At 72.2% G+C, this 56299-nt stretch carries 48 protein-coding genes and 2 pseudogenes (2 of these 50 cut by a window edge); 18 read left to right on the forward strand and 32 right to left on the reverse strand.

Translation table 11 applies throughout. The features are described 5' to 3' along the window. Positions 1-731 carry the 5' portion of a 1-aminocyclopropane-1-carboxylate deaminase gene (locus ACIA5C_RS21865; protein ID WP_396057269.1) on the reverse strand. The gene continues 283 nt to the left of window position 1, outside the view, so 731 of the gene's 1014 nt are visible here — the first part of the coding sequence; the start codon lies at positions 729-731; its stop codon lies beyond the left edge, outside the window. 7 nt (positions 732-738) lie between these two features. After that, positions 739-1389 (reverse strand): GntR family transcriptional regulator, encoded by a 651-nt coding sequence (locus ACIA5C_RS21870; RefSeq protein ID WP_396057271.1) that lies wholly within the window; start codon positions 1387-1389, stop codon positions 739-741. 212 nt (positions 1390-1601) lie between these two features. On the opposite strand from ACIA5C_RS21870, the gene ACIA5C_RS21875 reads away from it, so the two are divergent. From ACIA5C_RS21875 to ACIA5C_RS21895, 5 genes are all read left to right on the forward strand, one after another. Then, positions 1602-2564 (forward strand): winged helix-turn-helix domain-containing protein, encoded by a 963-nt coding sequence (locus ACIA5C_RS21875; RefSeq protein ID WP_396057274.1) that lies wholly within the window; start codon positions 1602-1604, stop codon positions 2562-2564. A 204-nt stretch (positions 2565-2768) separates the two neighbouring features. Then, positions 2769-4331: a diguanylate cyclase domain-containing protein gene (locus ACIA5C_RS21880; protein WP_396057276.1), complete on the forward strand. Its 1563-nt coding sequence runs from the start codon at positions 2769-2771 to the stop codon at positions 4329-4331. Between the two features lie 29 nt (positions 4332-4360). Further along, complete coding sequence (locus ACIA5C_RS21885; protein WP_396057278.1) at positions 4361-5587, forward strand: PP2C family protein-serine/threonine phosphatase; 1227 nt, start codon at positions 4361-4363, stop codon at positions 5585-5587. Further along, positions 5584-5913, forward strand: a complete 330-nt coding sequence (locus tag ACIA5C_RS21890; RefSeq protein ID WP_396057280.1) for an STAS domain-containing protein — start codon at positions 5584-5586, stop codon at positions 5911-5913. The genes ACIA5C_RS21885 and ACIA5C_RS21890 overlap by 4 nt, the downstream gene beginning before the upstream one ends. Positions 5914-5945: 32 nt before the next feature. Next, entirely contained in the window at positions 5946-7910 is a 1965-nt protein-coding gene (locus tag ACIA5C_RS21895; RefSeq protein ID WP_396057282.1) for an ABC1 kinase family protein, read from the forward strand. Here the strand turns inward: ACIA5C_RS21895 and ACIA5C_RS21900 are convergent. Then, complete coding sequence (locus tag ACIA5C_RS21900; RefSeq protein WP_396057284.1) at positions 7907-9481, reverse strand: MFS transporter; 1575 nt, start codon at positions 9479-9481, stop codon at positions 7907-7909. The genes ACIA5C_RS21895 and ACIA5C_RS21900 overlap by 4 nt on opposite strands. Before the next feature lie 115 nt (positions 9482-9596). On the opposite strand from ACIA5C_RS21900, the gene ACIA5C_RS21905 reads away from it, so the two are divergent. Next, positions 9597-11717, forward strand: a complete 2121-nt coding sequence (locus tag ACIA5C_RS21905; protein ID WP_396057286.1) for an acyltransferase family protein — start codon at positions 9597-9599, stop codon at positions 11715-11717. Here the strand turns inward: ACIA5C_RS21905 and ACIA5C_RS21910 are convergent. The 9 genes and pseudogenes from ACIA5C_RS21910 to ACIA5C_RS21950 all read right to left on the reverse strand — a co-directional run bounded on the left by ACIA5C_RS21910 (position 11686) and on the right by ACIA5C_RS21950 (position 21697). Further along, positions 11686-12774, reverse strand: coding sequence for a glutamate--cysteine ligase (locus ACIA5C_RS21910; protein ID WP_396057288.1), 1089 nt, complete (start codon positions 12772-12774; stop codon positions 11686-11688). The genes ACIA5C_RS21905 and ACIA5C_RS21910 overlap by 32 nt on opposite strands. Continuing rightward, positions 12771-14117 carry a M20/M25/M40 family metallo-hydrolase gene (locus ACIA5C_RS21915; RefSeq protein ID WP_396057290.1) on the reverse strand — a complete coding sequence of 449 codons (1347 nt, stop codon included), beginning with the start codon at positions 14115-14117 and terminating at the stop codon, positions 12771-12773. The genes ACIA5C_RS21910 and ACIA5C_RS21915 overlap by 4 nt, the downstream gene beginning before the upstream one ends. A gap of 164 nt (positions 14118-14281) precedes the next feature. Then, the gene (locus tag ACIA5C_RS21920; RefSeq protein WP_396057701.1) at positions 14282-15100 is read right to left on the reverse strand and encodes an NAD-dependent epimerase/dehydratase family protein; all 819 of its coding nucleotides are present in this window, start codon (positions 15098-15100) and stop codon (positions 14282-14284) included. Beyond that, the gene (locus ACIA5C_RS21925; RefSeq protein ID WP_396057292.1) at positions 15100-15486 is read right to left on the reverse strand and encodes a cupin domain-containing protein; all 387 of its coding nucleotides are present in this window, start codon (positions 15484-15486) and stop codon (positions 15100-15102) included. The genes ACIA5C_RS21920 and ACIA5C_RS21925 overlap by 1 nt, the downstream gene beginning before the upstream one ends. Then, complete coding sequence (locus ACIA5C_RS21930) at positions 15483-16655, reverse strand: PLP-dependent aminotransferase family protein (RefSeq protein WP_396057703.1); 1173 nt, start codon at positions 16653-16655, stop codon at positions 15483-15485. The genes ACIA5C_RS21925 and ACIA5C_RS21930 overlap by 4 nt, the downstream gene beginning before the upstream one ends. A gap of 639 nt (positions 16656-17294) precedes the next feature. After that, positions 17295-17525 (reverse strand): annotated as a pseudogene (locus ACIA5C_RS21935) (GntR family transcriptional regulator); the annotation flags it as partial. Positions 17526-17978: 453 nt separating this feature from the next. Further along, positions 17979-19541 (reverse strand): annotated as a pseudogene (locus ACIA5C_RS21940) (cytochrome bc complex cytochrome b subunit); the annotation flags it as partial. Between the two features lie 66 nt (positions 19542-19607). Beyond that, on the reverse strand, positions 19608-20783 hold the full coding sequence (locus ACIA5C_RS21945) for an ABC transporter permease (protein WP_396057294.1): 1176 nt from the start codon (positions 20781-20783) through the stop codon (positions 19608-19610). Continuing rightward, a complete protein-coding gene (locus tag ACIA5C_RS21950) occupies positions 20780-21697 on the reverse strand; it encodes an ABC transporter ATP-binding protein (protein WP_396057296.1) in 918 nt (305 codons plus the stop codon). The genes ACIA5C_RS21945 and ACIA5C_RS21950 overlap by 4 nt, the downstream gene beginning before the upstream one ends. An 84-nt stretch (positions 21698-21781) precedes the next feature. On the opposite strand from ACIA5C_RS21950, the gene ACIA5C_RS21955 reads away from it, so the two are divergent. Continuing rightward, positions 21782-22654: an SPFH domain-containing protein gene (locus ACIA5C_RS21955; protein WP_396057298.1), complete on the forward strand. Its 873-nt coding sequence runs from the start codon at positions 21782-21784 to the stop codon at positions 22652-22654. A gap of 11 nt (positions 22655-22665) precedes the next feature. Continuing rightward, the gene (locus ACIA5C_RS21960; RefSeq protein ID WP_396057300.1) at positions 22666-22872 is read left to right on the forward strand and encodes a hypothetical protein; all 207 of its coding nucleotides are present in this window, start codon (positions 22666-22668) and stop codon (positions 22870-22872) included. Here ACIA5C_RS21960 and ACIA5C_RS21965 read toward each other — a convergent pair. From ACIA5C_RS21965 to ACIA5C_RS21975, 3 genes are all read right to left on the reverse strand, one after another. Next, positions 22869-23102 carry a hypothetical protein gene (locus tag ACIA5C_RS21965; RefSeq protein ID WP_396057302.1) on the reverse strand — a complete coding sequence of 78 codons (234 nt, stop codon included), beginning with the start codon at positions 23100-23102 and terminating at the stop codon, positions 22869-22871. The genes ACIA5C_RS21960 and ACIA5C_RS21965 overlap by 4 nt on opposite strands. An 83-nt stretch (positions 23103-23185) precedes the next feature. Then, a complete protein-coding gene (locus ACIA5C_RS21970; RefSeq protein ID WP_396057304.1) occupies positions 23186-23443 on the reverse strand; it encodes a type B 50S ribosomal protein L31 in 258 nt (85 codons plus the stop codon). A 67-nt stretch (positions 23444-23510) separates the two neighbouring features. After that, positions 23511-25523 (reverse strand): prolyl oligopeptidase family serine peptidase, encoded by a 2013-nt coding sequence (locus tag ACIA5C_RS21975; RefSeq protein ID WP_396057306.1) that lies wholly within the window; start codon positions 25521-25523, stop codon positions 23511-23513. 106 nt (positions 25524-25629) lie between these two features. On the opposite strand from ACIA5C_RS21975, the gene ACIA5C_RS21980 reads away from it, so the two are divergent. Further along, entirely contained in the window at positions 25630-26379 is a 750-nt protein-coding gene (locus ACIA5C_RS21980; RefSeq protein ID WP_396057308.1) for an aminoglycoside adenylyltransferase domain-containing protein, read from the forward strand. On the opposite strand, the gene ACIA5C_RS21985 is transcribed toward ACIA5C_RS21980, so the two are convergent. Continuing rightward, positions 26335-28887, reverse strand: coding sequence for a LuxR C-terminal-related transcriptional regulator (locus ACIA5C_RS21985; protein ID WP_396057310.1), 2553 nt, complete (start codon positions 28885-28887; stop codon positions 26335-26337). The two genes, ACIA5C_RS21980 and ACIA5C_RS21985, sit on opposite strands and share 45 nt — an antisense overlap. Positions 28888-28974: 87 nt before the next feature. Here ACIA5C_RS21985 and ACIA5C_RS21990 point away from each other — a divergent pair, with 87 nt between their 5' ends. Beyond that, a complete protein-coding gene (locus tag ACIA5C_RS21990; protein ID WP_396057312.1) occupies positions 28975-29970 on the forward strand; it encodes a DUF4331 family protein in 996 nt (331 codons plus the stop codon). Here ACIA5C_RS21990 and ACIA5C_RS21995 read toward each other — a convergent pair. Together ACIA5C_RS21995 and ACIA5C_RS22000 are read right to left on the reverse strand one after the other, a co-directional pair. After that, a complete protein-coding gene (locus ACIA5C_RS21995) occupies positions 29957-30694 on the reverse strand; it encodes a universal stress protein (protein WP_396057314.1) in 738 nt (245 codons plus the stop codon). The genes ACIA5C_RS21990 and ACIA5C_RS21995 overlap by 14 nt on opposite strands. 182 nt (positions 30695-30876) lie before the next feature. Beyond that, positions 30877-32577: a metallophosphoesterase gene (locus tag ACIA5C_RS22000; protein ID WP_396057317.1), complete on the reverse strand. Its 1701-nt coding sequence runs from the start codon at positions 32575-32577 to the stop codon at positions 30877-30879. Positions 32578-32714: 137 nt separating this feature from the next. Between ACIA5C_RS22000 and ACIA5C_RS22005 the strand changes: the two genes are divergently transcribed. Continuing rightward, positions 32715-33698, forward strand: coding sequence for a radical SAM protein (locus ACIA5C_RS22005; protein WP_396057319.1), 984 nt, complete (start codon positions 32715-32717; stop codon positions 33696-33698). A gap of 6 nt (positions 33699-33704) precedes the next feature. On the opposite strand, the gene ACIA5C_RS22010 is transcribed toward ACIA5C_RS22005, so the two are convergent. Then, positions 33705-33884, reverse strand: a complete 180-nt coding sequence (locus ACIA5C_RS22010; protein WP_396057321.1) for an antitoxin — start codon at positions 33882-33884, stop codon at positions 33705-33707. A gap of 92 nt (positions 33885-33976) precedes the next feature. Between ACIA5C_RS22010 and ACIA5C_RS22015 the strand changes: the two genes are divergently transcribed. Further along, complete coding sequence (locus tag ACIA5C_RS22015) at positions 33977-34531, forward strand: hemerythrin domain-containing protein (protein WP_396057323.1); 555 nt, start codon at positions 33977-33979, stop codon at positions 34529-34531. On the opposite strand, the gene ACIA5C_RS22020 is transcribed toward ACIA5C_RS22015, so the two are convergent. After that, positions 34532-34891 carry a hypothetical protein gene (locus ACIA5C_RS22020; protein ID WP_396057325.1) on the reverse strand — a complete coding sequence of 120 codons (360 nt, stop codon included), beginning with the start codon at positions 34889-34891 and terminating at the stop codon, positions 34532-34534. A gap of 65 nt (positions 34892-34956) precedes the next feature. Here ACIA5C_RS22020 and ACIA5C_RS22025 point away from each other — a divergent pair, with 65 nt between their 5' ends. Next, positions 34957-37983: an ATP-binding protein gene (locus tag ACIA5C_RS22025; RefSeq protein WP_396057327.1), complete on the forward strand. Its 3027-nt coding sequence runs from the start codon at positions 34957-34959 to the stop codon at positions 37981-37983. Here the strand turns inward: ACIA5C_RS22025 and ACIA5C_RS22030 are convergent. Further along, complete coding sequence (locus tag ACIA5C_RS22030; RefSeq protein ID WP_396057329.1) at positions 37898-38662, reverse strand: ABC transporter permease; 765 nt, start codon at positions 38660-38662, stop codon at positions 37898-37900. The two genes, ACIA5C_RS22025 and ACIA5C_RS22030, sit on opposite strands and share 86 nt — an antisense overlap. Further along, a complete protein-coding gene (locus ACIA5C_RS22035) occupies positions 38659-39591 on the reverse strand; it encodes an ATP-binding cassette domain-containing protein (RefSeq protein ID WP_396057332.1) in 933 nt (310 codons plus the stop codon). Before ACIA5C_RS22035 ends, ACIA5C_RS22030 begins: the two co-directional genes overlap by 4 nt. A gap of 228 nt (positions 39592-39819) precedes the next feature. Between ACIA5C_RS22035 and ACIA5C_RS22040 the strand changes: the two genes are divergently transcribed. After that, complete coding sequence (locus ACIA5C_RS22040) at positions 39820-42141, forward strand: protein kinase (protein ID WP_396057334.1); 2322 nt, start codon at positions 39820-39822, stop codon at positions 42139-42141. A gap of 139 nt (positions 42142-42280) precedes the next feature. Here the strand turns inward: ACIA5C_RS22040 and map are convergent, their stop codons facing one another. Next, on the reverse strand, positions 42281-43099 hold the full coding sequence (gene map / locus ACIA5C_RS22045; RefSeq protein ID WP_396057336.1) for a type I methionyl aminopeptidase: 819 nt from the start codon (positions 43097-43099) through the stop codon (positions 42281-42283). A 76-nt stretch (positions 43100-43175) separates the two neighbouring features. Here map and ACIA5C_RS22050 point away from each other — a divergent pair, with 76 nt between their 5' ends. Beyond that, entirely contained in the window at positions 43176-43442 is a 267-nt protein-coding gene (locus ACIA5C_RS22050) for a helix-turn-helix domain-containing protein (RefSeq protein WP_396057338.1), read from the forward strand. On the opposite strand, the gene ACIA5C_RS22055 is transcribed toward ACIA5C_RS22050, so the two are convergent. From ACIA5C_RS22055 to ACIA5C_RS22065, 3 genes are all read right to left on the reverse strand, one after another. After that, the gene (locus tag ACIA5C_RS22055) at positions 43439-43807 is read right to left on the reverse strand and encodes an ATP-binding protein (protein WP_396057340.1); all 369 of its coding nucleotides are present in this window, start codon (positions 43805-43807) and stop codon (positions 43439-43441) included. The two genes, ACIA5C_RS22050 and ACIA5C_RS22055, sit on opposite strands and share 4 nt — an antisense overlap. Positions 43808-43837: 30 nt before the next feature. Further along, positions 43838-45091 carry a PP2C family protein-serine/threonine phosphatase gene (locus ACIA5C_RS22060; protein ID WP_396057342.1) on the reverse strand — a complete coding sequence of 418 codons (1254 nt, stop codon included), beginning with the start codon at positions 45089-45091 and terminating at the stop codon, positions 43838-43840. Between the two features lie 145 nt (positions 45092-45236). Next, the gene (locus tag ACIA5C_RS22065) at positions 45237-46118 is read right to left on the reverse strand and encodes an SDR family oxidoreductase (RefSeq protein ID WP_396057344.1); all 882 of its coding nucleotides are present in this window, start codon (positions 46116-46118) and stop codon (positions 45237-45239) included. An 86-nt stretch (positions 46119-46204) separates the two neighbouring features. Between ACIA5C_RS22065 and ACIA5C_RS22070 the strand changes: the two genes are divergently transcribed. Next, positions 46205-46783, forward strand: a complete 579-nt coding sequence (locus ACIA5C_RS22070; protein WP_396057346.1) for a TetR/AcrR family transcriptional regulator — start codon at positions 46205-46207, stop codon at positions 46781-46783. Between the two features lie 100 nt (positions 46784-46883). Continuing rightward, positions 46884-48704, forward strand: coding sequence for an RICIN domain-containing protein (locus tag ACIA5C_RS22075; protein ID WP_396057348.1), 1821 nt, complete (start codon positions 46884-46886; stop codon positions 48702-48704). A 39-nt stretch (positions 48705-48743) separates the two neighbouring features. Here ACIA5C_RS22075 and ACIA5C_RS22080 read toward each other — a convergent pair whose 3' ends face one another. The 3 genes from ACIA5C_RS22080 to ACIA5C_RS22090 all read right to left on the reverse strand — a co-directional run bounded on the left by ACIA5C_RS22080 (position 48744) and on the right by ACIA5C_RS22090 (position 51171). Continuing rightward, positions 48744-49859, reverse strand: coding sequence for a hypothetical protein (locus ACIA5C_RS22080; RefSeq protein ID WP_396057350.1), 1116 nt, complete (start codon positions 49857-49859; stop codon positions 48744-48746). Then, positions 49789-50373 (reverse strand): SigE family RNA polymerase sigma factor, encoded by a 585-nt coding sequence (locus ACIA5C_RS22085; RefSeq protein WP_396057352.1) that lies wholly within the window; start codon positions 50371-50373, stop codon positions 49789-49791. The genes ACIA5C_RS22080 and ACIA5C_RS22085 overlap by 71 nt, the downstream gene beginning before the upstream one ends. Positions 50374-50496: 123 nt before the next feature. Then, a complete protein-coding gene (locus ACIA5C_RS22090; protein WP_396057354.1) occupies positions 50497-51171 on the reverse strand; it encodes a haloacid dehalogenase type II in 675 nt (224 codons plus the stop codon). A 270-nt stretch (positions 51172-51441) separates the two neighbouring features. Here ACIA5C_RS22090 and ACIA5C_RS22095 point away from each other — a divergent pair, with 270 nt between their 5' ends. Continuing rightward, the gene (locus ACIA5C_RS22095) at positions 51442-52488 is read left to right on the forward strand and encodes a M15 family metallopeptidase (protein ID WP_396057356.1); all 1047 of its coding nucleotides are present in this window, start codon (positions 51442-51444) and stop codon (positions 52486-52488) included. 13 nt (positions 52489-52501) lie between these two features. Here ACIA5C_RS22095 and ACIA5C_RS22100 read toward each other — a convergent pair whose 3' ends face one another. The 3 genes from ACIA5C_RS22100 to ACIA5C_RS22110 form a co-directional block, all read right to left on the reverse strand. Then, complete coding sequence (locus ACIA5C_RS22100; protein WP_396057358.1) at positions 52502-52912, reverse strand: PPOX class F420-dependent oxidoreductase; 411 nt, start codon at positions 52910-52912, stop codon at positions 52502-52504. A gap of 65 nt (positions 52913-52977) precedes the next feature. Next, a complete protein-coding gene (locus ACIA5C_RS22105) occupies positions 52978-55701 on the reverse strand; it encodes a phosphoesterase (protein WP_396057360.1) in 2724 nt (907 codons plus the stop codon). 4 nt (positions 55702-55705) lie between these two features. After that, positions 55706-56299, reverse strand: partial view of an ABC transporter permease gene (locus ACIA5C_RS22110; RefSeq protein WP_396057362.1) — the end only. Its footprint extends 759 nt past the window's final position; the window shows 594 of its 1353 coding nt (coding positions 760-1353); the start codon falls outside the window, past its right edge — the gene reads right to left on this strand; the stop codon is at positions 55706-55708.

Consider the following 56299-nt stretch of genomic DNA (forward strand, 5'->3'; position numbering starts at 1 on the left):
AGCGAAGCGGTGTGCCGGGCGATGCGGGCGACCTGGGCGCGGGTTTTCTGCAGGGTGGCCGAGGCGTCGATGCCGATGACCCGCCGGGGGCGTTTCTGGCCCGCGAAGCCGGCGATCATGCCGGCGTGGGTGGAGCCGGTCACCGTGCAGACCACGATCGTGTCGAAGAAGACGCCGAGTTGGGCCTCCTGCGCCTCGACCTCGCGGGCCCACTGGGCAAAACCCAGGCCACCCAGGCGGTGTTCGGAGGCGCCGGCCGGGATTCCGTACGGCGTGCCGCCGGCCGCCCGCACCTCGTCGAGAGCTCTCTCCCACGAGTCGCGCAGACCGATGTCGAAGCCGGCCGGGTCGAGGCGTACGTCGGCGCCCATGATCCGGGAGAGCAGGATGTTGCCGACCTTGTCGTTGACCACGTCCGGCCAGTCGACCCACTTCTCCTGCACCAGCCGGGCCTTCAGGCCGAGCTTGGCCGCCACCGCGGCGACCTGGCGGGTGTGGTTGGACTGGTAGCCGCCGATCGACACCAGCGTGTCGGCGCCGCTGGCCAGGATGTCCGGCACGATGTATTCGAGTTTGCGGGTCTTGTTGCCTCCGTAGGCGAGGCCGGAGTTGCAGTCCTCCCGCTTGGCCCAGATCTGGGCGCCGCCGAGGTGGGCCGTCAGCCGGTCGAGCCGGTGCACCGGGCTGGGCCCGAACAGCAGCGGGTAGCGGTCGAAGTCGTCGAGTGACATGGCGTCCTCATTCCAGTACTGGTCGCAGCGTGAGCCAGTTGGCGCGGACGACGGCGGCCGCGCCCTCGGCGTCCCCGGCCCGGGCCAGGTTCACGATCGAACGGTGCTGGGCGACCGAGGACCGCCCGGCGAGCGCGCCGAAGCGGACCCGCTCCATGCGCCGCAGCAGCGGGGTGACGTCGTCGAGGATCGCGGCGGCCATGCGGTTGCCGGCCAGTTCGACGAACACCCGGTGGAACGTGTCGTCGGCGGCGATCGCGGCGTCGACGTCACCGGCCGTCAGCGCGCTTTCGAAGGCTTCGTTCGCCGCCGACATCGCGGCGGCATGTGAGTCCATCAGCAGCGGGACGGCCGCCCGGGCCGCCAGTTCGTGCATGCTTGCCGCCACCGCCTGCGCCTCGACGGCCGCGCGGGCGTCGAGCGGGGCCACGACCGTGCGGCGGCCGGGTTTGATCTGCACCAGGCCGGTCTTCTCGAGGTGGGCCAGCGCCTCGCGGACGGGCGTGCGGCTGACGCCGAGCCAGGCGCACAGCTCGGTGTCGACCAGCTTTTCGCCGGGGGTCAGCGTGCCGTCGACGATCGCGGCGCGCAGCGCGTGGAAGGCGTGCTCCCGGAGCAGCGTGCGGTTCGGGGGTGCGCTGGAAACGGGAACCGGCATGCCGCATACAGTATGCGATATATTGCAGGATGCAAGGCCCCTGATGGCCGGTCAGCCTCGCGGCCGACCGGCCATCCCCCCGTACGTCCGTGCGCGTGCCCGGCCCGCAAGGGCTGTGGGCACACGAACGACGTTAGGGAGCTTCACCGGGCCCCGGAAGAGACTTCGGTTGAGGCCGAATTGCTTGACAGACATCGATAGGCTGTCGTCCTATGTGGCGTCTCGAACTACAGCCACCAGACCTCTTGACGGCCCGCTTCGAGACCCGGCCCGGGCCGATGGACGACATCATGGCGGCCGGCCGGGCGCTACGACGCCGGGGCATTCCCTGGCTCGCCGACTGGCACCGCGCCGTCGTTCCCCGGCTGCCCGCCTCGAGCGGCGTCGTTCTCGCGCTCTCGCCCCCGACCGGGCCGGCGTTCGACTTCGAGGTGCCGCCGGCCCACTCGCTCGACGACGCCATGGAGTGGATCCTGACCCGGCCCCGGTCGGTCCTCGCCACGTACGCCGAAGACTTCGTGGACACCCGGTCGGTGCCGGTCCCGGTCCGGGCGATCGCCGACGGACACGTGGACGCCCTCCAGGAGGTCAGCGCCGGCATGCGGTCGCTGCACGCGGTCGCGATCGAGCCCTACCGGCATCAGATCGACCTGGTGCGCGACGCCGATGTGGCCGCGCGCTCGCAGCAGAGCGCCGCGCGGGGACTGGCCGCCGCGATCAACGACCTGCACCCGTCGCTGCGGCTGCGCGGCATGACGCTCGAGCTGGACCGGCCGTACGACTACACGGCCCGGTCGGGCGGCCGCGGCCTGATCTTCGTCCCGTCGCCGTGGCTGCTCGACGAGGTACGCGTGCAGTGGACCGACGATCAGCCGACGCTGATCGCCTATCCGGCGCTGGTCCCGCTCGTGACCGGCCGGCCGCCGGGCGGCCCGTCCTCGCTGGGGCGGCTGCTGGGCGAGACGCGGGCCCGTCTGATGGCCGCGCTCGCCGGCGACCGGGCCCCCGGCACGATGGCCCTGGCCGCCGAGATCCGGATCAGCCCGGCCACCGCGTCCGAGCATCTCGCGGTGCTGCGGGCCGCCCGCCTGGTCGTCACCGACCGCAGCCGCGGGCTAGCGACCCACCGGCTCACCGCGGCCGGCCGCCAGTTGCTGGCCCTCAACGTGTGGTGAGGGTCGCGCGCCGGCCGGCACCCACCGGGGCCGGTCGCGGTCCGGCGAGGTCGCGCAGCTCCAGGTGCCGGTGCAGCCGGCTGCGGAACCGCTCGATGCCCGGCACCGGGTCGAAACGGCGGGGACGGCCCTCGATGGGGTGAACGGTGCCCCCGCGTACGAAAAAGGCTCAGCCCGACGCTTGGGCGACCGATGCAGTTAGCCATGGCCGATGAACCGAAGCTCGACCCCGCCGGCCGTGAGGCCGTGCTCGCAGCGACCCTGGCGCAGCACCCGGGCACTTTCATCGCGGCGATCGCACCGACCGGGTTGTTCACCGACCTGCCGGAGGAACTCACCCGCACCGGTCACCGGCCGATCGAGGGGCCGCCCTCGGCGCTCGGCCTGGTCATCGCGGACGACCAGCGGACCGTGATCGACGCCTGGCACCGGGCGCTCAACGAGGGCGTCGCCAACTGCCTGGTACATCCGATCGCCGCACCGGAACGGCAGGTGCGGCTGCACATCATCGACCTCACCCACCGTCTCGGGATCTTCGTCGGGCTGCTGACCGGCATGGAGGAGCACGAGGCGACGCTGATCCCGCACCAGGAGGTGCGGCCGCGGCTGGTCGTCGTGCACAAGGACCAGACGGCGGTGATCACCGGCGCCGGGTCCGAGGTCGGGCCGCTTCTGGGGTACGCGCCGGACGAGCTGATCGGCAGGCGCAGCCTCGACCTGGTGCACCCGGACGACCACGAGCGGGCGATCGCCAGCTGGATGGACATGCTCTCGACCCCGGCCGGTGCGGCCCGCCGGGTGCGTCTGCGGCACCTGCACCGCGACGGGCACGCGGTCTGGTTCGAGATCACCAACCACAACCACCTGGCCGACCCGCAGCACCCGGGCGTGGTGGCCGAGATGCTCGACATCTCCGACGAGATGGCGGCCCAGGAGGCGGTGCGTGCGGCCGAGCAGCTGATGCGGCGGCTCACCGAGACGCTGCCGATGGGCATCCTGCAGGTCGGGGCCGACCGCCGGGTCAGCTTCGTCAACGACCGGGCCGCCCGGCTCGCCGGCGCCCGGGTCGGCGACCCGCTCCGGCTCGACGCGATCGCGGCCGCCGTCACCGAGGTGCTCGCCTCCGCCGGCGACGCCGATCTGGAGTACGGCCGGGACGGACGCCGCATCCGCGCCAACCTGCGCGCGCTCACCGACGACACCGGCGCGGTGACCGGCGCGATCATCTGCCTGGCCGACGTGACCGAGGAGGTGCGCCTCCGCGAGGAACTGCGCCACCGCGCCACCTACGACCCGCTGACCGGCTGCTTCAACCGGGCCGCGACGCTGGCCACGCTCGAGGATCCGGCCGACGGCGCCGGCACCGCGGTCGTCTTCTGCGACCTCAACGGTTTCAAGCAGGTCAACGACCGGTACGGCCATGCCGCCGGCGACCGCCTGCTCACCCACGTCGCGGCCCGGCTGCGCCTGGCGATCGGCGGGTCCGGGGTGGTCGGCCGCATCGGCGGCGACGAGTTCCTGGTGATCTGCCGCGACGTGGCCGGACCGGCGCAGGCCCGGCAGATCGGCACCGACCTGCTCGCCGCGCTCTCGGACAGCCCGGTCGAATTCGACGGCCACGTCCTGGTGCCGCAGGTCAGTGTCGGGGTGGCCTGGTCCCGGCCGGGCGGCGCCGGCCCGGACGACCTGGTCGCCCGGGCCGACGCCGCGATGTACGAGGCCAAGAAGACCCGAACCGGACCGCTCGCCCTGGTCCTCGCCAGCTGATCCAGCCGGCGCGGGGCTAGGGTGTCGCCATGGATCATGCGACCGATGTGCGGTGGTTGGAGGTGCTCCGCGAGATTCTGGGCGGAGTTCACCTCTGGCAGCCGGACGACCTGCCGCCGGCGATCGAGGCGGCGGTGTCCCGGGCCGGTCTGCACGCCCGGATCTGGGTCGTGGATTACGAGCAGAAGGCGCTGCACCCGCTCCCGCAGGCGGGTGCCGTCATGCCGGAGCCGCTGCCGGTGGACGGCTCGCTGGCCGGGCGCGTCTTCGGGCGGGTGCGGTCGGCCGAGTCGGACGACGGCGGCGCGACCCGGTGGTGGGTCCCGATGGTCGACGGCACCGACCGCCTCGGTGTGATGGAGTTCGTGGCGACCGGCCCCGCCGCGCCCGACCTCGTGCGCAACTGTGAGCTGATCGCCGGGCTGGTCGGGCACCTCATCGCCACCATCACGAGCCGCGGCGAGCTGCTCGAGCGGAGCCGCCGCACGCGCCCGATGTCGACCGCGTCCGAGTTGCTGTGGCGGGTGCTGCCGCCCCTGACCGCGAGCACCCGGCGGGCGGTGGTCAGCGCGGTCGTCCAGCCCTGCTACGAGGTCGGCGGGGACGGGTTCGATTACTCGTTCGACGGGCCGTTCCTGCACCTGGCGATCCTCGACGGCGCCGGTCGAGGCCTGGAAGCCGGCCTGGCGTGCACGGTGGCGTTGTCGGCGGTGCGGGCCGCCCGGCGGGCCGGTCGGGGGCTGTACGAGCAGGCGCGCGCCGCCGACGCCGCGCTGACCGGGCAGTTCACCGACAGCCGGTTCGCGACCGCGGTGCTGGCCGAACTCCACCTCGACACCGGCCGCGTCCGCTACGTCAACGCCGGCCATCCGGCGCCGCTGGTGCTGCGCGGCGGACGGGTGGCCCGTGAGCTCACGCACGGCCGCCGCATGCCCCTGGGCCTCGACGATCCGCAGCTCGAGGTGGGAGAGGAGATGCTCGAACCGGACGACCGGCTGCTCCTGCACACCGACGGCGTCACCGAGGCGCGTACGGCGGACGGCGACCGCTTCGGGGTGAAGCGCCTGGTCGACCTGGCCGAGCAGAACGCCGCGTTCGGGCTGCCCGCCCCCGAGACGCTCCGGCGGCTGGTCCACGCGGTCCTGGAACACCAGGACGGACCGCCGGCCGACGACGCCACGCTGATGCTCGTACAGTGGTCGGCCGAAGCCGCCTTGAAAACGGTGCCCAAGGTCGCGCAGGAGGGGAACTCATGACCGACGAGCTGCTGTGGGTGAGCGCCGCCCAGGTCGACGACCGGGTCACCCTGCTGACCGCCAGGGGCGAACTCGACCGCGACAGCCTGCACATCCTCGATGCGGCCGCCGACGCCGCACTGACCGCCGGTGCGACCCGGCTCGTGCTCGACCTGGGCACGCTCACCTTTTGCGACTCCAGCGGGCTGCGGCTCTTCGTCGAGCTGCACAAACGCACCGACCTGCGGCTGGCCGACGTGCGGGCGCCCGTCGACACGGTTATCAAGGTCGTCAATCTCCATCGGATACTCGCGCTGCACCCGACGGTCGAGGACGCCATCGGCTGACCCGGAGCCGATATCGTGAGGCGGGGGCTCTCATGGCGCTGGTCAACGGCTTGGTCGTGGTCCTGTTCTGGGTGGTGTCGGTGCTGCTGCTGGCCGGGCTGGCCCGGCGCATCCTGGGCGTGCCGGTCGGCTGGTGGCGGTCCGTCGTGTTCGGACTGGTGCTGGTCGCGGTCAGCCCGCCGATCCTGCAGTTCGTCGGCGACCGCTCGGGCCTGCTGGTCGGCGACCGGCTGACCGGCAGCTCGGCCGCCGCGGTCCTGCTCGTCGTCCTCACGATCGCCTGGACGTTCACCCTCGGGCTGGCCGCGCTGGTCATTCTCGAGGCGATCCTGCCCACCGGCACCGTGCCCGGCCTCGTCACGCTGGTGCGCAACTGGCGCGGGCAGCGGCGGCGCACCCGGCGCTACACGGCGATCGTCGGCATCGCCGTCCGGCACGGGCTGGGCCGTTTCCTGCGGCCGGGCCGGCTGCCCGCCGATCCCGGGCTGGGACAGACGGCGGTCGCGTTGCGCCGGGCGCTCGAGGACGGCGGGGTCGCGTTCGTCAAGCTCGGTCAGACCCTCTCCACCCGCCGCGACCTGCTGCCGCCGGTCCTGATCGACGAGCTGAGCAAGCTGCAGAGCCAGGCCGAACCGGCGCCCTGGCCGCAGATCGAGAAGGCCATTGCCGACGGTCTCGGCCGGCCGATCTCCTCGGTCTTCGCGTCGATCGAGCCGGCCCCGCTGGCCGCCGCGTCGGTCGGCCAGGTGCATTCGGCACGCCTGCTCGACGGTACGGACGTGGTCGTGAAAGTTCAGCGCCCGGCCGCCCGCCACCAGATCGCCGCCGACCTCGACATCATCGTGCGCCTGGGTGCCCGGCTCGACCGTACGACCGGGTGGGGCCGGTCGCTGGGCGTGCGCCGGCTGGCCGAGGGGTTCGCGGCGTCGCTGCGCGAGGAGCTCGACTACACGGTCGAGCTGGAAAACACGCAGGCGGTGGCGGCCGGGCTCCAGTCGTCCGACCGCATCGTCGTGCCGCGCCCCTTTCCCGACCTGTCCTCGCCGACCGTGCTGGTGATGTCCCGTCTGTCGGCGGCCTCGGGCGGTTTCCACGATCTCGCTGCGGACGACCGGCGCCGCCTGGCGACCGACCTGCTCGGCTCGGTGCTGCGGCAGATCGTCGTCACCGGCGTCTTCCACGCCGACCTGCACCCCGGCAACGTGCTGATCGGTCCGGACGGGACGGTCGGCCTCCTCGACTTCGGCGCGGTCGGCCGCCTCGACCGCACCGCCCGCTCGGCGCTCGGCCTCCTGCTGTACGCGATCGAACGCGACGACCCGATCGCCGCCGCCTCGTCCCTGGTCGAGCTGCTGGGCCGTCCCGAGGACCTCGACCAGCGCACCCTGGAACGCGAGGTCGGCGAGCTGATGGTCCGCTACCGCACCGGCGCGGCCGCCGCGGCGGGCGTCTTCACCGCACTGTTCCGCCTGGTCGTCCGGCACCGGTTCGCGGTGCCGGCCCAGGTCGCGGCCGCCTTCCGCGCGATGGGCGCCCTCGAGGGCACCCTGAGCCTGATCAGCCCCGGCTTCGACCTGCTCGCCGCCGCCCAGGCGGCCGGCGGCCGCCTGATGCGCGACGCCTTCGAACCCGCCGCCGTCCGCCACACCCTGGAGGGCCAGCTGGCGAGCCTGCTGCCGATCCTCCAGCGCCTGCCGCAGCGCCTCAACAAGATCGTCGAAGACACCGAGCAGGGCCGGCTGACGATCCAGGTGCGGGCGCTGGCGGACCGCCGCGACCGCCAGTTCATCACCGGCCTGGCCCAGCAGATGATGCTGACCATCCTGGCCGCCGCGGCGGCCGTGGGTGCCATCATCCTGCTGACCAGCGCGGCCGGCCCCCGGCTGACCCCGACGGTCCCGCTGTACGCCTTCCTCGGCTACGTCCTGCTCTTCGTCGCCTTCGTGCTCGGCCTCCGAGTGCTGGTCCGGGTCTTCTTCCGGGCCTCGCTCGATTAGGTGGCCAGCAGGTGGGTGGCCCGGGGTGGGCCGTCGGCGAGGGCCTGGGCACGTTCCTCGGCCGCCTGGTCGCTGCCCGTCAGCCGGCCGCTGTGCTGCCGCCGATGTTCGTCCCAGCTCGGCACCAGGTACGCCTCGACCAGCCGTCCCGGTTCCTCGATGTCGCGGAACAGCCCCCACTGCACGGCACCGGTCCGCAGCCGGCCCAGGCGTACGGCGTCCATCGCCTTGACGAAGGCCTCCTCGCGCTCCGGGCGCACCGGGTAGGAGATGGTGACCAGCACCGGGCCGTCCCGGCTCCCCGGTTCCGACTCGAGATGCGGCTCGGGCCAGTAGACGGCCGGGTCCCGGTTGAGCCCGGCGGTGTCCCGCATCGGCCACCAGCGCAGCGTGACCACCCCGGCCGCCATCAGGGCGGCCGCCGCGAGGTGGGCGGTGGCCAGGCCGGCGACGTCGGAGAGCGCACCCCAGAGCAGCGCACCGGCGGCCTGACCTCCGGCGAAGATCATCTGGTAGACGGCCAGGCCGCGGGCGCGTACCCAGTTCGGCAGGAACAGCTGCATCGCGGCGTTCACGTTGGACAGCACCATCACCCAGGCCAGCCCGGCCGGCAGCAGCGCCACCACGATCGCGGCCTCCGAGCGGGCCAGACCGAGCACGACGAGCACCGCGGCGAACACCATCCCCGCGACCAGGAGCAGCCGGTTCACCGACCAGCGGGCGCGCAGCCGGGGGAGCAGCACGGCGCCGGCGATCGCACCGACGCCGACCGCGCCGAGCAGCACCCCGTAGCCGCCCGAGCCGAGGCCGAGCCGGCGGCTGGCGACCAGGGGGAGTAGCGCCCACAGGGCGCTTCCGGGGACCAGGAAGACCGCGGCGCGCAGCAGGATGCGGCGAACGACCGGCGAATGCCGCACGTATCGGCCGCCGGCCCGCATCGCGGCCGAGAAGCGCTCGGGCGCGTCGGTGAGGCCGTTGTCCGGCGGGTGCCAGCGCCAGACCGCCAGCACGAAGTACGCGAAGGAGACCGTGTTCAGGGCGAACACCACGCCGGCGCCGGTCCGGGCGATCAGCACACCGGCGACCGCCGGACCGACCGCCCGGGCGAGGTTCATGCTGATCGCGCCGAGGGCGGACGCGGACGCCAGCTGGGGCCGGGGCACCAGCTCGGGGATGATCGCCTGCCAGGCCGGGGCGGTCAGCGCCTGCCCGGCGCCGAGCGCGAAGGTCAGCGTCAGCAGGAGCGCCGGCGGCATCCGGCCGGCCAGCGTCAGCACGGTCAGCAGCACGCCGACCGCGACCAGGAAAGTCTGCACGGCGATGAGCAGCCGCCGCCGGTCGAGGGTGTCGGCCAGCGCGCCCGACGGCAGGGCGAGCAGCACGATCGGCAGCGTGCTGGCGGTCTGTACGACCGCGACCAGGGTGTCGGTGCCGGAGTTCTCGACCAGCAACCACTGCGCCCCGACCGTCTGCATCCAGGTGCCGATATTGCTGGCCAGCAGGGCCAGCCAGAGGCTGCGGAAGGCGGCGACGCGCAACGGCGCCCACGCCGACGGTGCGGGGTTTGTCACCGCGCCTGGCTACCCTGTGTCACGTGGAAATAGCGCAACGGTCTGGTTTAAAACCCTGCGACGGTGGTACGCGGGCCCGGCTGACGCGGAAGATCCCCCGGAAAGAGGTAAGGCCGTGAGGCGCCACCATCCCGACCGGACGGTCGAGCTGCCCGTCATCGCCGGCCCCGGCCACGACCCCGACCCCGACCCCGACAGCACAGCCGTGCTGGGCGTCGCGGACCGCGGCCACCTCGGCCCGACGGTCCAGCTTCCCGTGCTGAGACGCGAGGGCCCGGATCGGACCGAGCCGGCGCTGCTCCGGACCGGAGGTGCCTTCGCCTACCAGCCGGCGCTCGACGGGATCCGGGCGCTGGCGGTCGCCGCCGTCGTGCTCTTCCACGCCGGGGTGGCCGGGATCAGCGGCGGCTTCCTCGGGGTGGACGTGTTCTTCGTGCTCTCCGGCTTTCTCATCACGTCGCTGCTGCTGAACGAGCACCGGTCCCGCGGCCGGATCGACCTGCGGCGGTTCTGGCTCCGGCGGGCGCGGCGGCTCCTGCCGGCGCTGCTGGCGGTGCTGCTGGCCACGGTGATCGCCGCACACTTCCGGTGGCAGGGGGACGGCGACGCGCTCCGGCTGCTGCGGACCGACGCGTACGCCGCGCTGGCCTACGTCGCCAACTGGCGGATGATCTTCCGGGGGACGGGCTACGTGGCCGCCACGGCCGCGCCGTCGCCGCTGCAGCACACGTGGTCGCTCGGTATCGAGGAGCAGTTCTATCTGGTGTGGCCGCTGCTCGTGGCGGCCGTGCTGTTGTTGCGCCGGCACGCGCGTACGGTCCTGATCGTGGTGTGCGGCGCCGGCGCCGTCATCTCCCAGCTGTTGTGCGCGTGGTTCTTCCGTCCGGCGGACATCTCGCGGGCCTACTACGGCACCGACACCCGGGCCCAGGCCCTGCTGATCGGCGCCGCCCTGGCCGCCGCCGTCCTCGTCGCCCCGAAAGCCGGCCGCTGGGCCTCTCTCGCCGGGCTCGCCGGCCTGGCCGCGCTCGTCTGGCTCGGGCACGCCGCCTCCGACCAGGCGGCCGGGCTGTATCACGGCGGGCTCACCGCCGCGGCGCTCGCCACCGCACTGCTCATCCTCGCGGTGACGCTCCGGCCGGGCTCGTTCCTCGCCCGTTTCCTCGGTCTGCCGCCGCTGGTGTGGCTCGGCCGGATCTCCTACGGCGTGTACCTCTGGCACTGGCCCCTGTTCACGTTCGTGAACGCCGACGACACCGGGCTCTCGCGCTGGCCGCTGCTCGCGGTGCGGCTCGCCGGAACCCTCGCGGTCGCGGTCGTCAGCTATCACCTGATCGAGCAGCCGATCCGGCACGGCGGCCTGCGGCGCCCCCTCGCACTGACCGCCACCGCGGCGGCCTTCACGGTCATCGGTTTCGCGATCGCGACGGCGACGGCCGTACCGCCGCCGGCTCCGGCCACCGCGGCCGCCCCGGTGATCATCGCGCCGGCTGCGCCGCCGGCCACGCGTCATGCCGTACGGCAACCGGGGCCGATGTATCGGCCCGGCCGACCCAAAAATGCGGGCAACCAGCCGCGGGTGACCTTCTTCGGGGATTCGGTGTCGTGGGTGATCGGTGACTACCTGCCCGACCACCCCGGCATGTGGACCAGCGACCGGGCCATCCAGGGCTGCGGCATCGCGACCCTGCCGGACATCCTCCAGCTGGGAACCCCGCATACCAACTATCCCGGCTGCACGTCGTGGCAGAAGCGCTGGCAGAAGGGCGTGCGGGCGGACAACCCGGACGTGGCGGTCATCGAGCTGAACCGCTGGGAGCTGATGGACCGCAAATACGAAGGGCGCTATCAGCACGTCGGCGACCCGGACTACGACCGGTACCTGTCGAGCCAGCTGGCGAAGGCGATCGGCATCGCCGGCTCACGCGGCGCCGCGGTCGTGCTGCTGACTGCCGCCTACACCCATCGGGCGGAAAAGCCGGACGGCGGACTCTATCCCGAGGACCAGCCGTCCCGGGTGGACGCCTGGAACGCCTTGCTCCGCACCGAGGCGGCGCGCACCGGAGCAACCGTGCTCGACCTCAACCGGGTGGTCTGCCCGCACGGCAAGTTCACCTGGAGCGTCGACGGGCTCCGCATCCGCAGCGACGGCCTGCACTACACGCCCGCCGGTGTGCAGAAGCTCATCGCGCCCTGGCTCCTCCCTAAGCTGGCAGCGATCGCGTATCACGGCTGAGCGCGGCCAGCATGCGGCCGACATCGTGCGTGCGCCCGAGCATCGCTCGCTGCCGGGCCGCGCCGTCGCCGCGCCGGCGCAGACCGGTCAGCCCCTGCAGGACCAGGTCGAGGTCGCCGGCCTCCAGCAGCGCCGGGCTCACCTCGGCGAAGAACTCGCTGACCAGCTCCCAGGCCGGCCGGGTCCGCCCGAGCCGCACGTCGAGCAGGGTGTGGGTGAGGCCGTCGCGGGCGGCCCGCCAATGCGCCGCGGCGAGCACACAGTCGCGCGGGCGCGCGGAGGGCCGCCCGGCGTGCGCGGCGGCGATCGCACTGGTCACCGAGGCCCGGATCAGCGCCGTGGCCAGGATGGCGTCGTCCACATCGGAGCAGACGTCGTTGACCCGGATCTCGATCGCCGGATGACGGTGCGCCAGACGGGCGTACCAGTAGACCATCCGCTCGTCGAAGACCGCGCCCGAAGCGATCAGCTCGGCCACCGTCCTGTCGTAGTCGCCGGCCGACTCGAACCACGGCGCCGGACCCATGGTCGGCCACCGCAGCAGCTGCGCACAGCGCCAGCTGGCATAGCCGGTGTCCCTGCCCTCGAAGAGCGGTGAGTTGCCGGTCAGGGCCCGGACCACCGGCAGCCAGACCTGCAACCGGTTGACCGCCTGCACGCCAACCTCCCGGTCGGGGACGCCGACGTAGACGCGCATGCCGCAGACCGCCGGATCGAGCGCGACCGGGCCGTACCGGTCGGCGATCGCCCGGTGCCGGCCGTCGGCAGCCACACCGGGGTCCTCCTCGCCGACCGGTGTGGCGCCGATCGCGACCAGCCGGGCGCCCGCATCATCGGCGGCCTCCGCGGCGTCCCGCCGCAGGCGCACCAGCTCGCCCCGCAGGCCGGCCAGCTCGCCGCACACCCCGGCGACCATCGTGACGGTGCTGCGGCGCAGTTCGGGGCGGGCGTCCGGCAGCCCGGCGATCACCTTGTCGGCGACCGCGCGGTTGAGCCCGGTGACCGGGTCGACGAGGAGGAACTCCTCCTTCACCCCGACCGTGAGGGCGGCCGTCACTTCTCGGCCAGCCGGCCCCAGAAGCCGGCGAGGGTCGCCGCGCCGGCCAGCAGGACGTCGATGGAGACGCTCTCGTCGCTGTCGTGCCAGCAGTCCTCCGGCAGGCCGGTGCCGAAGAACAGCACCGGAGCGCCGACATGGTGGGCCAGCAGGTCGGCCGGGCCACCGCCGGCGTTTCCCATGCGGTGCACCTTCGGCACGCCGAAGCCCTCCTGCATAGCCTCGGCCAGCAGGGCGGCGGCCGGGAGGTCGTCGGGCGTCCGGTACGGCTCCTGCAGAACCTCCTCAGCGACGGTCAGCTCGTACTCGACGCCCTCCGGCATCGCCTCGGCCACCCACCGGCGCAGCTGCTCGGCCACCTCGGACGCCCGCTGGTCCCCGACCGTCCGGATGCTGATCCCGGCCGTGGCGACCGCCGGGACGGCGCCGCGCGCCGCACCCACCGGGTCACCCGACAGCAGCGACGTCACCTCGGCCGCCGGCCGCGCCCACAACCGCTGCGGCACGGTGTAGCCGTGCTCGCCCACGATGTGGCGGCTGTCCGACCGGGCCAGCCAGTCCCGATCGTCGTAGGGCAGGTCCGCGTAGGCGCCCGGCCGCTCCACCACCCGGTCGTAGAAACCGGGCAGGGTGATCCGCCCGCGCTCGTCGTGCAGGCGGGCCAGCAACTGGCACAGGGCGACCGCCGGGTTGGGCGCGGCACCCGAGACCGCGCCGCTGTGCACGTCCCGCTCCGGGCCCAGAACCCGCAGCTGGGCATTGATCCCCCCACGCAGGCTCAGGCAGAGCGCCGGGTGCTCGGCGTGCCAGAGCAGGGTGTCGGAATAGAGCACGAGGTCGGCCTTGACTTCATGCTCGTCGAGCAGGGCCGCCAGCCCGGGCGAGCCGACCTCCTCCTCGCCCTCCACGAGCACCTTCAGGTTGACGGCCGGCGCCCCCCGCCCCCGCAGGTGCGCCCGCAGGCCCCACAGATGGGCGACGACCTGCCCCTTGGCGTCGGAGGCCCCGCGCCCGTAGAGCCGCCCCCGCCGCAGCGCCGGCTCGAACGGCGACGTCTGATCCCACTGCTCGTCCTTGGCCGCCCGCACATCGTGGTGGCTGTAGATCAGCACGGTCGGTGCCCCGGGCGCCTCGCACCACTCGGCGTAGACGGCCGGCCCACTCGTGGCCGGCCAGATCCCCACGGTCGGGAAGCCGATCTCGCCCAGGCGGGCCGCCAGCCAGTTCGCCGACCGGGCCAGGTCGGGCTCGTGTTCGGCCACCCCGGCGATCGACGGCAGCCGCACCCAGTCGGCCAGCTCGTCGATCAGCGCGGCCCGGTGCTCGTTCAGGTAGTCATGCATCGCTTCCCCCGTCTCGCCGGTGCCGGGCACGGCTACCCGCGACGGCCACGCCTAACCGCCGGTCGGGGCGGAATCGATGGGGCCCTGGCCATGGGAGGTGATCATGGGGATGCTGTGCCGTGCGTGGCGGTCAGATCGAGCCGGAAGCGCTGGTGCCCGGCGGGTCAGAGCGTGCCGAAGCCTTCCCGCCAAGACGGGTACTGCGGTTGCCAGCCCAGGTGCTTGCGGGCGTAGTGATTGCTTGCGCCGCGCGCCGAGCCGCGACGCTCTCCCTCGGCAGCCGCGGGAGCGGGGAGGCCGACCGCCGCGCAGAAGGCCGGCACCCAGGAAGCGGCCGCGGCCGGCTCGTCGTCGCAGATGTTGACGGCCCCGGACGGCCAGGACAGGGCGGCGGCCGCCGCGGCCGCGGCGTCCTGCACGTGGAGGAGGCTGCTCACGTCGGCGTCGGCCGCGAGTCGGCCCGCCGCCGCCATCTGGGCCATCGCGCCGTCGCGGGCATACCAGGTGGTCGGGCCGTAGAGGGTGCCGTAGCGCAGGACGACCCACTCCGGCGCCTCGCGGACCGCCTCTTCGAGCGCGGCCACCCCGGCCACGCTCGTGTGCCGGGGCTCCTCGGCGTCGAGGTCCAGCGGCGTCTGCTCGGTCGCCGGTTCCGCTCCCGGCCCGTACGCCCAGGAGATGCTCTGCGCGATGATCCGGCGTACGCCCGAAGCAAGCGCCGCATCGACCAGATTGCGCGTCCCCTCGCGGCGCAGCCGCGAGTTGGCGGCGAGATCGCGGGCGCTGAGGCTGGTCAGCTGGTGCATGATCACGTCCGGCCGGGCCTCCCGGACCGCGGCGGTCACCGCGTCCCGATCGAGTACGTCGACGCTGAAGGGCGCACCGGTCCGGGCCAGGCCGATCACCTCGTGACCCGAATCGGTCAGCAGCGGTGCGAGGCGACGGCCGATCACGCCGGTCGAGCCGGCCAGCAGGATGCGCATCACCGCCACCGCCGATCTTTGCGTTCCGCCAGCTCGTCGGCGCTGAGGAGGGTGAGCATCTCCTGCCCGGGCGCGCACACCATGACGACCACGAACTTGCCGGCGCGGTCGGCCAGGTTGTTGGCCGCCTGGTAGTGGATGACGTCGCCGCCGGGCTCCCAGAACGCCTCGCCGGCCTTGATCACGCGGGGCGCCTCGCCCTCCAGCTCGAAGAGCATCTCGCCCTCGAGCATGTAGCCGAACACCGGCCCGGAATGCCGATGCGGGGGCGAGCCCGGATCACCCGGCGGCAGCTCGATCGTCGCGGTCATGACGTGCGATCCCGCCGGCAACGAGGGCGGGTTGGCCGTGCCCAGAAGCACGATCTCGTTGTTCCCGATCTTCATAGCCCGACCGTAACGCCGTCCGGCCCACGATTTTGGACCAGTTCGGCGGCGCTTTGCTGTACCAGTTGAGTGAGCAGACTGAGTGCTGCCGGCCACGAATGCGCTGGTGGCGCCGCGTATCCGAGGATCAGCGCGGCCGACTGCCCCTCCGGCTCATGCCAGTAGCCGTTGCCGTGCAACCCGGTCAGCGCCAGCCCACGCCGCCGCCCCTCGGCGATCAACCGTTGCTCACCGGTTGCCGACGCGAGCGGCAGCAGCGCATGCATCCCGGCAGCAATACCCCGCAGCGGCACACCGATCGACGACGCCAGCTGCCGGCGCCGCCGCCGATAGACCAGCCGCATCCGCCGAATATGCCGGTCATAGTCCCCGCGCAAGATCAGGTCAGCCATCGCGAGCTGATCTAAAACCGACACAGCCGCCCCGGCGTCAAAGATCTCCGCGGCGAGATCCCGGCGCAACGGCGCCGGCACGATCATCCACCCCAGACGTACGCCCGGAGCCAGCGATTTGCTCGTGCTCCCGGCGTAGACGATGCGCTCCGGGTCGAGCGCCTGCATCGCCCCGACCGGCCGCTGGTCATAGCGGAACTCCCCGTCGTAGTCGTCCTCGACGAGGTAGGCGTTGTTCCGCCGGGCCCAGTCGATGAACCGGTACCGGCTGCGCGGCGCCAGCACGACCCCGGTCGGATGCTGGTGCGCCGGCGTCAGCAGAGCGGCCTGCCCGACCGCGTCCCCCGGCTCGGCACCGGACGGCCCGACCGCAAGCGGCACGACGGTCAGTTCCGCCGCCCGCAGCACGTCCCGATGACGCACCAGCCCCGGGTTCTCGGTCGCGATCGTCCGGGCCCCGCGCCGGTGCAGCGCCCGCCCGAGCAGCGACAGCCCCGACGTGAACCCGGCGGTGATCACCACGGCCTCCGGCTCCGCGCGCACCCCACGCGTACGCGCAAGATATCCCGCGACGGCCTCCCGCAGCACCGGCAGCCCGGCCGGCTCGGCGTAGTCGAGCGCACTGTTCGGCGCCGTAGCGAGGGCACGGCGCAGGGCGGCGGCCCACAGCGTCCGGGGAAACGAACTCAGATCAGGAACCCCCGGCCGCAACTCGATCACCGCCCCGGCCGGATCGTTCGTCCCCGCCCTGCTCCGCGCCCCGGAGCGTCGCGGCACTTCCGTCTTCTCGGCGCCTCGCCCCAATTGGGTGTGCGGTGCCCCGGCGCCTTGCGGCCCGGCAACGTTCGGCTCTTCCGGGCGTGGCTGTCCGAGGCCGTGCGGCACCTCCCCGGCTTGCGCGCCCAGGCCGGGGAGTGGTTGCGCGCTTTGCCGTCCGGACCCGGGCGGCGCTTTCGCGGCCGCCCGCCTCGGGCCGGGCGGGCTGGCCGCGCCCTCTACTCCGGTCCGGCCGGTGGCGCGACCGTTCGAGGGTTGCTGCTCCGAACCGTGCCGCGCGACCGGGCCCGCTCGCCCAGGTTGGGCGGGGCCGTTTGCCCCCGACGGTGAGGCCTGTGGAGTGTCCGCCCGCGGCCGTCCGTGGCCGGCCGATGTGGCGGTGTTTTCTCCTCCGGGCCGGACAGCCGCGTCCGGTTGTCCGGGTCCAGGCGGTGTGGCCGTGTTTGGGTGTTCGGGCCGGGTGTCCGCGCGCGGTTGGCCGACGCCGGGTGGTAGCTCTGCGTTCTGTCTTGTGGTCCGGCTCGTGCCTAGGGGGCCTACGGGTTGCAGGCTAGGGTGATCGGGCATCGGCGCGATTCGTCGGCTGGCGTGCGTTTCCTGCTGCGCCGCGCTGTGCGGGATCTCGGCCACCCGGGTGGCCGAGCCCGGGGTGGAGATCAGCCAGCCCTCGGCGATCAGCTGGGCATAGGCCTGCACCACCGTGCCGCGGGCCAGGCCGAGATCACCGGCCAGGCTGCGGCTCCCCGGCAGGCGCGAACCCGCGGGAAGCCTCCCGGTGCGGATGCTCTCCCGGAGGGCGCCCTCCAGCGTGCGGCCCGGAAACCCGGCCGACCGGTCGAACTCCAGATGCAAGTCGAGTGACTCCACCACCGTCCAACAATCTCATTCCCGCCCGGCGATCTGCCCTCGCCCGTCCGAACCGCCACCGCCACCGCCACTGCCACTGCCACTGCCACTGCCACCGCCACTGCCACTGCCACTGCCACCGCCACCGCCACTGCCACCGCCACTGCCACTGCCACCGCCACCGTGCCCGTCCGAGCCCGGACCGCGCCCGTCGGAACCGGCGTCGCGTCCGTCCGAGCGGGTGCCGCGTCCGTCCGAGCCTGCACCGTGCCCGCCTGAGCCCGCACCGCGCCCGCCCGATCCGGCGTCGCGTCCGTCCGAGACGGCGCTGTGCTCGGTCGACCTGTCGCTCGGCCGAGCCAGCACCGCGACCGATGTGCCCAGCTCGCTCAGCCCGCCGGCGGCCGTCGCAGACCCGGGGGCCGGCGCAGCACCCTCCTGGGCCGGCGCAGCACCCTCCTGGGCCGGCGCAGCACCCTCCTGGGCCGGCGCACCTGCCAGCGGCAGCACGCGCCCCGGTGCAGGCCCCACCGGCTGCTCGATCGGGACGAAGAAGCCCTTGATTGCCGGGCCGAGGGCGCCGATGCGGTTCATCTTCTTCGGGACGGTCCAGCCCGCGTACGGCAAGGGCTCGGCCCCGTTGAGGGGCTGGTGCACCTCGGCGAAGCCGCCCGTCGGCAGGCGGCGGATGATGCCGGTCTCGATGCCGTGGGTCAGTACCTCGCGGTCGTGCTGCTGCAGGCCGAGGCAGAGGCGGACGGTGAGCCAGTAGGCGAGGGGCGGCCCGATCAGCAGGCCGATGCGGCCGGCCCAGGTCATCGCGTTGAGGCTGAGGTGGAACTTGTCGGCGATGACGTCGTTGCCGCCGGAGACCGTGGCGATCAGGAAGAACGTGAACGCCATGACCCCGAGCCCGGTGCGCTGCGGGGCGTCTCGTGGTCGTTGCAGGAGGTTGTGCCGGGCGTAGTCGCGTTTCCAGCGTCGCTCGATGAACGGGTAGGCGCCGGCCGCGGTCATCATCGCCGCGAGGGCCATCACGCCCGGCCAGAAGATCGGCGGTATCGAGTAGCCGTCGCCGATCGGGATCGTGATCTGCCAGGCCGGCATGAGGCGGACCAGGCCGTCGAGGAACATCACGTACCAGTCGGGTTGCGAGGCCGAGGAGACCTCGGACGCGTGGTAGGGGCCGAAGAGCCAGATCGGGTTGATCTGGAACAGGCCGCCCATGAAGGCAACCACGCTGAACACGGTCATGAACAGGCCGGCCTGTTTGAAGACGTAGCGGGGGAAGAACCGCTCGCCGATCACGTTGCGTTCGGTGCGGCCCGGGCCCGGCCACTGGGTGTGTTTCTGGGTGAAGACCAGGCCGACGTGCACGACGATCAGCGCGAGCAGGAGCGCGGGCACCAGCAGGACGTGCAGGATGAAGAACCGGCCGATGATGAGGTGGCCGGGGAACTCGCCGCCGAACAGGGCGGCCGACGTCCACGTGCCGATCACCGGGATCGACAGGATGATGCCGGAGGCGATGCGCAGGCCGGTGCCGGAGAGGCCGTCGTCGGGCAGTGAGTAGCCGGTGAAGCCCTCGAGGAAGCCGAGCAGGAACAGGATCACGCCGATGATCCAGTTGGCCTCGCGTGGTTTGCGGAAGGCGCCGGTGAAGAACGTGCGTGCCATGTGCACGACGATCGACGCCATGAACAGCAGCGCGGCCCAGTGGTGCATCTGCCGGACGAACAGGCCACCGCGCACTTCGAACGAGATCTGGAGCGCCGAGTCGTACGCCCGGGAGACCGGGATCCCGCGGAGCGCGGGATAGGCACCGTCGTAGGTGACCTCTTTCATCGACGGGTCGAAGAAGAGCGTCAGGAAGACTCCGGTGACCAGCAGGACGATGAACGAGAACAGCGCCAGCTCACCGAGCAGGAACGACCAGTGGTCGGGGAAGACCTTGTTGAGGATCGCCCGCAGCGGCGTCGCGACCTGATATCGCTCGTCGACACCGGCCGCCAGGCGGCGCGCTTTCTTTCGGGGCTCCATGTGCACAGGACACCCGGGCGGCCGCGGATGTGACAGCGGCCGCCCGGGTGTTGCGCAGGTCACAGATCAGCGGACCCGCCAGGCGTCCCGCAGCTTGACCCGGGCGCCGCTGCGCAGCACGGCGTTGCGGTAGATGCGGGCCGAGAGCCACAGCAGCAGCGGGATGATCACCACCATTCCGGCCACCGAGACGGCCGCCTGCCAGGCCGGTACGACGCCCAGCGCCAGCCGTATCGGCATCAGCGTCGGCGCGAACACCGGGATCAGCGACAGCGCCGCCACCAGCCCCGAATCCGGCTGCGAGGGCAGGATCGAGATGCCGATGACGTATCCGACGATCAGCAGCATCATCACCGGGGTGACCGCCGACGCGACCTCCTCCTGCCGGGAGACCAGCGACGCGACCGCCGCGAAGGCGAACGCGTAGGCGGTGTAGCCGAGCAGGAACCACACGACGAGCCAGACGATGGTGCCGACCGCCGAGCCCAGGTGGAGGTGCAGCGTGCCCGTCGCGGTGCCGGCCGCGACCCCGGACGCCGCGATGATGGCGACCTGGATCAGTCCGACCGTGCCGAGGCCGATCACCTTGCCGATCATCAACTGCCACGGCCGTACGGTGGCGAGCAGGATCTCGACCACCCGGCTCGTCTTCTCCTCGACCACGCCCTGTGCGACCGCCTGCCCGTTCAGCAGGAGAGCCATGTAGATCAGGACGCTGGTCAGAATGCCGATCAGCAGTTGCTGCCCGTTGGCCTTCTTGGGCGGTTCGAGCGCCGAGACCGCCACGCTCGCGGTGCCGACGGCGGCCGCGACCTTGGCCGGGTCGCCGCCGAGCGAGGTGACCTGCTGGTCGAGGGCGGTGCGCTGGGCGACCAGCTGGAGCAGGGACTGCAGGCCGGCGTCGAGTTTGCTTTTGACCACCACTTGAACCGGGCTGCTGCTGTTGGTCAGCAGCGCGTCGAGTTTGCCGTCGCGCACCTGCTGCCGTCCGGCCGCCTCGTCGACGGTGTGGACGCGTACGTTGAATTGGATCGACGAGGCGGAACCGGTGACCACGTTCGCCAGCGGCGCCGCGGCGGGGGTGATGCCGACGTCCTGATAGTCCGGGCCGTTGCCGGTGAGCTTCGAGATCAGGGCGATGGCGACCAGGATGACGACGCTCAGGACGGTCGCGATGCGGAAGACCTTGGAGCGCAGCCGCGTGGCGATCTCGCGGCCGGCGATCAGTCGGATGACGTTCACGAGACCTCCGCGGCGTCGGCGCCCACGAGGTGGCGGAACAGGTCGGTCAGGGACGGGCGTACGTGGGCGAACTCGTGCACCGGCCCGGTCGCGAGCGCGGCCTGCAGCACGACCTGGTCGTCGGCCCCATCGGCGAGAGCCAGCCGGGTCGCATCCCCGGAAACATCAAGAACGGTGACTGACGGAAGGGAGGAGGCCCACCCGGGTGGGGCGCCCGGAGCGCGTACGACCAGCTCGTCCCGCCCGCCGGCCCGCAGCTCGTCGACCGTGCCCGCGGCGACTATGCGCCCCTGCCGCACGATGCCGACCCGGTCGCAGAGCCGCTCGACCAGGTCGAGCTGGTGGCTCGAGAACATCACCGGTACGCCGGCGCCGGCCCGCTCCCGCAGCACCGCGCTCATCACGTCGACCGCGACCGGGTCGAGTCCGGAGAAAGGCTCGTCGAGCACCAGGATCTCGGGGTCGTGCACCAGCGCGGCGCCGAGCTGGACCCGCTGCTGGTTGCCGAGCGACAGCTTGATCACGTCGTCGGTGCGCCGGTCCGCGACGCCGAGCCGCTCGGTCCACGCGTCGGACGCTTTTCGCGCCTCGGCCGGGGAAAGGCCGTGCAGCTGGGCCAGGTAGGCCAGCTGCTCGCCGACCCGCATGCGGGGGTAGAGCCCGCGTTCCTCCGGCATGTAGCCGATGCGGCGGCGGGTGTCGAGGTTGAGCGACGAGCCGTCCCACCGCACCGAGCCGGCGTCGGCCTCGAGCACGCCGAGCACGATCCGCATCGCGGTGGTCTTGCCGGCGCCGTTGCTGCCGACCAGGCCGAAGATCTCACCGGCGCGGACCTCGAAGGTGATGTCGTCGAGGGCGACGGTTTCGCCGTACCGCTTGCTGACCTGATCTATCTCCAACTGCCGACCTGTCATGTGGCTGTCCTCCCCGTTCCGCTCTGTTCATAATGTGATATCACTATGCTAGATGCGGGGCAAGCCCGCCGAAGGGAGTGCAGGATGATCACCGAGACCACGTACAGCGAACGCCGCACCGACGGGGCGGCCGGCGTCCCGATCCTGCTCGGAGCCATCGTCGCGATCATCGTCGGCATAGTGCTCATCATCATTGCGAACCCGGTCACTGTCGCGCTCAGCATTCTGCTGCTGATCGGGGCCGTTCTGGGGTTACGCGGCCTGACCCAGGTCGCCCCGGGCCAGGCGCGGGTCGTCCAGCTGCTCGGCCGCTACACGGGCAGCATCCGGCGGACCGGGCTCCGGTTCGTCAACCCGTTCACCACCCGGCGGCCGGTCTCGACCCGGATCCGCAACCACCAGACCGAGGTCACCAAGGTCAACGACGCCGACGGCAACCCGATCGAGATCGCCGCGGTCGTGGTCTGGCAGGTCAGCGACACCGCCAAGGCGGTCTTCGAGGTCGACTCGTTCGAAGACTTCGTGGCGATCCAGGCCGAGACCGCGGTGCGGCACATCGCGAACTCCTACCCGTACGACGCCCACGAGGACAGCCAGGTCTCGCTGCGCGACAGCACCGACGAGATCACCCAGAAGCTCGCGGTGGAGATCGGCGTCCGGGTCGCGCCGGCCGGCGTCTCGATCGTCGAGGCGCGCCTCTCCCACCTGGCCTACGCGCCCGAGATCGCCCAGGCGATGCTCCGCCGCCAGCAGGCCAACGCCGTGGTGGCCGCCCGCAAACGCATCGTCGAGGGCGCGGTCGGCATGGTCGACCTGGCGCTGACCCGGCTCTCCGAGGAGTCCATCGTGGACCTCGACGAGGAGCGCAAGGCGGCCATGGTCTCCAACCTGCTCGTCGTGCTCTGCGCCGACCGCGACACTCAGCCGGTCGTCAACACCGGCACCCTCTACCACTGACGAGAAACTTCATGGCAGAGCGTAAAAGCATTTTGCTGCGCCTCGACCCGGCGGTGCACGACGCGCTGGCCCGGTGGGCGGCCGACGAACTGCGGAGCACCAACGCGCAGATCGAATATCTGCTGCGCAAGGCGCTGCAGTCGGAGGGCCGGCTGCCGACCGAGGCCAAGAAGATGCGCCGCCCCGGCCGCCCGCGCAACGAGGAGGCGGAAGGCTAGCGGTGGGCGCGGCGGTCGTGCTCGGGGTCGGGGTCGGGGTGGACGCGGTTGCGGCGGGCCATCGTCAGCCCGAAGAGCGCGATCGCCCCGTACACCACAAGCTGCGCCAGGAAGCCACCCGGAAGGTGCCGCAGGGCACCCGGATCGTGGCTGATCACCAACCGGATCACACCCTGCGCACCGATCGCCAGCAGTATCAGGCCCAGAATCGCCAGCGCGAGCTGTCGCATGCCCCATCGCCCCTTCCGGCCCCGGACGAGCGTAGGCCGCGCGGTGGAACCGCGCGGCCTGTTTGCTCGGATGGGACTGTCGGTCAGCGCGAGGCGCGAGCCCGGGCGTACTTGGCGCGGAACTTCTCGACGCGTCCCTCGGTGTCGACCAGGCGGGTGCGCCCGGTCCAGAACGGGTGGCTGCCGGCCGAGATCTGGACGTCGACGACCGGGTACGTGTTGCCGTCCTCCCACTCGACCGTCTTGTCGCTCGTGGCGGTCGACCGCGTCAGGAACTGGTAGTCCGCGCTCCGGTCACGGAACACGACGTAGCCGTACGCCGGGTGAATGTTGTTCTTCACGGTGACCCCCTACTGGAAACGACTTTCATTCCGGATAACCGTGCCGGGGGTCGCCGCATTCCCCTTCTCAGCCCAGCAGATGTGGGCGCTGCCACTCCTCTCCACGCACGTGGTGGGCCAGGAACGCGAGCACCGTCTCGTACCAGATCTTGGCGTTGCCCGGCTTGAGGATCCAGTGGTTCTCGTCCGGGAAGTAGAGGAACTTGTGCGGGCTCGACCCGTCGTCCGCCTTCGACCGCGACTGCAGGTCCCACCACAGCCGCAGCGCCTCGCCGATCGGCACCCGGTAGTCCTTGTCGCCGTGGATGACCAGCATCGGCGTCGTGATGGCGTCGGCCGACCGCTGCGGCGAGTTGTCTTCCAGCCGCTGCGCGGTCAGCTCGCGCGACCAGTAGTCCGGCACGTCGGTGGTGACCAGGAACTGGTCGAGCGCCCACAGCGACGCATGCGTCACGATCGCCTGGAACCGGTCGGTGTGACCGGCGATCCAGTTCGACATGTACCCGCCGAACGAGCCGCCCATCGCCGCGGTCCGCTCCGCGTCGATGTCGGGCCGCCGCACGGCCGCGTCGGTGATCGTCATCAGGTCGGTGTAGGGCGCGCCGCCCCAGTCGCCCCAGCCCCGCATCACGAACTCGCGGCCGTAACCGGTCGACAGCGCCGGGTCGGGCAGCAGGACGGCATAGCCGTGCGCCACCGCGACCCACGGGTTCCAGCGCCACGACCACGACTGCCACGACATCAGCGGCCCACCGTGAATCCACAGCAGGAGCGGTGCCGGCCCGTCGGCCTCCGCCGGCAACGCCAGCCAGGCGCGGATCACGCTTCCGTCGGCGGCTTCCGCCGAGATCTCCTCCAGCTTTCCGGGTACGGGCGGCGAGCTCACCGGCCCACGAAGCTGATCGGCTTCCCGGCTGCCGTCGACGGCCACCCGGACCGGTACCGGCGGGCTGTCGACCGCCGCACGCAGCGCGTAGACCCACTGCCCGTCCGGCGACACCCACACGTCGGTGTACGCACCATCGTCGCCGGTCAGCCTCGACGCCTCACCGGTCGCGACGTCGACGCGCCAGAGCGGTGTCCGCCCCCGCTCGTTCGCCGGCACGATCAGTGCCGCCCCGTCCGGCGTCCACCGGCCGCTCCCGTCCGGCCAGCGGTCCCAGTCGGCCGCCGGCTCGCGGATCGCGCCGCCGCCGACCGGCACCAGGGCCAGCCGGTTGTCGCCCGGATCGCCGGCCGTGGACCGCCGGGAGGCGACGAACGCGACCTGGGTGCCGTCGGGCGAGATCTGCGGCGACCCGTAGTCGTACGCCGGGTCCTCGGCCAGCGTGCGCCGCTCACCGGTCGCCACGTCGATCGCCACCAGCGCGGTGCGCGACGACCCGGCCCGCTCGGGAATCCGCCAGCTCGCGACCACCGTCCGCCCGTCCGGCGACACGTCGAAGTCCGGTTCGACGCCGAGCGCCCCGCCGACCGGGCCGGTGAGGTCCCGCAACTCAAGCTCGTCGTCGTCGGCGCCGAGCCGCCCGCCGAGCAGCCGGGCCCGGGCCGGCCCGAGGTCGTGGTCCCAGTAGCGCACCGGGCCGCCCTCGTGCAGCATCGCCGAGACGCCGGCCTCCTTGCGCTCCTTGCGCAACTCCTTGTCGGCGTCGGCGTCCGCGGCCGCGGGCAGCAGCCCCGACGAGGCCACCAGGGTGCCGTCCCGCCCGACGACCACCCCGCCGAACCCGCCCGCCGGCGCCGCGATCACCCGCGAGTCGCCCCCGCCGACCGGCTGAAGCCAGAGCGCGGCCGGCGAGTCGTCGTCCTCGTCGCCTTCCGGTCCCGGCCGCGACGACAGGAACAGCAGGTCACCGCCGGGCGTGAAGGCGGCCGCCGCCTCACCCTTGCTGCTCCGGGTCAGCCGGCGCGCGGGCCGTTTCCCGCCCGGGTCGACCTCCCACAGCGCTGTCCGATATCGCGTGTTCTTTCCGTCGGGCGTCGCCACGCCGACGACGAGCCGCCGCCCGTCCGGTGACATCCACAGTCCGCCCACCCGGGGCAGCCGCACGTACGCATCGAGATCGAAGAAGGCGCTCACCGAGCCTTTCTACCACCGCCCGCACGGCCCAACTTCGTGTCGAACCGCAGAATCACGCCCGGAAATAGGGTGGCGGCGCCCGTGGCGCGGGCCGAGGATGGCGCGCGTGCAGGTTCTCGACGATCTCCGTGACGGCTGGGCCGCCGCACTGCCCGGCCGTCTGCTCGGGCTCTATGTGCACGGGTCGCTGGTGGCCGGCGACTTCGCGCCCGGGCGCAGCGACCTCGACCTGCTCGCCGTGCTGACCGCCGACCCCGGCGACCGGCTGCTGGAAGTGCTCGCCGGCCTGCACGAACGCCTCGACCGGAAGCATCCGGAGTGGGCCGGTCGGATCGAGGTCGAGTACGTCTCGATCGACGCGTTGCCGCGCCCGGACGGGCACCTGATCGCCCGCGTCAGCCCCGGCGAGGCCCTGCATCTGCTGCCGGCCACCACGCACCGCCGCGTCACGTGGGGGAGCGTCCACGACAGCGGCCGCAGCCTGTTCGGGCCGCCGGCCTCCGAGTTGCTCCCGGCGGTCGAGCCGGAGGTCGTGACGGCGGCCCTGCTCGACCACGTGCGGGACTGGCCCGCCTGGGTCGAGCGGATGACCGCGCCGGGCGCACAGGCCTATGCGGTGCTGACGATGTGCCGGGCCAGGCAGCGTCTCCTGCACGGCCGCCAGCTGTCGAAGCGCCAGGCCGCCGACCGCACCGCCGAGACCGATCCCGAGTGGGCCGGCCTCGTCGGATGGGCGCGCGACTGGTGGTACGACCGGGGTGCCGACACCGACCCGGGCCGGTTCCCCGAGGTTCGGGCCTTCGTCACCGGCTCAAGCGCCACCATCCTGCGAGAGTGCGGTCAGAGCGTCCCGTAACGCGGCGCGGCTGGTCACGCCCAGCTTGGGAAACAGGCGGTAGAGGTGGGTGCTGACGGTCCGCGGTGACAGGTTGAGCTTGCTTCCGATCTCCTTGTTGGTGAGGCCGGCGGCGGCCAGTTCGGCGATCTGCAGTTCCTGGGGGGTCAGCGCGTCGAGGGAGGGGCGCAGACGGGCCGCCCAGGGCCGGGCGCCGAGTTCCTCGAAGAGGTCGCGGGCGGCGGCGACCGAACCCTGCGCCAGCAGCACCCGGGCCCGGTCGAAAGGCCACCGCTCGGCGCCCGGCACGGCCAGCGCCTGCTCGAACGAGGCGGCATCGTCGTGCGCGAGCCCGGCTGCGGCGTGGGTGAGCAGCGCCAGCCGGGGCGAGATCAGCGGCAGGTCGTGGCTTCGCATCGCGGCGACGTGGGCTCGGGCCTCCTCGTAGCGTCCGGTGTGGACGGCCGCCTCGACCAGGTCGAAGGCGACGAGCAGCGCGGTGGCCTGGTAGGGCGGCAGCTCGCCGGGCGGGCTGATCGCGGCCGCGTTGCGGTAGGCCTGCTCGTAGTCCTGCCGGGCGATGGCGGCCAGGGCCCGCACGTGCCACCCGAGGACTTCGGCCAGGCGCGCGCCGCGGGAACGGCCCCAGGCGATCAGACCGGCTGCGAGAACGTCGCTGGGCCGGCCGCGCGCCGCGGCCAGCAACGCCGCCTGATAGTTGGCGAACTGGCCCCAGAGCGCCGCGCCGGTCGAGGCGCAGACGGCCGCCGAGTCGGCGGACAGCCGGTCGGCCTCGTTCCAGCGGCCGGACCAGAACGCGTCCGCCCACAGCGTTATCCGGGCGACCGTGGCCCGGCCGGCCGCCGGACCGGCGATTTGACGGCGGAGGATCTCGCGGCAGCCGGACAGGCGGTCGACGTAGATCGCGGCGGCCGGGATGCGCAGGAGGTCTTCCGGGTCGGTCGACTCGTGGAGCGACGCGATCGCGGCGTCCAGGGCCGCGAGTGCCGGCAGCGCGCGCCGCGCCGGGTCGTAGTGGGTGGCGACCTGCAGGCGAAGACCCGGGGTGAGCCGCGTCAGGATGACCTCGAGCGGCGGGAACAGCTCGGGCCGGCCTCCGAAGAGGCACACCTCGGCCAGCACCGAGTCGCTGTCGCCGGTGGACACCAGCATCCGGTGAACCGTGTCGATGTCGTGGTCGCCGTTGACCATCGTGATCGCGGTGGCGGCATGCAGCGCCGGTGACGGGCCGTGCGGGGTGTCGCGGACCCGGTCGAGCAGGCGCCGGGCCAGATCGAGCTGCCACGTGTCACGGGCGGCGATGAGGGCCGCCTCGGCGAGCCGGCGGCCGCGGTCGCCCGGGGCGGGGCTCAGGTCGCCGGCCCGGGTCAGTGCGGCGACGGCGCCGGCCGCGTCGCCCCGGTGCATCAGGTGGTCGGCGCACTCTTCCAACTGGGCGCTGACCTCCTCGTCCGGCTGGTCGGCCGAGGCGGCGAGGTGCCGGGCCCGCTCGTCGGGGTGGTCGGCCAGCGCGCCGGCGAGCGCCCGGTGGGCCAGGCGCCGCTGGGCGGCGGTCGACGTCTCGATCACCGCCGAGCGGGTGAGCGGATGCCGGAAGGCCAGGTGATGCCGTTCCTCGTCGATCCGGACGATGCGCTCCCGCTCGGCGGGAGCGAGCTTTTCCAGTACCGGCATGCCCGCCGCCGACCGCAGAACGTGCAGATCGGCGGTCGCGTCGAGGGCGGCCAGCAGGAGCAGGTCACGCGTTTCCGCCGGCAGCCGGTCGACGTCGGCCGCGAACACCGCCCGGAGCCGCGCGGTGAGGGGCAGCGCGGCCGGCAGTCCGTCCGACGAACTCAGAGCAGCCGGTAGTTCGAGGAGGGCCAGCGGGTTGCCGCGTGCCTCGTCCAGCACTCTCCGGCGTACATCCGGAGCAAGCGCCGGAAATCGCGCCCGGAGCAGCGTCTCCGAGGCCGGCGCGTCGAGCGGAGCGAGATCGTGCCGGGCGAGACCGGCCGGCCCGGCGCCGCCCCGGGAACCGATCAGAAGGCCGATCCGCCGCCCCGCGAGCCGGGCGGCCAGGAACTCCAGCACCTCGGCGCTGGCGGGGTCGAACCGCTGGACGTCGTCGGCGACGAGGAGGACCGGTCCCCGCGCCGAGGCGGCCCGCAGCAACCCGAGTACGCCCTGCGCGACCGTCGTCGTCGCCGGCGGCGGACCCTCGGCCAGGCCGAGAGCCACCCCCAGAGCCTCGCGATGGGTTGCGGTGAGTGCGTCGGCGTGCGCCATCAGCGGTACTCCGGCGCGCGTGAACCCGGAGAAGCGGGGCCCGTCGGCGTCGATGCCGGTGGCCCGCACGACGAGCGCGGCCCGCGACTCGGCCTCCGTGGCGGACCACTGCAGCAGGGCCGTCTTGCCGATGCCGGGGTCGCCGGCCAGCACGAGGGCGGCACCCCGGTCGGCCGCAGCGTCGATCAGGCTGCCCAGCAGGTGCTGGTCGCGCTCGCGCCCGATCAGAGTCTCCGGCACGCCGGGAACATTACGTCACCTGACGTAGGCCCGGAAGCAGTCATCCGACGCTGGTAGCGGGCCCCGGTACGTGTCCAGACTGACCGCATGTCTCATCACCTCGACACGCCTCTGGCCCGCCAGAACGGCCGCCTCTACATCGACGACCTCTACGTCTTTCAGGGTGACCACGGCACGGTCTTCGTCATGGACGTCAACTCCACGATCACCGGACCGGACATCCAGCCCGGCTTCCACCCTCAGGCCCGGTACGAGTTCCGCGTGCACGTCGGCGGCGAGGAGCGCGAGTCGCTGACCTTCCGGGCCACGTTCGGCGAGGCCGGAGCGGACGGGCGGCAGTCCTACGAGCTCTCGGCGGCCGGCGAGCTGCTTCTGAAGGGCAGCACCGGCGAGATCGCGACCGGCGGCCACGCCCGGATGTGGGCCGGCCGGATCGCCGACCCGTTCTACGTCGACCTGTCGCTGCTCGCGAAGGTCAACTCGGCGGTGCGCGACGGCACCGCGGTCGATCTCTCCGGCTGGCTCCCGGCCGAGGCGGCGAACAGCTTCGCCGGCACGACCGTGGAGACGATCGTGCTGGAGATCTCCCACGAGCACCCGGTGCTGCGGCCCGGCACCCCGATCGGTGTCTGGTGCGCGACGATGCTGGCCACCGACGCGGGCGGCTGGCACCCGATCAACCGGGCCGGGCACCCGATGATGTGGCCGATCTTCTGGCCCGACGACACCCGCTTCACCTATCCGGCGAACACCCGGCACCCGTCGGACGACTACGCGGCCGAGGGTGAGCGCCTGGCCGGCCTGGTCGCCGCGGTGGTCGCGGCCGGTGGCACCGCGGGCGACGCGCGCGGCTACGGCGAGGCGGTGGCTCGACGGCTGTTCCCGGACGTGCTGCCGTACGTCGTCGGCACGCCGGCCACGTACGGCTTCGCCGGTTTCAACGGTCGCACCCTGGCCGACAACGCGCCGGAGGTCATGCTCTCGCTGGTGGCGGGCACGGCGGTGCCCGCCGGCCTCCGGCCGTCGGTTGCGGCCGATCTGCGCGAGGCCGCTTTCCCGTACGTGGTGGCTAGCGCGCGATGAGCACCGGGCAGTCGGCCCCGTGCAGGAGGCGGCTGCCCACCACCCCGAGCATCACACCCTCGTAGCCGTGCCGGCGCGGGCCGACGACGGCCAGCCGAGCCTGGCGGCACGTCTCGACCAGCACCTTGCCCGGCTTGCCGGGTACGTATTCGCGCTGGGCCGGGACCGAGCGGTAGCGCTCGCGCCACGGGTCGAGGCGGGTGTCCTCGGTGGCGCCGCCGCGACCGGCGGTGACCGCGAGGACCTCGGCGCCGTGCAGGGCGGCCTCCTCGAACGCGCGGCCGAGCACCGAGTCGGCGGCCATGTCGTCGTCGACGCAGACCACGACCGGTCCGCTGCCCCGGTCGGCCTGGCCCCGCGCCACCACGACCGAGCATCGGGCCCGGGTGGCCACCTGGCCGCCGACGGCACCCGCGAACACGCCGCCGCCACGCTCGCCCACCACGAGGAGCGCGGCCCCTTCGGACGCCTTCAGGAGTACCGGCACGGCGTAGCCGGGCAGCGCCACGCCGGTGACCTGGGCTTCGGGCGCGGCTGCCCGGGCGTGCAGCACCGCGTCGTGGACGATCCCGGCCGTTTCCGCCTGGTCGGACCGACCGCGATGATAGGCGACCACGACGCGTAGTTCGGCGCCGCGCAACCGGGCCTCCGCTGCGGCCCAGCGCACCGCGATCACCGATGCCGGTGATCCGCTCGCACCGACGACGATCCTTGTCTTCTCCATGCGCGCCTCCTCGAGGAGCACACCTTCAACCCAAGAGTCGTCCTCGGCCGGGCGAACCGCAAGGAAACTTGGACCGGGCCGCGCAGGCCGGCGCCGAAGTCGTCGATCCAGCGGGGGTAGCGCAACGGCTGCGCGCTCACCTGAGACGGGCCGGCCTGAGACGGGCCGGCCTGAGAGCGGGCCTACTTCAGGACGATCGGCTCCTCGATCAGGTGCGCCCTCAGGCGGCCGACCGGGTTGAGCCACGGGTGGTGCGGTTCGCCGTGTGAGGCGGCCTGCCAGCGGCGGGCCGAGCGGCGCACGCCCAGCGGATAGATGGTCAGCGTGCCGTCGGCGGCGAAGTGCAGGCGCAGGAACGACTTCGAGTCGATGATGCCCTGCGCCGAGAACAGCTCGTTCAGGTTGACGCCGAAACGGGCGGCCAGCAGCAGATAGACCGCCACCAGTTCGGTCGCCGCGAACCCCGAGACCACGCCGTAGACGACAAGCGTCGCCACCAGCGACCACGGCCACGGCCAGGCGTGCAGCGGCAGTTCCCACCACGCCCAGGTGCCCAGCGCGGCCAGCGCCAGATGCGCGGCACCGTGCAGCAGCCCGATGACGCGGCGGGTCGGGCGGCCGAGCACCGAGTCGCTCAGGTGCGCGAAGCCGTACGTGCCGGCCATCACCGCGGCGGCCAGGATGAACAGCGGCACCAGGGCGAACTTCTGCAGCGCGCTGCCGAAACCGCTGTGGATCACGCCGCTGGCCGCCAGCAGCAGCGCGGTGTGCACGGCACCGACCATGCCGATGAAGCTCGGATTGTGCTTGGGCAGGCGGGCGAAGATGCTGGCCGCATACGCCTGGGAAAGCCTTTTGCTCGGAAAGCGGGACCGGAGGTCGTAGCCCTGCCGCTTCGATGCCGAGGGCAGCGCCGGCGGCGGAACCTCGATCTCCTCCGGCAGCTGATGCGTCGGATAGAGGTAGGCGCCCCCGCCGCCGGAGGTGATGAGCTCGCGGTCGGCGCCGCTGTAGCGGGCGTAATGATGCCAGTCGCCGGAGACCATCAGCGGGATGCGGGCGCCGGTCGGCTCGACGACCGTGCGGACGAAGTAGTCGAGCGAGGCGTAGGCGGCCGGCTTGTCGGCCGCCTGCACCCAGGTCGGGCTGGCCGAAGCGATGAGCACCTTGGTCTGCGGCCCGAACTTCGCGGCGACCCGCGTGAAGTACGCGATTTGCGGGTCGTCGATGTAGGTCGACGCCTCGTCGTCGATCGCCAGCAGCCACCAGTCGCCCGGCAGCTCGACCGCGAAGTAGGACCGGGCCTGCGGCAGCCGCCGGCCGCCGATCTCGGTCGCCCGCGAGCCGGTGAAGATGCGCAGGAACGCGGTGAGCCCGTCGTACCAGTCGTGATTGCCCGGCAGGGCGTACATCGTCGGCGCCTCGTCGCCCGGCGGCGGCATCGGCATCGCCGCCCGGTAGGGGCCGATCATCCGGTCCTGATAACGCTCCGGGCTCGGCGTCGGATAGACCTCGTCACCGCCGAGCACCAGCGCCTGCCCTCGCGGCAATTCATGGTCACCGACGCTCAGCGTCTCCTGCGCCATGAGGTACGCGACGGAATAGGTCGCGTCGAAGCCGTCGCCCAGGTCGGCCACGAAGTCGAGCCAGGTGTCGCCGCCCGGGCCGATCTCGGAGTGCACGTGGTCGGGGAAGGACGCCTGCAGCTCCCGTTTGTCGAGGTAGCTGCCCTGGATGCCGGCCAGCGCGACCCGCAGCCCGGTGCCCGCCAGCTGCACCGGCGACAGCCAGGCGACCGGCTTGGCGGGCGTGAAGCCGAGCTCGACCGGCGTGAACCCGCGCGGCCGGTGCGGCGGGGGTGGCGGCGCCTGTTCGTCGGCCATCGGTCTGGTTTCCTCTCCACGCTGTCGATGAAAGGAAACCAGACGGCGACCGGCCGAGATCGATGAGGGCCGTCGCCGGCGGGTGCGCGACCCGGCAAGTGGGGTTTCGGGCCGCTCGCGCCGGGAACGCGGCGCCCATGACTTCGACCCCGCTGCCCTCGCACCTGCAGGTGGAGATCACGTCGGCCTGCAACCTGCGGTGCACGATGTGTCTGGTGAGCTATCGAGCGCCGGTCAACAAGCTGGCCGGGGCGATGCCGCTCGAACTGTTCCGCCGGTTGGTCGGCGACCTTCCCGCCTTGCGGCGGATAACCCTGCAGGGGCTGGGCGAGCCGCTCCTCTCACCCTTCCTGCCGGACATGATCCGTACGGCGGTGCAGCGCCGCATCCGGGTGGGGTTCAACAGCAACGCCACCCTGCTCAGCCGGCGCCGGGCCGACGAGCTGGTGGCGACCGGAGTCGACTGGTTGCACGTCTCGCTGGACGGGGCGTCCCCGGAGACGTACGAGAAGGTGCGGCCGGGCGCACGCTTCGCCACCGTGGTCGGCAACCTCGCCGGGCTGGTCGCGGCGAAGCAGGCGGCCGGGAGCGCGACCCCGTGGATCCGGGTGGTGTTCGTCGCCATGCGGGACAACGTGGCCGAGCTGCCGGCGCTGGTGCGGCTGCTGACGTCGATCGGGGTCGACGAGCTGAGGGTGCAGAACCTGTCGCACAGCTTCTCCGACACCGATCCGGCCGGGCAGTACGCCGGGATCCGCGACTTCACCGCCGAGCAGGCGCTGTGGAGCGGGTCCCCGGCGTTCGAGGAGGCGTTCGAGGACGCGGTCGCGGCCGCCGCCGGCACCGGGCTGCGCCTACGGCTGCCCTCGGCCTCGGTGACCCCACTGGACGACCGGGGGTGCGACTGGCCGTGGGAGGCGGTCTACGTCACCAGCGCGGGGGCCGTGCAGCCGTGCTGCATGGTGATGGGCGACGACCGGGCCGCCCTCGGCGACCTGGGGGAGCAGAGCTTCCCCGAGATCTGGGACGGCCCGGGCTATCGCGAGTTCCGCCGCCGGCTGATGAGTGACGATCCGCCGGCGGTCTGCCGGGGGTGTTCGCTCTATCGCGGGACGTTCTGAGCCAGGTTACTGCTGGGTGTCGCCGCCGCCGGTGTGCTCCTGCGCCGCGTTGACGCCCTTGTCCACCTGCGAGTCGTACTTGTTGTCGGTGCGCTTGTCGACCTGATCGCCGGCCTTGTCGATGCCCTCGTCAACCTGCTTGTCGTGGTCGCCGGCGAAGTCCTTGGCCTTGTCCATGAATCCCATAGGTCTCGGCTTCCCGCGTGGGGGCCCGCCAAACAAAAGAGTATGTGCCGAGAATCCGGGTATCCCGCGGCTCCACCGACCCTGGAGGACATATGAGCGGCAAGGACGTGGTCGACGTGCTCACCGCCGATCACCGTGACGTCACGGCGCTGATCGGCGAGATCTGGACGGTCAAGGACCCGATGATCCGCCGGGACCTCACCGACACGGCGATCAGCGAACTGGTGCGGCACGCGGTCGCCGAGGAGATGTACGTCTACCCGGCGATGCGCAAGTACCTCGACGACGGCGACCAGGCCGTCGAGCACGACGTCTCGGAGCACAAGGAGCTCGAGGAGGCGATGAAGACCCTGGAGGGCGTGGACGTGTCGAGCGCCGAGTTCGACGCCAACCTCCGCCACCTCGAAGCGGTGCTGGCCGACCACGTGCAGGACGAGGAGACCGAGCAGTTCCCGGAGCTGCGCCGCAAGGTGCCGGCGTCCGAACTCGAGGAGCTGGCCGGCAAGGTCGAGACGGCGAAGAAACTGGCACCGACCCGCCCGCACCCGAGCGCCCCGAACAGCGAGCTGTTCCACAAGCTGGTCGGCCCCGGCGTCGGTCTGGTCGACCGTCTCCGCGACAAGCTGACCGGCCGGGCGACGAAATAGTCAGCCGGTGAAACCGGCGCCGTGGCAGGCGTCGAGGAAGTCGCTGCCGCTGGCCCGCCAGTGGGTGGCGTCGTCGGCGTTGCGGCCGATCGCCATGGCCTTGTCGCGGATCGTCCGGTTGTCGCTCTTGGCCGACGAGGCGGTGACCTTGTCGGCCAGGGACAGCCGGGCCGGCTTGTTCGTGGCCTTCGAGTAGCCGTGCGCGAAGTCGGTGCAGGCCTGCGAGGCGTGGGAGTCCATCGTGCCGGGACCGGCCGGGGCGGACGACCTGGAACGATGGACCAGCAGGGCCGCGACGACCACCACGGCGGCGATCAGGAGGATCAGCTGCCAGCGGCCGAGCTTCAGCTTGAACTTCACGAAAGCACGCTAACCCACCCGGCGGGACGCCGATAACACCGCTGGTGCGTCTAACCTGGCGGGCGATGACCGTTGAGCTCACCCTGCTGTCGCGGGCCGCCTGGCGCGGCGAGGAGATCACGGGGGCCCGGCTGCGCGGCCTCCTCGCGCTGCTCGCCGACGATCTGGAGACCGGGTGCGGCGCGGGCCGGCTGATCGAACAGCTGTGGCCGGACGAGCTGCCGGAACATCCGGCCAAGGCGTTGCAGACGCTGGTGTCGCGGGCCCGCTCGCGGCTCGGCGCCGCGGTCATCGAGAACACTCCGACGGGTTACCGCCTGGTGCTCGACCCGGAGCAGGTCGACTCCTCGGCGGTGCTCCTGCGGGCGCGGGAGGCCGAGCGGTGCGCCCGGTCCGGTGACCACGCGGCGGCCCTGGCCGCGGCGGAGCGGGGCCTCGCGCTCTTCCGCGCCGACGGCGGCCCCGGCGACGGCCCGCTGAGCGTCGCCCGGGCCGCCACTTTCCGATCGCTGGGCCGCACGCGCGCCCTCGCCCTCGCGCGTCTGGGCCGGGCCGCCGAGGCGGCCGAGCCGCTGACCGCACTCGCCGCTGCCGACCCGCGCGATGAGGAGGTCCTCCTCGAGCTCCTGCGCGGCCAGGCCCCGGCCGCCGCGCTGGCCCGCTACGAGGCCTATCGACGGGCGCTGCGCGACGAACTCGGCATCGACCCGGGGCCCGCCCTGCGGGCGCTGCACCGGGAACTGCTGCTCGAGGACGTCCCGCCGGTCCGCCAGGGGCTGCGGCACGAACCCAACGAGTTGCTCGGACGCGACGGCGACCTGGTCGAGGTCACGGCTCTCCTGCGTACGGCAAGAGTGGTCTCCGTAGTCGGAGCCGGCGGCCTCGGCAAGACCCGGCTGGCGCAGGCCGTGGGCCGTCAGGCCCGGCAGCGCCTCGTCTGTTTCGTGGAGCTCGCCGGCGTGGCCGGCGACGTCGAGACCGAAGTGGCCTCGAGTCTGGGCGTGGCCGGGGTGAACGGCGTCGTCGAGGCTCTCGGCGCCGGTCTGCTCGTGCTCGACAACTGTGAACACGTCATCGGCGAGGTGGCCGCCCTCGTGCGGACGCTGGTCGAGCGGTCGGCCGAGCTGCGGGTGCTGACGACGAGCCGGGCACCGCTCGGGCTGTCGTCGGAGTCGGTCTATCCGCTGCCCGAGCTGGACCTGCCGACCAGTGTGGAGCTGTTCGTGCAACGCGCCCGCGCGGCCCGCCCGACCGCGGTCCCGGCCGAGGCGGCCGAAGGCATCTGCCGCAACCTCGACGGCCTTCCGCTGGCGGTGGAACTGGCCGCGGCCCGCAATCGCACCATGTCGCCGGCCGAGATCGCCCGGCGGCTGGACGCCCGGTTCGAGCTGCTCAGGGGCGGAAACCGCGACTATCCCGAACGCCACCGCACCCTGCACGCGGTGATCGACTGGAGCTGGCGGCTGCTGGAAGCGGACGCACAGCGGGCGATGCGCGCGCTGTCGGTCTTCCCGGGCGGCTTCGACTCGGCCGCCGCCCGGTTCTTCACCGGCGACGCCGTCGTCGAGCAGCTGGTCGACCAGTCGCTGCTCAAGGTGGCCGACACCGCGGACGGCACCCGCTTCCGCATGCTTGAGACGGTTCGCGAGTTCAGCATCGCCCGCCGCGAGGAGGCCGGCGAGACTGCTGCCGTCGAGCAGCGCTTCCTCGACTGGGCCCGGGCGTTGGGCGCACGACAGGACGAATACCTGGCCGGGAGCGTCGAGACGATCCGGGTCGAGGAGGACAACCTGGTGCGGGCCCTGCGCTACGGCCTCGACCTCGAGGACGGCGCGACCGTCGCCGCGACCGCCGCCCTGCTCGGCGCGCTGTGGCTGACCGACTCCCAGCTGACCCGGCTGGCCGCCCTGGCCGCCGAGGTGCCCGGGGTGCTGGCCCACTTCCGGCCGCCGCCGGAGCTGGTCGAGGCGACCCGAGCGGCCGCCGTGTGGTGCGCGGTGATCACCCTGCTGGTCCGCGGTCCCGACCCGGTGCACGCGGTCGCCGTGCTGCGCCGGTTACCGCCGCCCGACCCGGGCACGGTGGTCGGTGCGGCCCAGCTGGCGCTCGGTGCCTCCGACGAGCAGGCGCTGAAGGACCTCTGCGACAGCGACCGGCCGATCCTCGCCGGCATCGCCAACTACGGCTACAGCTATCTGGCCGAGTACACCAACGACCTGGTCACCGCGCTGCGGGCGGCCCGCCGGATGCTCACCCACGTCGGTGATTCCGACCCGTGGCTGCGCGCGCTCGCCCACTCCCGGATCGGCGAACTGTGCCTGCAGGTCGAGCCGGGGGAGGAGGCCTACCGGCACATCGACGCCGCGCTGACGATCGCCGAGCAGCTCGGGGCGTGGTCGAGCGCGGCCCGGGCCCGGTGGGCGCTCGTGCTCGCCGACCTCCAGCGCGGCGCGTTCGACCGGGCCGAGGAGTCCCTCGAACGTCTGGCCCGGGGCGTACGGCTGGAGGACGCCGGGCCGAAAATGGTCGACCTCTGCACCCGGGCCGAGATCCGCCGCGGCCGCGGCGACGTCGACGGCGGCCTGGCGCTGTGGCGGGAGGCGGCGGCCGGTCTCGCCGGGGCGGGCGGGCTGTGGGCGGCCGAGGTGCAGGCGGTCGCGGTGCTCGCGCATTGCCGGCACGAGCGGTTCGACCAGGTCGGCGACCTGGCCGACGCGTTGCCGGGGACGCTGGCGTCACTGGTGCCCGGCGCCCCGGCGGCCTACTTCCGAGTCTGCGGCGTTCTCCTGGTCGCACTGGCCGCGGTGCGGATCGAGCGTGGCGACCCGGCGGCCGCGGCGCGGACGATCGCCCTCGCGGAACGGTTCGGCTTCCTGAGCGCCTTCGCGCCGCCGGCGCTGTTCGCGCCGAGCGCCCGCGACGCGGATCGCCCGGCATACGCCGCCGCGGTGGCGGCCTACGCCGGGCTCGACCACGAGGGACTGCGCGCGGCGGCCCTCGAACTGCTCAGCGATTCGGATCGCGGCGAAACAGCAGCGTCGCCCACAGGTAGCCGACCGCGGCCAGGGCGAGGCACCACAGCACCGCGATGACCCCGTCGTGGCCGACCGGCGTGCCCAGCATCAACCCCCGCAGCGCGTCGATGACCGGCGTGTACGGCTCGTGCGCCGCGAACCACCGCACCGCACCCGACATCGCGCCCGGCGGCACGAACGCGCTGCTCAGGAACGGCAGCAACTGCACCACCAGCGTGAACGGCCCGGTACCCTCGGCCGTCGGCGAGGCCAGCCCGACCGCCACCCCCAACCAGGTCAGCGCCACCGTGAGCAGCGCGACCAGCCCCGCCGCGCCGAGCCAGCGCAGCGCGTCGCCGCCGGGCCGGAAGCCGAGCGCCAGCGCCACCACGATCACCAGCGCCGCGCTCAGCAGAGTCCGCGCAGCCGAACCGATCACGTGCCCGGTCAGCACCGATGAACGCGAGACCGCCATCGTCCGGAAACGGTTGATGATGCCGGCCCGCATGTCGCGGTTGACCGCCAGCGCGGTGGTCGTCGCTCCATAGCCGACCGTCATGATCAGCACGCCGGCGACGACGTAGTCGATGTAGTCCTCGGCGCGGGCGGCTCCGAACCCGGCGTTCAGGGTGCCGCCGAGAACGCCCACGAACAGCAGGAGCAGCAGCACCGGCATCGCTATCGTCATGATGATCGCGCTCGGATTCCGTACGGTGTGCCGCAGGTTGCGCCGCACCATGATCGCCGCGTCGGTCATCGCGAAGCCTCCGTCGTCGTGCCGGTCAGCGCCAGGAAAACGTCGTCGAGGTCGGGCCGGTGCACCGACAGGTCCTCGATGTCGACGCCGGCCGCGTCGAGCTGCCCGAGCAGGCTGCGCAGCGCATGCACACCCCCGTCGCTGGGCACGCGCAGCGTCATCTGCTCGCCGTCCGCCACCCCGCCGACGGCCTCTGCCGCAGCCTTCAGCGCGTCGGCGCCGGCAAATTTCAGGCGTACGTGTCCACCGGCCACGCCCCGCTTCAGTTCCTCGGCCGTTCCCTCGGCGACCAGGCGGCCCCCGTCGAGCACCGCGATCCGGTCGGCCAGTTGGTCGGCCTCCTCCAGATACTGGGTGGTCAGGAAGATCGTCACGCCGTCGGCGACCAGGTCCCGCACGGTCTGCCACATCACGCGGCGGCTGCGCGGGTCGAGCCCGGTCGTCGGCTCGTCGAGGAAGATCAGCCGGGGGCGGCCGACCAGCGTCATCGCCAGGTCGAGCCGCCGTCGCATCCCACCCGAATACGTCGACGCCGGCTTACCGGCCGCCCCGACCAGATCGAACCGTTCGAGCAGCTCACCGACCCGGCGCCGGCCGTCCGCCCGTTCCAGATGGCCGAGATCGGCCATCAGTGAAAGATTCTCGGAACCGGTCAGCAGATCGTCGATCGCCGAGAACTGCCCGGTCACCCCGATGTTCTTCCGCACCGCCGCGGGCTCCCTCGCCACGTCGTGCCCGGCGACCCGCACCGACCCGGCGTCGAAGCGGATCAGCGTGGACAAAATCTGCACCGTGGTCGTCTTGCCCGCCCCGTTCGGCCCGAGCAGCGCAAACGTCGTCCCGGCCGGCACCTCGAAGTCGATCCCGCCGAGGACGACCTTCCCGCCGAACGATTTGCGCAGCCCATCGACCGCCACCGCCGCTGTCATCTCGCACTCCCTTTCGTCATTCTTCGAAGTGGAGCGTCGCGCCGGCCGCTTTCACCGTGGATTCATCCCGGTGCCACCGCGGTATCTACTGATCAGTAGAGCTATCTCGGACCTTTCCGGCCCCTGTACCTTGATTGCGCCCTCCACAGTGATGCCGTGGCTCCGGTGCCCGCCGGATCCGCGGTGATGACTTGTTGGCGGCGCAGAAGCACTCGGGAGCTCTTTAATATGGCTACTCGGCCACTGAGGCCACACGATCCGCGGTGGCTGGGCGGCTATCAGCTGCTCGGGCGGCTCGGCGAGGGCGGCATGGGCACGGTCTATCTGGGCCGGGCCGCCGACGGCCGGGTGGTCGCGGTCAAGGCCATCCGCCCGGAATATGCCGATCAGGAGGAGTTCCGGGCCCGCTTCCGCAGCGAGGTCGCGCGGGTCCTGCAGGTGCCGTCGTTCTGCACCGCGGCCGTGCTCGACGCCGACCCCGACCACGAGACGCCCTACCTGATCGTCGACTACGTCGACGGCCCCAGCCTGCAGGAGATCATCCGCGAGCGCGGCCCGATGGCAGCCGGCGACCTGCAGGGCGTGGCAGTCGGGGTGGCAGCGGCACTCACCGCGATCCACGGCGCCGGCGTGATCCACCGCGACCTGAAGCCGACGAACGTCCTGTTCTCCCTCGGCCTGCCCAAGGTCATCGACTTCGGCATCGCGCGGGCGCTGGAACCCAGCAGCCGGCACACCCGCACCGACCAGGTCATGGGCACGGTGGCCTACATGGCACCGGAACGCCTCGACTCGACCCTCGGCGAGACAACCCCGGCCGCCGACATCTTCGCGTGGGGGGCCGTGGTCACGTACGCGGGAACCGGCCGAACCCCGTTCGGCGGCGACTCCCCGATGGCGACCGCCGCCCGCATCCTCGCCGTCCAGCCCGACCTCAGCGGCCTGCCCGAACCCTTGGTCGACCTGGTCCAGCGCGCCCTGTCGAAGGATCCGGCGCAACGCCCGACCGCCACCGAACTGCTCCAGCTGCTGCTGGCGGTCGGCGCCCCCAAGACGGCGCTGCCGGGCGGCCTCCTGCCACCGAGCGCCGCCGCGGCCCTGGGCGCCCCGGCCCTGCCCGCCGACCTGTTCTCCTCCGCGCCCCGCTCCCTCGACCCGTCCCGCTCCCTCGACCCAGCCAGATCGCTCGACCCGTCCCGCTCGGACGATCCTTATCGGTCGGTTGACCCGGCGCGGTCAAGCGACGCCGCCCGTTCGCTCGATCCGCCGCGTTCGCTGGACCCGTCCCGATCGGCGGACCCGTCGCCCTCGCACGACCGGTTGCGGTCTACTGATCCTTACCGGTCGTTTGACCCGGCGCGCTCGGGTGACGCCGCCCGCTCGGCCGACCCGTCGCGGTATGCCGATCCATATCGGTCCCTCGACCCGTCCCGGTCCAGTGACCCCGCGCGCTCGCTGGACCCCTCGCGATCGAGCGACCCTGCCCGCGCCCTGGACCCCTCGCGATCGAGCGACCCCGCCCGCTCGCTTGATCCGGCCCGGTCGAGCGATCCGGCCCGGTCCGGTGACCCGGCACGGTCGGGTGGGTCGGCACGGTCGGGTGGGTCGCATCGGGTTGGTGACTCTTCGCGGCTGAGCGAGTTTCTCCGGCCGGAAGAGCCGTCGCGGGTCGAGGGGCGGCCGGACGCGCCGTCGCGGCTGGGTGAGCCGGCCTGGATGGGTGGCCCGCGCCGGCTGGGGGAGTCGCTGCCGTTGACCGCCGCCTCGCCGGCCGATCCGAACGGGCGGTTCGACTCGCGGCAACTGCTCGGCGAGCTGATCTCGGCCGCGCCGGGGGAGAATTCCGGCGAGCCGGGGCGCAAGCGCGGCGTGGCCACCACGCGGCGGATGCTCTACACGATCGCGGCGTTGCTCGCTTTGACACTGGTCGGGGCCGGTGTGGCGTACGCCCGGACCGCAGGCGACGCGAAGCCGTCGGCCGGGCCCAGCAGCGTGCCCGCCACCTCGGCCGAGGCGCTCGTGGCCAAAGGGCCGTCGTTCTTCGATCCGCTGTCCGCGCCCGGGCGTTTCCGGCCGAGCTCGGACGATACCGGCAGCTGCGCCTTCGCCGACAAGGGGTTGCGGGCCCGGTCGGCGGCCGGTTCGACCTACCAGTGCCGGGGGCCGGCCGACGCGTTCCCGGGCAGCCGGACGATCGGCGTCGAGATGACCCTGTCGTCGGCCGGGTCGTGTGCGACGGTGTGGTTCCGGCGTCGCGACCAGCACGGGTACGAGCTGAGCGCCTGCGCCGACTCGCTGGAGCTGGTGTCGGCCGGGACCGGGCTGCCACAGTCGATCGGCCGGGTGCCGTCGACCGCCCTGCAGCCGGGCACCCGTCACCTGGTGTCGATCGCCGTGGACGACCATCACGCGGCCGTCTCGATCGACGGCATCCTCGCCCTGCAGGCCGCCCTCGACGATCCGACTCTGGCCTCGGGCGGGGTGGCGCTCGGGGTCACCGGCTCGTCCGGCGGCGCGAGCGTCCTCTTCGCCAACCTCGACGTCCGCTGAGGCTCACCGAGGCGGTAGCTGCCGGCGCCCGTGATGCGGCCCAGCGGAGTTGGTCAACCGCGCACGGAGAACCGCGATCGGCGAGGTCGGCACGACCCCGGTCGTTGTCCTCGGCCGCGACATCCTGACCGGAGCCCTACTAGGGTGCGGTGGCGGACCTCCGGGCCGGGTCGGCCGGGCCGGTGCCGGTGGCCGGGCGGCGGGTCAGCACCTGCGGGCCCGACTCCGTGATCGCGATCGTGTGCTCGGAGTGGGCGGTGCGGGAGCCGTCGGCCGAGCGGATGGTCCAGCCGTCCTCGTCGTACCGGATCTTGTCGGTGGCGGCGCAGAGCCAGGGTTCGATGGCGATGGTGAGCCCGGGGTCGAGCTTCATGCCGCGGCGCGGGCGGCCGCTGTTGGCGACGTGCGGCGCCTCGTGCATGGTGCGGCCGATGCCGTGGCCGCCGAATTCGCCGTTGACGCCGTAGCCGTACGAGTGGGCGACCTCGCCGATCGCGGCCGAGATGTCGCCGAGGCGACCGCCGGGCTGGGCGGCCTTGATGCCGGCCTCCAAAGCGACCTCGGTTGCCTCGATCAGCTTCAGGTCGGCCGGGTCGGGGGTGCCGACGACGACCGAGAGCGCGGAGTCGGCGACCCAGCCTTCGATGCCGACCGCCATGTCGATGCTGAGCAGGTCGCCGTCGCGCAGGACGTACTCGTGCGGCAGGCCGTGCAGCACCGCGTCGTTGACCGACAGGCACAGCACGTTGCGGAACGGGCCGCGGCCGAACGACGGTGCGTAGTCCCAGTAGCAGGACTCGGCGCCCCGCTCCTTGATCCGGCGGCGGGCGTGGCGCTCGATGTCCATCAGGTTGACGCCGACCGCGGCGACCCCGCGCAGTTCGGCGAGCAGCTCACCGACGAACTGGCCGGCCACACCCATCCGGCCGATCTCCTCGGCGGACTTGAGCTCGATCACGACAGCCTCCTTCTTCCTGGGCGGTATTTTTATACCATGCCGCTTCGGGCCCGGAGAGGAGGGCTATCCTGCTGGCATGGTTCGCCAACCGCTCACCGCCGAGCAGATCGCAGCAGGCCAGCGCCTCGGTGTCGCACTCCGGGCCGCGCGGGCCGGCCGCAGCCTCGTCGAGGTGGCCGTGGCGGCCGGCATCTCGCCCGAGACCCTGCGCAAGATCGAGGCGGGTCGTCTGCCCGCGCCGGCGTTCGGCACCGTGGTCGGCCTCAGCCAGGCACTGGAGATCCCCCTCGGCGAGCTGGCCGAAGTGTGGCTGGCCGACATGCCCGTCCGGCAGGCGTCCTAGCAGGGCGCGCCCAGGCGTGCCCAGACCAGCTTGCCGGTCGGGGTCGGCTCGCTGCCCCAGCGGTCGGTGACCGCGGCCACCAGCAGCAGGCCCCGGCCGCCCGGCCGGCGAAGATCCGCCGGCTGGACCTGCGGAAACACCCGGCTGTGGTCGTGCACCTCGACCCAGACCGTGGCGTCCTGGCGCCGCAGGTGAAGTTCGCCGCCGCCCCCGGTGTGCTGGACGACGTTGTCGATCAGCTCGGTGATGACCAGCAGGACGTCCTGAACGGTCTCGGCGGGCTGGCCGTCGAGGAGTTCAGCGGCGCACTGCCGGATCGCTGCGCTGTCCTCCGCGTGGGAGAAGGGTAGGCGCAGTGCTTCCATGACGGATCTCCATACCCAGTGGGCTTCGGGCTACGCCCACTCGAACGGGTTACGGCGTACCCGCGGCGTGCCCGCGGCGTGCCGCTGGACCGCCAGCAGGGCGACGTCGTCGCCCGGCTGATCGCTGCCGAGCGAGGCCATCACCGTGGTGCAGACCTGCTCCGGGTCGTCGGCCGTGACCAGGGCGGTCAGCGCGTCCAGGCCGTCGTCGATCGGTGCGTCACGCCGTTCGACCAGGCCGTCGGTGTAGCACAGCATGAGCCCGCCCTCGGGCAGGTCGACGGAGGTGCTGCGCCGTGGCCGGCGCGCTCGGCCGATGCCGAGCGGAGGGTCGACCGGGATCTGGGCCAGCCGCGCGCAAGACTCGGGAACGGCCAGGACGGGCGGCAGGTGACCGGCCGACGAGACGGTCATGACCGTACGGTCGGGGGAGAGGGTCGCATAGAGGGCGGTGGTCAGCGCCCCCGCCTCGAAGTGCCGGACCTTGCGGTCGAGCAGCGTCATGACCTCGGCCGGGTCGTCGGTCGTCAGCGCGTACGCCCGGAGCGCGCTGCGGACGCGGCCCATCACGACCGCCGAGGCGAGTCCGTGGCCGGAGACGTCGCCGATGACCATGCCGAGGTGGCCCGAGGGGAGGGTGAAGACGTCGTACCAGTCGCCGCCGACGCCGAACTCGTGGCCCGGCACGTAGCGGGCGGCCAGGCTGACGCCGGGCACCGACGGCAACCGGTTGGGCAGCAGGCTGCGCTGCAGGGCGACCGCGGCCGCCTGCTCCAGCTTGCGGCTGCGCACCTGGCCCGCCACCCCGGCCCGGTCGGCCGCCGCCTGCAGCAGCAGGATGTCGTCGTCGGTGAACCGCCGCTGCGCGGTCGTGCCGACGTGCAGCACGCCGACCACCTCGCCGGCGGCGAAGATCGGCACCCCGAGCAGCGAGCGGATGCCCTTCTCGATCAGCACCGGGTTGAGCACGTCGGCGGGCGTGACGTCGGCCAGCACCCGCGGCTGCCGGCTCGCGGCGATGCTGCCCGCGAACCCGCGCCCCACCGGCGCCCGGAACCCGCGGCGCACCTCGTCCTCGAGCCCCTTGGCCGCGGTCGCCACGAGCTGGCCGGAGTGCTCGTCAAGCAGCAGGATGGCGGCGGTGTCGACATCGAGGAGGTCACGCACCCGGTCGAGCAGCTCGTCGAGCAGATCGGACACGTCGAGCCGGGACAGCGCCGCATCGGTGAGTGCCTCGAGCCGGCGCAGCCTCTCGGTGTTTCGGACACCACGCCAGACCGCCACGCCCTGAGCCTACCGGCCATGGGTGGTTTCTCCGCCGACCGTGACACCCGACGGGGGAAGGGGCTGGGACGGTAGCCGGCCGATCACCGACTGTCCCAGCCGGTTCAGCGCCATCCGGTCATCAAACGGAGGCGGCCACCGAGGTTCAGGGCTGGAGGTTCTCCAGGTCGGCGAGCAGGTTCGGGTGCTGGGGCTTCCAGCCCAGGGCCTGCCGGGTGTGTGCGCTCGACGACGGCTGGTCGGTCGCGAAGATCACGCCGAGCGGGCCGTACGTCTCCTCCGGCACCCGCTCGACCGGCAGGCCCAGTCGCCGGCCGATCACCTCGGCGATGTCGCGGACCCGGTCGCCCTCGTCGTCGACGGCGTGCCAGGCGCTGCCGGCCGGTGCCTGCTCCAGGGCGGTCCGGAAGAGGACGGCCGCGTCGAGCGCGTGCACGGCCGGCCAGCGCTGGGTGCCGTCGCCCGGGTAGCCGGAGACGCCGGTCTGCCGGGCGATCTGGGTCAGCAGGCCGGCGAACCCGCCGGTGCCGTTGTTGTGGACCGTGCGCGGCAGGCGGATGGCCGACGTCCGTACGCCCTGGGAGGCCAGCTCGAGGACGGCCGTGACCGCGATGCCGCGGCCGCCGACCGGTCCGTCGGTCGGCAGTGGGTCGGCCTCGGTGGACGCGCGGCCCGGCACCCACGGCGTGCCCGAGACCGTGACGAACGGGCGGTCGCTGCCGACGAGTTCCTGGCCCAGGGTCGTGAGGGCGGCGGTCTCCTCGGCAACCGAGTTGGCGACCGCCTCGGGGCTGCTGAAGTCGTTGCCGAAGGCGAGGTGGATCACGCCGTCGGCCCGGGCGACGCCGGTCCGCAGGGTGTCGAGGTCGGCGAGCCCGCCTCGCAGCGGTTCGGCGCCGGCCTTTTCGGCGGCCGTGGCGGACGCGTCGGAGCGGGCGAGGGCGAGCACGGTGTGGCCGTGGCCGAGCAGTTCGGCGACGACGGCGGAACCGATCAGGCCGGTGCCACCGGTGACGAAGACGCGCATGGAACTTCTCCTCGAGTGATGGGACTCTTGTCCCGTCACTGTAACAGGGTGATGGGACAAGAGTCCCATCACCTATGATGGGCCGCATGGGCCGATGGGAACCGGGTGCGCGCGAACGCCTCGTGCTGGCCGCGGTCGACCTGTTCACCGAGCAGGGGTACGACGCGACGACGGTCACGCAGATCGCCGAACGAGCCGGAGTTACCAAGAGCACCTTCTTCCGGCACTTCCCCGACAAGCGCGAACTGCTGGTCGCCGGGCAGGAGACGATGAGCCGCCTGCTGGCCGAGGGCATCGCCGAGGCGCCGGCCGACGCGTCACCGCTGGCGGCGGTCGCGGCCGGGCTCGTGCGCGCGTCGAGCACGATGGGCCCGATGAACCGGGAGCTCGCCCCGCGGCTGAAGGCGGCGATCGCCGCGAGCACTGAACTGCAGGAACGCGACGCCCTCAAGAGCGTGAGCCTGGCCGCCGCGATGACCGCCGCGCTCGTCGCGCGCGGCGTGCCCGGCCCGACCGCCGAGCTCGCGGCCGAGCTGGGGCTGCTCGCCTTCAAGCGGGCCTTCGCCGAGTGGTCCGAGGGCGACCGCGACACGGCCGACGACTTCGCCCGGCGGGCGGTGGCGGCCTTGGAGCAGCTCCGCGCGGCAGGCGCCTCGCTGCGTTGAGCGAATAAAAATAAACCTTACTAACAGTGGTTGACATCCATTCATGTAAACCTGTCCACTCTTGTGGACAGGTTCTCGATATATCTCCCCCGGAGGTCCTGTGAAACCCCATCCCCACCGCCGAGGCCGGCTGGCCGCGGCCGTCGCCCTGGCCGCGGCGACCGCGATCTCGACACCGGTCGCGGCGCACGCCGCAGCGGCTACCGTCTCGGTCACCGTCGACCCGACCCACCCGTCCGGCGCACTGCCGTCCGACTACCTCGGCCTGTCCTACGAGGAGTCGATCGTCGCCGGCACCGCGCTCGACAGCACCAAGGGCAACCTCGCCCACCTGCTCGACACCCTGACCCCGGCCGGCCACCTCCGGTTCGGCGGCAACTCGATGGACAACAGCACCTGGTGGCAGCCGGGCAACCTGGCCCAGCCGTCGTGGGCCACCAACGTCGTCGACCGCACCGCGCTCAACCGGGTCGTCGCGCTGAGCAACGCCACCGGCTGGAAGGTCGAGTACGGCGTCAACCTCAAGCACTACGACCAGGCGAGCGTGGCCGACGAGGTGCCGTACGCCGCCTCCGCCTTCGGTTCCAAGCTGCTCGGCGTCGAGTGCGGCAACGAGCCCGACCTCTACCCCAGCTACAGCTACACCACCTATCACCCGCAGTGGCAGACCTGCGCCAACACGGTCGGCAGCACCGCCAAGCTGATCGGCCCCAACTGGTCCGGTGTCGTACCGTCGCAGTTCCTCGACGACGAGAAGGCCCGGCTGTCGTTCGCGGCCGCCCACTACTATCCGCTGAGCAACTGCGGCGGCAGCACGGCCACGATCGCGCAACTGCTGTCGAGCACCACCGCGACCAACGCCACCAACCGGTTCGTCACCGACGTCGGCCTGGCCGGCGCGCGTGGCCTGTCGTTCCGGATGGACGAGACCAACTCGTCGGCCTGCAGCGGCACGCCCGGGGTCAGCAACGTCTACGCGTCCGCGCTGTGGGGCATCGAATACCTGCTGTCCGGCGCCCAGAACGGCGTCACCGGCATGAACTTCCACGGCAACCTGGACGTCTGCGGCGTCACCTACACGCCTATCTGCGCCGCCAACGCCACCGACAAGGCCAACAACGCGTACGGCCCGGCGCCGCTCTACTACGGCATGCTGATGGTCTCGAGGATGGGCACCGGCTCGTTCCTGCCGGCCACGGCGTCCGGCTCGGTGCGGGCCTTCGCGGTGCGCCAGGCCGACGGCAGCACCCGGGTCATGCTCCTAGACAAGGACGCGCCGGGCGGAACACCGGTCAGCGTCCAGGTCAGCGGGGTCGGCGGCAACACCGCCACGGCGGTCACGATGACCGGCTCATCGTTGACCTCCACCGCTTCCGACGTACGCGTTCAGGGCGCCCAAGTGGGCGGCGATGGCGCTATCTCCGTACCGTCGGGAACCGCAATTGCCGCCGGAGCCGGCGGCTATCCGGTGAGCGTGCCCACCGGCAGTGCCGTGCTTTTGACCATCCCGCCCGGCGGAACGCTCCCGCCGCCGGCCTCGCACGCGATCGTCGGGCAGGCCAGGGGCAAATGCCTCGACATCACCGGCCACGCGACCGCCGACGCGACCCCGATCCAGCTGTGGAGCTGCACCGGCGCCGACAACCAGGCGTGGTCGCTCAGCGGCGGCGCCGTCACCAACCCGGCGAGCGGGAAATGCCTGGACGTGGCCGCCGCGAGCGCGACCAACGGCGCCGCGGTCCAGCTCTACACCTGCAACGGGACCGGGGCCCAGCAGTGGTCCCTGGCCGCGAACGGCCAACTGGTGAACGCGAACTCGGGCAAGTGCCTGGACGCGGTGAGCAAGGGGACCGTGAACGGGACCAAGCTGCAGATCTGGAGCTGCACCGCTGCCTCCAACCAGATCTGGTCGTTGTCGTAATCTGGAGCGGCCCGGCTCTTCCAAGCCGGGCCGCTTTCGTCAGGCGTTCGGGACGACCCAGGTGCTCGGGTCGCTGAGGTCCTTCAACTTCAGCCCCTCGGCGATCTTCTTGACGACCGCGTCGGGCTGGTCCCACGAACCGACGCCGATCAGATAGTCACCGTGCACGATCGTGCACTCCTGCCGGCCGGGGAAGCAGTTCAGGCCCTCGACCAGGTGTTCCTTGGTGTCGCGGGCGCGCGACACCCCGATCACCACGGTGCTTGGCGCCGACTCGTCGAGCAGCAGGGCCGGATTGGCCTCCGGGCCCGGGTGCAGGATGAGCGTCGACAGCGAGGTGCTGGTCGCCACCGGGGTCTGGGTGACCGCCACCGCCTGCCAGCCCTTCGGCAGATAACCCAGTTTGTAGGGCACCTTGAGCTGCTGCTTCCTGGCCGAGGTGATCAGCCCGGCCGCGATCTGGATCGCATCGGCCCGGGGCAGCGGGCCGTGCTCGTAGTTCGGGACCAGCGTCGCCCACGCTCCGGTCCGGTATTGCCAGGCCAGCGCCGTCCGCACGAACTTGTTGCTCTCGTTGCCGGGCTGGGAGTAGGTGAAATCGATCGCGAACCCGGGCCGGTCACCGATCTTGACCGTGTACTTGTCGCCGATCTTCAGGGTCGCGTCCTCACCGAACGCGAACGACCCCGGGTCGTACACGCCGGGCGCGTAGACGGTGAGCGTCGACCCCGCGTAGGGATAGTTGACGTGGGTGTCGTCGTCCTCCCAGGTCTCGCCGTCCTTGTAGACCGGCATCTGCTGGTAGCCCGCGGCGACCTGCCCGGCCGGGCCGACCTGGTAGGCGCCCGCCCGGTAGCTCCCGAGCGTCGAGCTGAAGTCGACGTGCTTGATCGGCAGCGCCTTCTCGATCGGCCGCGGCCCGGTGGGCCCCGACGGGATCGGCTCACCCGCGACCTCCATGTTCGGCGTGCCGCCGGGAAGCAGGGTGGCGGTCATGACGATGCCGAGGCAGGCCGCGATGCCCGCGGCGGTGATCCCGAGCCTACGCCTGGTCCTGCGCCGTTTGGCGCGGGCGATGATGTCGTCAGTCGTCGTGTGGGGCGCCGGCGCCCCGCCCCGCACCGACTCTAAGACGTCCTGAATGTCGTACGACATTGCCGTTCCCTTCCTCCGCGTGCAGGGTGATGTCTTCAGCGGCCAGTACGGCCCGCAACGTGTCCAGCCCCCGCGCGCTCTGGCTCTTGACGGTGCCGGGCCGGCACCCCAGGATCTCCGCGGTCTCCTCGACGCTGAGACCCTCGAGGAACCTCAGGACGAGCACGGCCCGCTGGCGCTTCGGCACATGGCTCAGGGCGGCGGACAGCCGCAGACGTTCGTCGACCTCGCCCGACGGATCGGGCCCGGCCACGTCGGGCAGCGCGTCACCGACCGCCCGCTCCCGGCGCCAGGGCCGCCGCTTCTCGTGGATCGCGGCCCGGACCACCATCGTCCGGGCGTACGCGTCGGGCGCGGTAACTTTGCCCCAGCGCAGATAAAGCTTGGCCATGGCCCCGGCGACCGCATCCTCCGCGGCCTGCCAGTCACCACAGGTCACGTAGGCCAGCGCACGCAGCGGCTCGAACCGCCCGCGGACGAACTCGCGGAATTCGTCCGCGTCTTCGGCTCCCAAGGTGGGTCCTCCCTTCGTCACCGCTAAGAGGCGCGGCGGCGCGGGCGGGGTTGCACGCACACCGAGATTGGTGAAATCGACTGTCTACCAGGAGCCGGCAACCGAGGCGGGCCTCGGCCCGGTTCAGTCGGCGCTGGCCTGGATGATCTGGTCGGCGACCTCGGTCAGGGACGGGCCGGTGATGTCCGGCTGCGGGCCGAGCGGGCTTGCCACCACGCCCGGCCGCTGGACCAGGGCGGCCCGGCACCCGGCGGCCAGGGCGCCGGAGATGTCCCAGGCGTGTGCGGCCACCAGGCGTACCGAAGCAAGCGTGACGCCGAACCGCTGCGCGACCGCCCGGTAAGGCTCGGGGGCCGGCTTCAGCCGGCGCACCGAGTCGGCCGACATGACCGAGTCGAACTGGTCGCGGAGGCCGGCGTTGGCGATCTGGGCCTCGGCGACCGCCTGCACCGAATTGGTCAGCGCCACCATGGTCACCCCGGTGGCCCGCAGCCGGGCCAGTGCCGCCGGCACCTCCGGGTGCGGCGGCAGCGAACTCATCGCTCCGACGATCGCCGCGGACTGCGCCGCGGAGATCACCTTTCCGGTACGCGCGGAAAGCATCCGGAGCGCCGCGTGCTGCGCGGTCGTGAAGTCGACGTATTCGCCGGTCAGCCCGCCGACGAAGGACAACTGGAGCATCTGCGCGAACCATTGCTGGCGTAGCCCGGCATCGCCGAAGACGTCGGCGAACCGGGGGTCGAGCGCCCGCAGGTCGAGCAGGGTCTCGTTGACGTCGAACGCGATGACCGTCGTCATGGATTTACCGCCTTTCAGTCAGCTCATCAGCGTCGTCGACCGGTCTGTTCCTTACCGGCCGGGCGTCGGCAGCCGAGACCGGCCGGGCGTCGGCAGCCGAGACCGGCCGGGCGCCGGCAGCCGAGACCGGCCGGGCGCCGGCAACCGAGCCGCACCCGGCGTACCCCGCCGGCGCACCCGGGGATTTCTCAAGCGGTGGCCTGCGTCACCGATCGGAACCCATGCTCGCGGGTCGCCTGTCCCGCGTCGACCTGGGGAGGCCGTGGCGCTGTGAAAAAACCGATGCTCGCTCTGGCGGTATTGCTGGCCGTCGCCGGTTCGGCCGTACCCGCACAGGCCGCCGATCCCGCGCCCGCCGACGCCAACGCCGGAGTCACCTGGGCGCAGCTGATGAGGCGGAAGCTCGACCTCGACACGGCGTCGGTCAAGCTCAACGCGTCGCTGCCGGGGCTCAAGGCGGCCGTCCCGGCCCGGAACGCCGACCTGGTCAAGGCGCAGATGGCGGCCACCACCGCGGCCATCGCGCTGGCCGGGGTGACCGTGAAGGACGAGGCCGCCAAGGCGAGCCTTGCGGCGGCGAAGACCGCGGCGGCCGGCGCGAAGACCGCGCTGACCGCGGCGCAGAAGGCGAAGCCGGTCAGCAAGACCAAGGTTGCCGCCGCCCAGAAGGCCCTCGACTCGGCCAACGCGACCGTGAAGACCCGCGACGCGGCACTGCGGACGGCCTGGAACGGGCTGGTCGCGGCCCGCACGGTGCAGACCTCGTCGGCCGCCCGGGTCGCGACGGCCACGACCGCGATCGTCGCCGCCAATCAGGCGGTGGCCGACGCGCAGCAGAAGATCGCCGGTATGCCCGCGCTGATCGCGTCGGTGGCCGGGCAGGCGTCCGGCCTCAGCCAGGACGTCGTCGACCAGAGCCGGGCCACGTTCACCGTCGCGAACACGACCAAGGTGTACGGGATCACGGTCAACAAGGCCGTGGCGTACCCGTTCCAGCGCATGATCGACGACGCCGCGAAGGCGGGGGTCAAGCTGTCCGGCGGCGGTTTCCGCACCAAGGCGCAGCAGATCGCGCTGCGCACCACCAACGGCTGCCCGGACGTGTGGACCGCGCCGGCCTCGTCGTGCCGGGTGCCGACCGCCATCCCCGGCCGGTCGCTGCACGAACTGGGCCTGGCGGTCGACCTGAGCACCGGCGGCAAGACGATCCCCAACCACGCCAGCCCGGCCTACAAGTGGCTGGCCGCCAACGCCTCGAAGTACGGCTTCGTGAACCTGCCGTCCGAGGCCTGGCACTGGTCGATCACGGGCAGCTGACCGCCGGGCCGGGTCACGCGTCGCGGAGCTTGCCCCAGGCGTGCCAGCGCTCGACCTCGACCTGGCAGCTCACGCGCGGGCTGGTGCGGTCGGGGTAGGCGTTTCCGTTGTAGTGCGTCGACAGGCGGTCGATGTCCCGCAGGCCCTCGTCGTCGGCGATCGACACGACGCGGCCCTGGACGCTGACGTGGGTGTACCAGTCGTCGCTCGCCAGCACGGTCAGCGAGATGCGCGGGTCGCGCCGGATGTGCTTGATGCGGACCCGGGTCGCGTCGAGGCCGAGCAGGATGCGGCCGTCGTCCTCGAACAGGTACCACGTGGCGACGGACACCGGGCGGCCGTCCGCGGCGACGGTGGCCATGACGGCCGGGTTGGGCTGGCGGAGCAGTTCGATGACCGCGTCGGGCATGGGCTCGGAAGACATGGGCACCAGCCTAGATCAGCCCCCGGTTCGCGCCACGCGCAAACCGGGGGCCGGGACCTGAACGGTCAGTCGGTGTCGGTCGACGGGAGGTAGGAGCCGGGCACCGCGTCGGGAGCGAAGATCTTGCTCTCGCCGGGGTACGGCTTGGCCCAGTCGTGCGACTGGTACCAGGTGAAGTGGTTCATCTGGGCCGGGGCGGCGAAGTCCGGCACCGCGTTCGGGCCGGTCAGCCGCTGCTGTGCCTTCCACGCGTCCCACTGCTTGGCGACCGGTTGCTCGGCGGCCGGCACCGTCGCCTTCGGGGCGGCGGCGGCCTTCGGGTCCTGCGGTGCCGGGGTGTCGGCGCCGCACGGCGGCAGCGTCGAAAGGCCCAGCGTGAGCGGGGTCCGGTTGGGCAGCGCGGTGAACGGCGTGTAGTTCGGTTTCGCCGTGAAGGCCGTGGTCATCGGGGTGGCCGCGGTGTCCTTCTGGTTCATCGGGTGGATGCCGAGGATCTGCTCGATGGTCCGGATCATCGTGATCTGCGAGTAGTAGTGGTCGTCCACGACGCCGCGTTGGGCGTACGGGCTGATGATCTGGATCGGCGCGCGGTGGCCGTCGATGTGGTCGAGACCGGCCTGGGAGTCGTCCTCGACCACGAAGATCGCGGAGTCCTTCCAGTACTTGCTGTGCGAGATCTCGTCGACGATCCGGCCGACCGCGAGGTCGTTGTCGGCGACCTGGGCGGCACTGTTCGGCGGGCCGCCGGTGTGGTCGCTGGACAGCCAGAACATGTTGAGGTTGGCCGGCCCGTTCTTCTCGAAGTCCTGCTTGAAGATCTGCTCCCGGTAGACGTCCGGGACGCTGGTGTCGAACTTCGGGAAGGCGGGGACCGACACGTTGTTCAGCGACGGGATCGGCGAGGACGAGGCCAGCTTGTAGGCCGACGGTTCGCCGGTGTTCGCCATGTTCTTCGCGTCGCAGTACAGGTTCTGCCAGCTCGAACCGGCCGGCTTGGTGAGGAACTGGTGGAACTCGCCGAAGTCCCGTACGGAATTGCCGGCGGCCTGGGCGCCGGACCAGATGAAGCCGCTCTTCTGGTGTCCGAGCGCGTCGTCCTCGGTGTCGTAGCTGCGCAGGTATTCACCCGCCGACGACTCGGTGTACTCCGGGTTGTCGGCCTGCATCAGCCAGTTGTGGCCTTCGGCGGAGTTGGTGCCGATGTCGTACGTGTTGTCGTAGAGCCCGAACTGGGCCGCGAGCGCGTGGTTGTTGGGGGTCACGTTCGCGCCGAACTCGGCCAGCGCCGGGTCGCCGTTGCCCTGCGACATGTCGCCGAACATCTGGTCGTAGGTGCGGTTCTCCTTGACCAGCAGGAACACGTGCTTGATGGTCGACGGGTCGCCGAGGCGGGCGGGCACCGGGACCGGCTTCGCCTTCTTGCCGGCCGCCTTCTTGAGCGAGTCCTGGGTCCAGCCGTTCTGCAGGTAGACCTTGCCCGTGTCGACGATGATCTGGCGATCGGCCGGCAGCTTGAACTCGGTCAGGCTGGACGTCGTGTCGTGCGTGCCGTGCCCGGCGGCCGTGGTCGGCCGGCGCGCGTCGATGCCCCGGGTGTTGGAGACCAGCACCTGGTCGCCGACGGTCGCGATCTCGGCCGGGAAGTAGTCGGTCGGCAGCAGGCCGACGTAGCTGACCGGGGTGAGCGCGCTGGTGTAGCGGAACACCGCGACCGCGTTGGCCCGGCCCAGCGTGACCAGCAGGTGACCGTCCCTGGTCATGGTGATCGCGTTGGGCTCGTATCCGACTGTCGCTTCCGGCCACGGCCGGGTCGCGATCGTCTGTACGACCTTGTTGCGCGTGGTGTCGATGACCGAGACGTTGTTGTCGGCCGTGTTCGCCACGAACAGCACCTTGCCGTGGGCGTACAACGCGGTCGGGTGAAGCCCGACGTTGATCGTCCCGACCGGCGCCGAGGCGGAAAGTGTGTCGATGACGCTGACCGTGCCGGTCGTCGTCGCACCGGTGACCGGGTTGGCCGGCACCTGCGTGTTGTACGAGTTGATCGTCGTCTCGCCGGGACGGGCCGCGCGGCCGCCCTCGTTGCTGACGTACAGCTTCGAGCCGATCATGGCCAGGTCGCGCGGGGCGTTGCCGGTGGTCCAGCTCGCGGTGATCGTGCCGGTCGCCGTGTCGATGGCGACGACCCGGTTCTGGCCGTTGACCGCCGAGTACGCGGTCCTGCCGTCCGGGGTGAACACCGCCGCGCCGGCCAGCGCGTGCTTCGGCCCGTCGGCCGGGATCGTGATGAACGTCGGGTTGGCGAGGGAGCCGTCCGCGTTCACGTCGAACCTGCGGTAGCCGTCGGTCTGGCCGAGCCACAGCTGCTTGCCGTCGGGCGAGTAGCTCGGGCCTTCCTGGCCGACGTCGTTGCCGCTGATCTTCAGGTCGGCGGCGGCGTTGTTGCCGATCACCTGCTGGACCTTGTAGTCCTTCAGGTTCACGATGTCGAGCGCCACGCCGCCGTCGGTCACCGCGGCGGCGAGGTGGGTGCCGTCCGGGCTGACCTGCGACGACATGATCTTGCCGCTGTTGATGACGAGGCGCTTGCCGATCGGGTCGAGGTACTGGTCCGACGAGATCGTCAGGCCTTCCCTGCCCGGCTGGCCGACCTGGTCGTGCCCGAATTGATGGGTCGACCCGTAGGCCGCCCCGGTGCCGGCGGCGACGACAAGCGCCGTCGTGCCGGCGGTGACGGCGGGTAGCCGCAGCTTCTTCCGAACCCGCAGTCGCCTTTGTACCTGTTGCATGGAGCTATCCCTTCCGGGAGGTGGAGAGCAGGTCGACGTTGCCGTCGAACTGCCAGAGCGGATTCGGCTGGTCCCCGGCCGGGGACCGAACCAGGAAGTAGCCGTTCACTTCCTTCGGTCCGTCGCCGTCGGCGACGTACCGCCCGTCTGCGGTGATGTCGAGCTGGTAGATGGCCTGTCCGGGAGCCTGGACGCCGGGAAGGTGCCAGGTGACGACGCATCGCCAGTCGTTGCCCGGCCCGTCGGGGTCGAGCTTGCCGCCGCCCTTGTTGCAGTCGGCGGAGGTCTGTAGCTGGGCCTCGGTGACGGCCGGGCGGTTGAGCTCGGACGTCTGAAGGCGGTAGAGGTGCGCGAACGCGGTCGAGACCGAACGCTGCACCTTGCCCTGGTCGATGCCGGAGCCGGTCGCGCCGGTCGTCGCGGCGAGGACCGCGACGCTGACCACGATCAGGCCGGCCAGCGGCAGCGCGCCGCCGAGCAGCGCCCGCTTGCCGGCGCCGTCGGAGTTGACGCTGGTGAAGTCGCGGCGCACGAACAGCAGGTACGCCAGGGCGGTCGCCGCCACGGCCCACACCAGGCCGACCGCGACGCCGATCAG

Origin of the sequence: Actinoplanes sp. NPDC051343 (genome assembly GCF_044455125.1) — a bacterium.
Taxonomy (GTDB): domain Bacteria; phylum Actinomycetota; class Actinomycetes; order Mycobacteriales; family Micromonosporaceae; genus Actinoplanes.

What these genes read in the sequence shown, in the direction of transcription:
- ACIA5C_RS21870 (WP_396057271.1), bottom strand. Translation starts at nt 1,389, where the DNA reads ATGCCGGTTCCCGTTTCCAGCGCACCCCCGAACCGCACGCTGCTCCGG.
- ACIA5C_RS21875 (WP_396057274.1), top strand. Translation starts at nt 1,602, where the DNA reads ATGTGGCGTCTCGAACTACAGCCACCAGACCTCTTGACGGCCCGCTTC.
- ACIA5C_RS21880 (WP_396057276.1), top strand. Translation starts at nt 2,769, where the DNA reads ATGGCCGATGAACCGAAGCTCGACCCCGCCGGCCGTGAGGCCGTGCTC.
- ACIA5C_RS21885 (WP_396057278.1), top strand. Translation starts at nt 4,361, where the DNA reads ATGGATCATGCGACCGATGTGCGGTGGTTGGAGGTGCTCCGCGAGATT.
- ACIA5C_RS21890 (WP_396057280.1), top strand. Translation starts at nt 5,584, where the DNA reads ATGACCGACGAGCTGCTGTGGGTGAGCGCCGCCCAGGTCGACGACCGG.
- ACIA5C_RS21895 (WP_396057282.1), top strand. Translation starts at nt 5,946, where the DNA reads ATGGCGCTGGTCAACGGCTTGGTCGTGGTCCTGTTCTGGGTGGTGTCG.
- ACIA5C_RS21915 (WP_396057290.1), bottom strand. Translation starts at nt 14,117, where the DNA reads ATGCATGACTACCTGAACGAGCACCGGGCCGCGCTGATCGACGAGCTG.
- ACIA5C_RS21920 (WP_396057701.1), bottom strand. Translation starts at nt 15,100, where the DNA reads ATGCGCATCCTGCTGGCCGGCTCGACCGGCGTGATCGGCCGTCGCCTC.
- ACIA5C_RS21925 (WP_396057292.1), bottom strand. Translation starts at nt 15,486, where the DNA reads ATGAAGATCGGGAACAACGAGATCGTGCTTCTGGGCACGGCCAACCCG.
- ACIA5C_RS21950 (WP_396057296.1), bottom strand. Translation starts at nt 21,697, where the DNA reads ATGACAGGTCGGCAGTTGGAGATAGATCAGGTCAGCAAGCGGTACGGC.
- ACIA5C_RS21955 (WP_396057298.1), top strand. Translation starts at nt 21,782, where the DNA reads ATGATCACCGAGACCACGTACAGCGAACGCCGCACCGACGGGGCGGCC.
- ACIA5C_RS21960 (WP_396057300.1), top strand. Translation starts at nt 22,666, where the DNA reads ATGGCAGAGCGTAAAAGCATTTTGCTGCGCCTCGACCCGGCGGTGCAC.
- ACIA5C_RS21965 (WP_396057302.1), bottom strand. Translation starts at nt 23,102, where the DNA reads ATGCGACAGCTCGCGCTGGCGATTCTGGGCCTGATACTGCTGGCGATC.
- ACIA5C_RS21990 (WP_396057312.1), top strand. Translation starts at nt 28,975, where the DNA reads ATGTCTCATCACCTCGACACGCCTCTGGCCCGCCAGAACGGCCGCCTC.
- ACIA5C_RS21995 (WP_396057314.1), bottom strand. Translation starts at nt 30,694, where the DNA reads ATGGAGAAGACAAGGATCGTCGTCGGTGCGAGCGGATCACCGGCATCG.
- ACIA5C_RS22000 (WP_396057317.1), bottom strand. Translation starts at nt 32,577, where the DNA reads ATGGCCGACGAACAGGCGCCGCCACCCCCGCCGCACCGGCCGCGCGGG.
- ACIA5C_RS22005 (WP_396057319.1), top strand. Translation starts at nt 32,715, where the DNA reads ATGACTTCGACCCCGCTGCCCTCGCACCTGCAGGTGGAGATCACGTCG.
- ACIA5C_RS22010 (WP_396057321.1), bottom strand. Translation starts at nt 33,884, where the DNA reads ATGGGATTCATGGACAAGGCCAAGGACTTCGCCGGCGACCACGACAAG.
- ACIA5C_RS22015 (WP_396057323.1), top strand. Translation starts at nt 33,977, where the DNA reads ATGAGCGGCAAGGACGTGGTCGACGTGCTCACCGCCGATCACCGTGAC.
- ACIA5C_RS22025 (WP_396057327.1), top strand. Translation starts at nt 34,957, where the DNA reads ATGACCGTTGAGCTCACCCTGCTGTCGCGGGCCGCCTGGCGCGGCGAG.
- ACIA5C_RS22030 (WP_396057329.1), bottom strand. Translation starts at nt 38,662, where the DNA reads ATGACCGACGCGGCGATCATGGTGCGGCGCAACCTGCGGCACACCGTA.
- ACIA5C_RS22035 (WP_396057332.1), bottom strand. Translation starts at nt 39,591, where the DNA reads ATGACAGCGGCGGTGGCGGTCGATGGGCTGCGCAAATCGTTCGGCGGG.
- ACIA5C_RS22040 (WP_396057334.1), top strand. Translation starts at nt 39,820, where the DNA reads ATGGCTACTCGGCCACTGAGGCCACACGATCCGCGGTGGCTGGGCGGC.
- ACIA5C_RS22050 (WP_396057338.1), top strand. Translation starts at nt 43,176, where the DNA reads ATGGTTCGCCAACCGCTCACCGCCGAGCAGATCGCAGCAGGCCAGCGC.
- ACIA5C_RS22055 (WP_396057340.1), bottom strand. Translation starts at nt 43,807, where the DNA reads ATGGAAGCACTGCGCCTACCCTTCTCCCACGCGGAGGACAGCGCAGCG.
- ACIA5C_RS22065 (WP_396057344.1), bottom strand. Translation starts at nt 46,118, where the DNA reads ATGCGCGTCTTCGTCACCGGTGGCACCGGCCTGATCGGTTCCGCCGTC.
- ACIA5C_RS22070 (WP_396057346.1), top strand. Translation starts at nt 46,205, where the DNA reads ATGGGCCGATGGGAACCGGGTGCGCGCGAACGCCTCGTGCTGGCCGCG.
- ACIA5C_RS22080 (WP_396057350.1), bottom strand. Translation starts at nt 49,859, where the DNA reads ATGTCGTACGACATTCAGGACGTCTTAGAGTCGGTGCGGGGCGGGGCG.
- ACIA5C_RS22090 (WP_396057354.1), bottom strand. Translation starts at nt 51,171, where the DNA reads ATGACGACGGTCATCGCGTTCGACGTCAACGAGACCCTGCTCGACCTG.
- ACIA5C_RS22100 (WP_396057358.1), bottom strand. Translation starts at nt 52,912, where the DNA reads ATGTCTTCCGAGCCCATGCCCGACGCGGTCATCGAACTGCTCCGCCAG.
- ACIA5C_RS22105 (WP_396057360.1), bottom strand. Translation starts at nt 55,701, where the DNA reads ATGCAACAGGTACAAAGGCGACTGCGGGTTCGGAAGAAGCTGCGGCTA.